The organism is Pseudomonas sp. PICF141, from assembly GCF_002286815.1.
Lineage (GTDB): Bacteria > Pseudomonadota > Gammaproteobacteria > Pseudomonadales > Pseudomonadaceae > Aquipseudomonas.
Genome location: NZ_MUNM01000073.1, coordinates 1 through 57,017 on the forward strand (window position 1 = coordinate 1; position 57,017 = coordinate 57,017).

The window sequence follows — 57,017 nt, forward strand, 5'->3', positions numbered from 1 at the left end:
AATTGGTGCCCAGAAGAAGACTCGAACTTCCACGACCTTGCGGTCACCAGCACCTGAAGCTGGCGTGTCTACCAATTTCACCATCTGGGCAGTATCGGCAGCGCGTGTGCGTCGTCGATGGCGCGCACTATACGGAGCGTCTTTTTAACTGTAAACCCCCGGCATAGAAAAAACCTGGAAAATTTCTCCAGTGGTATTCAAATCAGCTTTGCGATGTCGATAAAGGGCTTTAGATGGGCTGTCATAGCCTGAAATTTCCCGTTTCATTACGCCTATGCCAAACTAACCCGCATATAGACAAGGTGAAAACTCTCTAATGGCCGATTGGCAGTCCCTCGATCCCGAGGCCGCTCGTGAAGCGGAAAAATATGAAAACCCTATTCCTAGCCGCGAACTGATCCTTCAGCACCTTGCTGATCGAGGCTCGCCTGCTAACCGCGAGCAACTGGTCGAAGAGTTTGGTCTGACCACAGAAGACCAGATCGAAGCCCTGCGCCGCCGCCTGCGCGCCATGGAGCGCGACGCTCAACTCATCTATACCCGTCGCGGCACCTATGCGCCGGTGGACAAGCTCGACCTGATCCTGGGCCGCATCAGCGGTCACCGCGACGGCTTCGGCTTTCTGGTCCCGGACGACGGCAGTGACGACCTGTTCATGAGCCCGGCGCAAATGCGTCTGGTATTCGATGGCGATCGTGCCCTGGCGCGTGTTTCCGGCCTGGATCGTCGCGGTCGCCGTGAAGGCATGATCGTCGAAGTGGTGTCCCGTGCCCACGAGAGCATCGTCGGTCGTTACTTCGAAGAGGGCGGTATCGGTTTTGTCGTCGCGGACAATCCGAAGATCCAGCAGGAAGTGCTGGTGACGCCGGGCCGCAACGCCAATGCCCAGATCGGTCAGTTCGTCGAAGTGAAGATCACCCATTGGCCGACGCCACGCTTCCAGCCGCAAGGTGACGTGGTCGAAGTCGTGGGTAACTACATGGCGCCGGGCATGGAAATCGATGTCGCCCTGCGCACCTACGATATTCCGCACGTCTGGCCTGAAGCGGTGCTCAAGGAAGCCGCCAAGCTCAAGCCGGAAGTCGAAGAAAAAGACAAAGAGAAGCGCATCGACCTGCGCCATCTGCCGTTCGTGACCATCGACGGTGAAGATGCGCGCGACTTCGATGACGCGGTCTACTGCGAAGCCAAGCCGGGCAAGCTGCGCCTGTTCTCTGGTGGCTGGAAGTTGTACGTGGCGATTGCCGACGTTTCCAGCTACGTGAAAATCGGTTCGGCGCTGGATAACGAATCCCAGGTTCGTGGCAACTCGGTGTACTTCCCCGAGCGCGTCGTGCCGATGCTGCCAGAGCAGCTGTCCAACGGCCTGTGCTCGCTGAACCCGCATGTCGATCGCCTGGCCATGGTCTGCGAGATGACCATCTCCAAATCCGGCGAGATGACCGACTACTGCTTCTACGAAGCGGTGATCCACTCCCATGCGCGCCTGACCTACAACAAGGTCAGCGCCATGCTGGAGACGCCGAAAGCCGCTGAAGCACGTCAGCTTCGTGGTGAATACACCGACGTTCTGCCGCATCTCAAGCAGCTGTATGCGCTGTACAAGGTTCTGCTCGCGGCCCGTCACGTGCGCGGCGCGATCGATTTCGAAACACAGGAAACCCGGATCATCTTCGGCTCCGAGCGCAAGATCGCCGAAATCCGTCCGACCGTTCGCAACGACGCCCACAAGCTGATCGAGGAATGCATGCTGGCCGCCAACGTGGCCACTGCAGAATTCCTCAAGAAGCACGAAATCCCTGCGCTGTATCGCGTCCACGATGGCCCGCCACCGGAGCGTCTGGAAAAACTGCGCGCCTTCCTTGGCGAACTCGGCCTGTCCCTGCACAAAGGCAAGGATGGTCCGTCGCCGAAGGATTACCAGGCGTTGCTGGCCAGCATCAAGGACCGTCCGGATTTCCACCTGATCCAGACTGTCATGCTGCGTTCGTTGAGTCAGGCGGTGTACAGCGCTGATAACCAGGGCCACTTCGGCCTGAATTACGAAGCCTATACCCACTTTACTTCGCCGATTCGTCGCTACCCGGATTTGCTCACGCACCGGGCGATTCGCAGCGTCATCCATTCGAAAATGGACACCCCGCACGTTCGCCGTGCCGGCGCGATGACCATTCCGAAAGCGCGCATCTATCCATACGACGAAGCGATTCTGGAGCAGCTCGGCGAGCAGTGCTCGATGAGCGAGCGCCGTGCCGACGAAGCGACCCGCGACGTAGTGAACTGGCTCAAGTGCGAGTTCATGAAGGATCGCGTGGGCGAATCGTTCCCGGGTGTGATCACCGCCGTGACCGGTTTCGGTCTGTTCGTCGAGCTGACTGACATTTACGTCGAGGGTCTGGTGCACGTCACCGCGCTGCCGGGTGATTACTACCACTTCGATCCTGTACACCACCGCCTGGCCGGTGAGCGTACCGGTCGCAGCTTTCGCCTTGGCGACACCGTTGAGGTTCGCGTCATGCGAGTCGACCTTGACGAGCGCAAGATCGACTTCGAGATGGCTGAAAAAACCATCAGCGCGCCGATCGGCCGCAAGAAGCGTGGGGCTGAAACTGCTGCTCCGGCTACCAAATCCACCGCAGAACCGGCGCCGGCGAAAACCGGCCGTCGTCCTGCCAAGGAAAAGGCCGTCGAAGCCTATCGCCCGAGCGATGCCGCGGCAAAAAACGCCGAGTTGCGTAAAAGTCGGGAAATGAAACAGGCGTTGCTGGCTGAAGCGAAAAGCGGTGGTAAAGCGGCGTCTGGGGGAAAGACCGGGCGGTCGGCGCCTGACAAGGCCTCCGGCGGCAAGCCAGCTAAACCGAGCAAACACCGTAAAGGCCCGCCCAAAGCGGGTTCTGCACCCGCCGCCAGAAGCGGCGGGGCGCGTAAACCTAAGGCCAAGTCATGAGTCAGTTGGAAAAAATCTATGGCGTGCACGCTGTAGAAGCGTTGTTGCGTCACCACCCAAAGCGCGTCAAACAGATCTGGCTGGCTGAAGGCCGCAGTGATCCGCGGGTGCAGACGCTGATCGGACTCGCTGCCGAAAATCGCGTAGCGGTCGGTCAGGCTGAACGTCGTGAAATGGATGCGTGGGTGGAAGGCGTGCACCAGGGCGTTGTCGCGGAGGTGAGTCCGAGCCAGGTCTGGGGCGAAGCGATGCTCGACGAATTGCTCGACCGTACCGAAGGCGCACCGCTGTTGCTGGTGCTCGATGGCGTGACCGATCCGCACAACCTTGGCGCTTGCCTGCGCTCGGCCGATGCCGCCGGCGCGCTGGCAGTGATCGTGCCCAAGGACAAGTCAGCCACGCTGACCCCGGTGGTACGAAAAGTCGCTTGTGGTGCCGCGGAAGTGATTCCGCTGGTGGCCGTGACCAACCTGGCGCGCACTCTGGAAAAACTTCAGCAGCGCGGTTTGTGGATTGTCGGTACGGCGGGTGAGGCTGAGGTCAGTATTTATGACCAGGACCTGACCGGCCCGACCATTCTGATCATGGGCGCTGAAGGCAAAGGCATGCGTCGCCTGACCCGCGAGCATTGCGACTACCTGGTGAACCTGCCGATGGCGGGTAGCGTCAGTAGCCTCAACGTGTCCGTGGCAACCGGTGTCTGCCTGTTCGAGGCCCAGCGCCAGCGTGGTGCCAAGGCCAAGGCGGCTGCCAAGAAGTCCTGATTCAGCGGTAAACCCCCTCCTGTGGGAGCTAGCAGGCTAGCTCCCACAGTGGTTTGTGTTTTGGGCAAATAATCGTGATTGTTCAAATAATCACCAATTGCCTTGCGCCTCTCTCGCCCCTTCTCTACAATTGCGCCCCTTGCTGTGACGGCAGGCACGCATGTGTCTATCGCAAGCAAGTCCATAAGTGTCATTCACTCCTTGTCTGACCGCTTTTGAGCGGCAGGCTACAACCCGTAAGGAGCATTCATGCGTCATTACGAAATCATCTTTTTGGTCCACCCGGATCAAAGCGAGCAAGTCGGCGGCATGGTTGAGCGTTACACCAAGCTGATCGAAGAAGACGGCGGCAAAATCCACCGTCTGGAAGATTGGGGCCGTCGTCAACTGGCCTACGCAATCAACAATGTTCACAAGGCTCACTACGTGATGCTGAACGTTGAATGCACTGGCAAGGCCCTGGCCGAGCTGGAAGACAACTTCCGCTACAACGATGCAGTGATCCGTAACCTGGTCATCCGTCGCGAAGAAGCCGTTACCGGCCAATCCGAGATGCTCAAGGCTGAAGAAAACCGCAGTGAGCGCCGTGAGCGTCGCGACCGTCCTGAGCACTCCGACGCTGATAGCGTTGATGGTGATGACAGCGACGCCAGCGATAACGCTGACGAGTAATCCACGGACCTTTTGAGGAGCCTATTACATGGCACGTTTCTTCCGTCGTCGTAAATTCTGCCGCTTCACCGCTGAAGACGTGAAAGAGATCGATTACAAAGATCTCAACACTCTGAAAGCTTACGTATCCGAGACCGGCAAAATCGTTCCAAGCCGCATCACCGGTACCAAAGCTCGTTATCAGCGTCAGCTGGCCACCGCTATCAAGCGCGCCCGCTTCCTGGCCCTGCTGGCCTACACCGACAGCCACGGCCGCTGAGACCGGGCAGTCGACACGTAGCAAAGGATTGAATGCATGCGCGCCTTAGCTGAGTTCATCATGCGCGGCCGTATGCAGGCCACTCTGGTAGTGGCCGGATGTGCAACGTTGCCGTTGTTGTATTGGTTGGGTGCTGCCGCAGGAAGCCTTGTGCTCCTGCGGCGCGGATTGAAGGACGCCATGGGCGTTCTTGCTCTGGGGCTGCTGCCGGCGTTGATCTGGTGGCTTTACTCCGACGACCCACGGGCACTTCTGGTGCTGCTGGGGTCTTCGAGCCTTGCGTTGGTTTTGCGCGCAAGCGAGTCCTGGAACCGCGTGCTGCTGGTCAGCATAGCGATGGGATTGGTGTTTTCAGTGGTGCTGGGGGCGGCTTTTGCGCCCCAGATCGAGATGCTGGCGCAGGCTTTGATAAAAGTCATGCCGTCGCTACTCGGTGATGCCTACCAGCAATTGTCGGTAGACGAGCAAGCGCGTTTCGCGTCCCTGATTGCACCGGTCCTGACCGGCCTGATTGCGGCTTTGTTGCAAATCGTCAGTGTGCTGAGCCTGATTGTCGGGCGCTACTGGCAGGCGTTGTTGTACAACCCGGGTGGTTTTGGTCGCGAGTTTCGCGCCATCCGAATCCCGCTTTTACCGGCGATGTTACTGCTGGTGTTGATGCTTCTGGGGCCTAACTTAGGCTCGCAGATGGCCATGTTGACACCGTTGTGCAGTGTACCGTTGGTGTTCGCCGGGCTGGCCCTGATTCATGGGCTGGTGGCGCAAAAGCGACTGGCCAAGTTCTGGCTGGTGGGGTTGTACGTCACGCTGTTGCTGTTCATGCAGCTGATCTATCCGTTGCTGGTGGTCTTGGCCATCGTCGACAGCCTGATTGATTTTCGCGGTCGTTCGGCACCCAAAGATGCCGATAGCGCGAACGGTGAAGGTTAAAAGTTAAGAGGATTTTCACATGCAACTGATCCTTCTGGAAAAAGTCACCAACCTGGGCAACCTGGGTGACAAAGTGAACGTTAAGGCTGGTTACGGTCGTAACTACCTGCTGCCTTACGGCAAAGCTACCGCTGCGACCGCTGCCAACCTGGCTGCGTTCGAAGAGCGTCGCGCTGAGCTGGAAAAAGCCGCAGCAGACCGTAAAACTTCGGCTGAAAGCCGTGCCGCCCAACTGGCTGAGCTGGAAGTGACTATCACTGCCACCGCTGGTGACGAAGGCAAGCTGTTCGGTTCGATCGGCACCCACGACATCGCTGATGCACTGACCGCCTCTGGCGTTGAAGTTGCAAAAAGCGAAGTTCGTCTGCCGAACGGCACCATCCGCAACGTAGGCGAATTCGACGTAGCCGTGCACCTGCACGCCGAAGTTGAAGCCACCGTACGCGTTGTCGTGGTAGCAGCTTAAGCAGCACTTGTCGGCTGGCACCCTCGGGTGCTTGCCGGTAACATCGGGCACGATCCTGTTTACAGGTCGTGCCCTTTGTCTTTCTGCCGTTCCTGATTTTCATCATCCCTGCTTTTCCTGACAAACCAAGTGGCCATGAACGATATTTCCGCTCCCGAGCAATACGATCTGCAAACCGCTGCCCTGAAGGTGCCGCCGCATTCCATCGAGGCCGAACAGGCCGTGCTCGGTGGTCTGATGCTGGACAACAACGCCTGGGAACGCGTGCTCGATCAAGTCTCCGACGGCGATTTCTATCGGCATGACCACCGCCTGATCTTCCGGGCCATCGCCAAGCTGGCGGACCAGAACTCCCCGATCGACGTCGTGACCCTTGCCGAGCAACTGGACAAGGAAGGTCAGACCTCGCAAGTCGGTGGCCTCGGTTACCTGGGTGAGCTGGCGAAAAACACACCGTCCGTCGCCAACATCAAGGCCTATGCGCAAATCGTTCGTGCGCGGGCGACGTTACGGCAGTTGATCGGCATCGCCACCGAAATTGCCGACAGCGCTTTCAACCCGGAAGGCCGCACGGCTGAAGAGATTCTCGACGAAGCTGAGCGGCAGATTTTCCAGATCGCCGAGGCCCGGCCCAAAACCGGCGGCCCGGTGAGTGTGAATGACCTGCTCACCAAGGCTATCGACCGCATCGACACCTTGTTCAACACCGACAACGCCATTACCGGCCTGTCCACCGGTTATACCGACCTCGACGAGAAGACCAGTGGCTTGCAGCCTGCCGACCTGATCATCGTCGCCGGCCGTCCGTCCATGGGTAAAACCACCTTCGCAATGAACCTGGTGGAAAACGCCGTGTTGCGCAGCGACAAGTGCGTGCTGGTTTACTCGCTGGAGATGCCAGGCGAATCGCTGGTCATGCGTATGCTGTCGTCCCTTGGGCGTATCGACCAGACCAAAGTCCGGGCCGGTCGTCTGGATGACGACGATTGGCCGCGCCTGACCTCGGCGGTCAACTTGCTGAACGATCGCAAGCTGTTCATCGACGATACGGCCGGTATCAGCCCCTCGGAGATGCGCGCACGGACCCGGCGTCTGGTGCGTGAACACGGCGACATCGCCCTGATCATGATCGACTACCTGCAGTTGATGCAGATTCCAGGTTCCGGCGGCGACAACCGGACCAACGAGATTTCCGAGATCTCCCGTTCCTTGAAAGCCCTCGCCAAGGAATTCAACTGCCCGGTGGTGGCGCTGTCCCAGCTCAACCGCTCCCTGGAACAACGACCGAACAAACGCCCGATCAACTCCGACCTCCGGGAATCCGGAGCGATCGAGCAGGATGCTGACGTGATCATGTTCGTGTACCGGGATGAGGTGTATCACCCGGAAACCGAGCATAAAGGCATTGCCGAGATCATCATCGGCAAACAGCGGAACGGCCCGATTGGCACGTCACGACTGGCGTTCATCGGTAAATACACTCGCTTTGAAAACCTGGCGCCAGGCAGCTACAACTTCGACGACGAGTAAGTTGTGTAGTGCCTGACAGGGCCTCTTCGCGGGCAAGCCTCGCTCCTGCAGACCATGTGTCGTTCGCGCAATCGTGATCCAACGCAAAATCTGCAGGAGCGAGGCTTGCCCGCGAAGGGGACGACACTAATTTCCGACCATAGCGGTCGGAATTGGTTGTTTTTTGTGCTATATTCCGCGCCCGCGAAATTCAATGAAAGCCAACACCGGTTATCGACATGCAAGCAGCCAAGCCGTTATTTGACTATCCCAAGTACTGGGCCGAATGTTTCGGGCCAGCGCCATTCCTGCCGATGAGCAGGGAGGAGATGGATCAGCTTGGCTGGGATTCCTGCGACATCATCATCGTCACCGGTGATGCCTACGTCGACCACCCGTCGTTCGGCATGGCGATCATTGGCCGACTGCTGGAAGCCCAGGGCTTCCGCGTCGGGATCATTGCGCAGCCGAACTGGCAGTCCAAAGACGACTTCATGAAGCTCGGCGAGCCGAACCTGTTCTTCGGTGTCGCGGCCGGCAACATGGATTCGATGATCAACCGCTACACCGCCGACAAGAAAATCCGTTCGGACGATGCCTACACCCCCGGTGGCCTGGCGGGCAAACGTCCGGACCGCGCGAGCCTGGTTTACAGCCAGCGCTGCAAGGAAGCCTACAAGCATGTGCCGATCGTGCTCGGTGGCATCGAAGCCTCCTTGCGCCGCATCGCTCACTACGATTACTGGCAGGACCGGGTGCGCAACTCGATCCTGATCGACGCCTGCGCCGACATCCTGCTCTACGGCAATGCCGAGCGTGCAATCGTCGAAGTCGCCCAGCGTCTGTCGTTCGGTCACAAGATCGAAGACATCACCGATGTGCGCGGCACCGCGTTCATTCGTCGTGATACGCCAAAAGACTGGTTCGAGATCGACTCCACGCGCATCGACCGTCCGGGCAAGGTCGACAAGATCATCAACCCCTACGTGAACACCCAGGACACCCAGGCTTGCGCCATCGAGCAGGAAAAAGGTCCGGTCGAAGACCCGAACGAAGCGAAGGTCGTGCAATTGCTGCCGAACCCGCGCCTCACCCGGGAGAAAACGGTCATCCGTTTGCCGTCGATGGAAAAAGTCCGTGGTGACTCGGTGCTCTACGCCCACGCCAACCGAGTGCTTCACCTGGAAACCAACCCGGGCAACGCCCGCGCCCTGGTGCAGAAGCATGGCGATGTGGATGTCTGGTTCAATCCGCCTCCGATTCCGATGACCACTGAAGAAATGGACTACGTGTTCGGCATGCCTTACGCACGGGTCCCGCACCCGGCGTACGGCAAGGAAAAGATTCCTGCCTACGACATGATCCGCTTCTCGGTGAATATCATGCGTGGCTGCTTCGGTGGCTGTACGTTCTGCTCGATCACCGAGCACGAAGGCCGGATCATCCAGAACCGTTCCGAAGAGTCGATCATTCGCGAAATCGAAGAGATCCGCGACAAGGTGCCAGGCTTCACCGGAGTGATTTCCGACCTCGGCGGCCCGACCGCGAACATGTACCGCATCGCCTGCAAGAGCCCGGTCATCGAATCCGCGTGCCGCAAGCCGTCCTGCGTGTTCCCGGGCATCTGTGAAAACCTCAACACCGACCATTCGTCGCTGATCCAGCTCTATCGCAGCGCCCGTGCCTTGCCCGGTGTGAAGAAGATCCTGATCGCATCCGGCCTGCGTTACGACCTCGCGGTCGAGTCGCCGGAATACGTCAAGGAACTGGTGACTCACCACGTCGGTGGTTACCTGAAGATCGCCCCGGAACATACCGAGGAAGGTCCGCTCAACCAGATGATGAAACCGGGCATCGGCAGCTATGACAAGTTCAAGCGCATGTTCGAGAAGTACACCAAGGAAGCCGGGAAAGAGCAGTACCTGATTCCGTACTTCATCGCCGCTCACCCGGGTACCACCGACGAAGACATGATGAACCTGGCCCTGTGGCTCAAGGGCAACGGTTTCCGTGCCGACCAGGTGCAGGCGTTCTACCCGTCGCCGATGGCCACCGCCACCGCGATGTACCATTCGGGAAAAAACCCGCTGCGCAAAGTCACTTACAAGAGTGACGGCGTGACCATCGTCAAGAGCGAAGAACAGCGTCGTCTGCACAAGGCGTTCTTGCGTTATCACGACCCCAAAGGCTGGCCGATGCTGCGCGAAGCGCTGACCCGCATGGGCCGCGCCGACCTGATCGGGCCGGGCAAGAATCAGTTGATCCCGCTGCATCAGCCGGCGACCGACAGCTACCAGAGCGCCCGTCGCAAGAACTCGACACCGGCTGGCAGCCATAAAGTGGCCGGGGAAAAGACCACCAAAATCCTGACCCAGCACACCGGCCTGCCACCGCGCGCCAGTGATGGCGGTAACCCGTGGGACAAGCGTGAACAGGCCAAGGCAGCGGCATTCGCCCGCAACCAGCAAGCGGCCAAGGAACGCAAGGATGCGGCCAAAGGCAAAGGACCCAAGCCTGCGCGCAAGCCGGTAGTGCCGCGCTAAGTCTGGTTTTGAGCTGAACAGAACGCCAACCTTCGGGTTGGCGTGATCGTTCCCACGCTCCGCGTGGGAATGCCTCAAGGGACGCTCCGAGTCCAGTGACGCGGAGCGTCACGGGCTGCATTCCCACGCAGAGCGTGGGAACGAGTCATGGCTGACGGTCCCGTTCGCCACATTTGCGTGCAACTCTCCCCAATCAATTTCCCGCATCGCCCGATTTTGGTGCTGTACTGCCCTGAGCAAATCTGTGAAAACGCCAGCCTGCCGGATGGCATAAGTCTTGCGCGCTTTCTTTAACGCTTAAGGCTCGCAGGAGGCACGCCGTGTCGATACATGTCGCATTGCATCATGTCACGCATTACCGCTACGACCGCGCCGTCGAGCTCGGTCCACAGATCGTTCGCCTGCGCCCGGCTGCCCATAGCCGCACGCGGATACTGTCCTATGCACTGAAAGTCTCGCCCGAGCAGCACTTCATCAACTGGCAACAGGACCCCCAGGGCAATTACCTGGCGCGGTTAGTGTTCCCGGAGAAAACCGATGAGCTGCGGATCGAGGTCGACTTGCTGGCCGAGATGGCGGTGTTCAATCCGTTCGACTTCTTCCTCGAGCCCTACGCCGAAAAGATCCCTTTCGCTTACGCCGCGGATGAGCGCAAAGAGCTGGCGCCGTACCTGGAAACCTTGCCCCTGACGCCGAAATTCAAGGCCTATCTGGAGGGCATCGATCGCACGCCGCTACCCAGCGTGGATTTCCTGGTTGCGCTCAACCAGCGCCTCAGCGAAGACATCGGCTATCTGATTCGCATGGAGCCCGGCGTACAGACTCCGGAACACACCCTCGAACAGGCCTCCGGTTCCTGCCGCGACTCGGCGTGGCTGCTGGTGCAGTTATTGCGCAATCTCGGTTTGGCGGCGCGTTTTGTGTCCGGCTACTTGATCCAGCTGACCGCCGATGTCAAAAGCCTTGACGGTCCTTCGGGCACCGAAGTGGATTTCACCGACCTGCACGCCTGGTGCGAAGTCTATTTGCCCGGCGCTGGCTGGATCGGCCTGGATGCGACTTCAGGGCTGTTTGCCGGTGAAGGACACATTCCGTTGGCGTGTAGTCCCGATCCATCCTCTGCGGCACCGATCAGTGGCTTGGTGGAACCGTGCGAGTGCGAATTCACCCACGAAATGTCGGTCGAGCGGATTTGGGAAGCGCCGCGAGTCACGAAGCCCTACACCGAAGACCAATGGCTGGCCATTCAGGCATTGGGTTGGCAGATCGATGCCGACCTGCTCGAAGGCGATGTGCGCCTGACCATGGGCGGTGAGCCAACGTTCGTGTCCATCGATGACCCGGACGGCGCCGAGTGGAACACCGCGGCGCTCGGGCCGGACAAGCGTCGCCTGTCCAGCGAACTGTTCCAGCGCATGCGCAAGCGTTATGCGCCCAAGGGATTGGTGCATTTCGGTCAGGGCAAGTGGTATCCCGGCGAGCAACTGCCGCGCTGGTCGCTGAACAGCTACTGGCGTCGCGACGGCGTGCCAATCTGGCACAACAGCGCGCTGATCGCCGATGAGCAGGAAGACTATGGCGCCGATGGCGAGTTGGCCGGGCGTTTTCTGGCGAGTGTCGCCGAACGCCTGAAAATTCCGACACGCTTTGTGTTCCCGGCCTACGAAGACAATTTCTATTACCTCTGGCGCGAAGGCGCTTTGCCGCAGAACGTCAGCGCCGAAGACTCACGGCTGGAGGAACCGTTGGAGCGGGCGCGTCTGCGTAAAGTCTTCAATCAGGGCCTGGACAAGGTGATCGGCCAGGTCCTGCCGCTGGCGCGTACCGCCAAGGGCGATCAGTGGCAAAGCGGTCGCTGGTATCTGCGGGAAGAACATTGCCGATTGGTGCCAGGGGATTCGCCGCTGGGGTATCGCTTGCCACTCGGTTCGCAGCCCTGGGTGAAGGCAGCGGAGTATCCGTTCATTCACCCTGTCGACCCGAATCAGGATTTCCCTGAGCTGCCAGGCACTGACCAGTTACAGCATCACGCTCAACCACAAACGGCTAACGAGCGTGCGCCAAAGATCGACGAGTCCGCTGACTGGCTGACCCGCACCGCCTTTTGTGCCGAAGCGCGAGAAGGCCGGTTGTACCTGTTCATGCCGCCGCTGGAGCGGGTCGAGGACTATCTGGAGCTGGTCTGCGCCATCGAAGCCACCGCCGAGGAATTGCACTGCCCAGTGTTGCTGGAAGGTTATGAACCGCCAAGCGATCCGCGCCTGAGCAACTTCCGCATTACACCGGATCCGGGCGTGATTGAGGTCAACGTCCAGCCGTCCGCCACTTGGGATGAGTTGGTGGAGCGCACCGAGTTTCTTTATGAAGAGGCGCGCCAGACGCGACTGACCACCGAGAAGTTCATGATCGATGGCCGGCACACCGGCACCGGCGGCGGCAATCATTTCGTACTGGGTGGCGCGACTCCGGCTGACTCACCGTTTCTACGGCGTCCCGATCTGTTGCGCAGCCTGATCAGCTACTGGCACAACCACCCGTCCTTGTCCTATCTGTTTTCCGGATTGTTCATCGGCCCGACGTCTCAGGCACCGAGGGTGGATGAGGCGCGCAACGATTCGCTGTATGAACTGGAGATCGCCTTCGCCCAGATGCCAAAGCCAGGCGAGGAGTGCCCACCATGGTTGGTGGATCGCTTGCTGCGCCATTTGCTGATCGACGTGACCGGCAACACCCACCGTGCCGAGTTTTGCATCGACAAACTTTATTCGCCGGACGGCGCCACCGGACGCCTCGGATTACTGGAGCTGCGAGCCTTTGAAATGCCGCCCCATGCGCGCATGAGCCTGACGCAGCAATTGTTGCTGCGGGCGCTGGTGGCACGGTTCTGGCGCGAGCCTTATGCACCGCCGAAACTGGCGCGCTGGGGCACAGCGCTGCATGACAGATTCTTGTTGCCGCACTTTATCGAGCAGGATTTCGCCGACGTCATCGTCGACCTCAATGCCGCCGGTTATCCCGTGCGGGCCGAGTGGTTCGCGGCGCATCTGGAGTTCCGTTTTCCCAAAGTCGGCGACTATGCCGTCAGCGGCATCAAACTGGAGCTGCGGCAGGCGCTCGAGCCCTGGCATGTACTCGGCGAGGAAGGTGCGGCAGGGGGGACGGTGCGTTATGTGGATTCGTCGCTGGAGCGTTTGCAGGTCAAACTCAGCGGCCTGCCGCCTCAGCGATATCTGTTGACGTGCAATGGCATTGCGGTGCCGCTGCAACCCTCGGGTCGGGTCGGTGAGTTCGTCGCCGGCGTTCGCTTCAGGGCCTGGCAACCGGCCAACTGCCTGCAGCCGACCATCCCGGTCCACGCGCCACTGGTGTTCGACCTGCTCGACACCTGGATGGGGCGCTCGCTGGGGGGCTGTCAGTACCACGTCGCCCACCCGGGCGGGCGCAACTACGACAGCCTGCCGGTGAACGCCAATGAAGCCGAGAGCCGGCGGATGGCGCGTTTCTTCCGTGTCGGACACACGCCAGGAAAACTTCCTGTACCCAATCTGGAAATTAACGACGAGCTACCGATGACTCTCGATTTACGACGTTTCTAAACCGTACGCGACGCTCGGATTTTTCGTATATCCGGGCGTCATGAGCCTGCGTTAGTCTGACCGTACTTTGCTGTCTGCCGAGCTTTCCATGCCTGACCTGCTTGATCATTACCCGTTCACCGCGGGCACTTATCACGAACTGCTCGACGACAGCGGCGCGGTGCGCCCGCACTGGCGGCGGCTGCTCGATCAATTACAACGCAGCACGCCAGCGCAACGGGTGCAGCGTCAGGCGCTGCTGACCCGGCAGATCCACGAAAACGGCGTGACCTATAACGTCTACGCCGACCCCAAGGGCGCCGACCGGCCATGGGAGCTGGACCTGCTGCCCCATGTGATGGCCGCCGATGAGTGGGAACGGTTATCGGCCGGGATCGCTCAACGGGCGCGCTTGCTCAATGCCGTCCTGGCGGATTTGTACGGCCCTCAGCGCTTGATCGCCGAAGGTCTGCTGCCGGCTGAGCTGGTGTTCGGTCACAACAACTTTCTCTGGCCCTGTCAGGGCATTGCCCCGCCCGACGGGGCCTTTCTGCATCTGTATGCCGTGGATCTGGCGCGCACGCCTGACGGTCGCTGGTGGGTGACGGCGGATCGGACGCAAGCGCCATCCGGTGCCGGTTATGCTCTGGAAAACCGCACCATCGTGTCCCGGGCCTTTCCCGAGCTGTACCGCGATTTGAAGGTGCAGCACCTGGCCGGGTTCTTCCGTACCCTTCAGGAAACTCTGGCCCGTCAGGCGCCGAGCGATGACGAAGCACCACTGGTGGTACTGCTGACGCCGGGGCGTTTCAACGAAAGCTATTTTGAACACCTGTATCTGGCTCGCCAGCTCGGATATCCGTTGGTGGAGGGTGGCGACCTGACTGTCCGGGATGCCACGGTCTACCTCAAAACCTTGAGCGGCCTGCGTCGGGTCCACGCGATCATGCGCCGGCTCGACGATGATTTTTGCGACCCGCTGGAGCTACGCACCGACTCGGCCCTCGGCGTGCCGGGGCTGCTCGAAGCGGTGCGTCAGGGCCGGGTGCTGGTGGCCAACGCCCTTGGCAGCGGCGTGCTGGAGTCGCCGGGTTTGCTGGGGTTCCTGCCGAAGATCAATCAGCATCTGTTCGGCGAAGAGCTGATACTGCCGTCCATCGCGACCTGGTGGTGCGGTGAAGCGCCGGTGCTGGCCCAGGCCCTGGAAAAACTGCCGGAGCTGTTGATCAAGCCGGCGTTCCCGTCGCAAAGCTTTACCCCGGTGTTTGGTCGTGATTTGAATGAAGAGCAGCGCCAGGCCCTGGCCGAGCGGATGCAGGCACGGCCTTACGCCTATGTTGCGCAAGAATTGGCGCAATTGTCCCTGGCGCCGATCTGGCAGGCCGAAGAGGGGCAGTTGCAACCACGGGCCATCGGCATGCGGGTGTATGCGGTGGCCAGTCGGGAGGGTTATCGGGTACTGCCCGGCGGGCTGACCCGGGTTGCCGCCGAGGCCGACGCCGAAGTGGTGTCGATGCAACGCGGCGGTGCCAGCAAGGACACGTGGGTGTTGGGCGATCGCCCGCCCAGCGGTGAGCAATGGAAAGCCCAGCGCAACATCAGCGTGCATGATCTGGTGCGACGCGATCCGTATCTGCCATCTCGGGTGGTCGAGAACCTGTTCTGGTTCGGTCGTTATTGTGAGCGCTGCGATGACAGCGCACGGCTACTGCGCATTATGTTGGCGCGCTATATCGAGGGCGATGATCCGCAAGCCCTGGAGGCAGCAGTCGATCTGGGTGAACGCTTGAATCTGTTGCCGGAAGAGGGCGAGTTGCCGGAGCGCTTGCTGGCGGCGTTGCTAGGCGATGATTGGCCATTCAGCCTGCGCTCCAACCTGCAACGTTTGCAGTGGGCGGCGTCGCAAGTACGCGGCAAGCTCTCGCGAGAGAACTGGCAAGCGCTGGTGGAATTGCAACGTGAGGCCATGGAGCTGGAAACCGAAGAACCGGATTTCGGCGAGTTGCTGGATTTCCTCAACCGATTGGTGATGTCGCTGGCGGCGCTGTCCGGTTTTGCCCTTGACGACATGACCCGGGACGAAGGCTGGCGTTTCCTGATGATCGGGCGCCGGATCGAGCGGCTGCAATTTCTCAGCGCTAGCCTGGCGGCGTTTCTGCGCGGTGCGGGGGCTTTCGATCAGGCCGGGCTGGAATGGCTGCTGGAGCTGGGCAACAGCAGCATCACGTACCGCTCGCGGTATTTGGCGGTGGCACAATTGATCCCGATGCTGGACCTGTTGTTGCTCGATGAGCAGAACCCTCACGCGGTGTTGTTTCAGTTGAAACTGGTGACCCGCACGTTGAAACGCTTGAACGACGACTTTGGTGCGCCGCGGGAAACCGGTCTGCCACAGTTGTTGGATCGGCTGGCGCGCTTCGATCTGGGTTGCCTGGAAAACTCACTGTTTGGCGAGGCCAGTGTTCGCGCCGCCATAGAAGGATTGGCCGATCTGTTACAAGAGATCGCCGATGCCAGCGGGCAAATATCGGATCGCCTGGCCTTGCGCCATTTCGCCCATGTCGATGATGTCAGCCAGCGCACGGTGTCCGTCTGATGAATGCCCGTTACCAGATTCTCCACGACACCCATTATCACTATGACAGCCCGGTATCCTTGGCCCAGCAGCTGGCGCACCTGTGGCCGCGGGCTTGCGTTTGGCAGCGCTGCACCGAGCAGCAATTGCAGATCAGTCCCGACCCGACTTCACGCCGGGATGAGCTCGACGTGTTCGGTAACCCGCTGACCCGGCTGGCATTCGAGCGGCCGCACGATGAATTGCTGGTCAATGCCAGCCTGACGGTCGAAGTGCTGGGCCGACCCTCGTTGGACTTCAATCAATCGCCGGCCTGGGAAGAGACCTGCAATGCACTGACCTACAACAGTCAGCCGCTCTCTGCTGAATTGCTCGAAGCCTGCCGTTACCGGTTCGAATCGCCCTATGTGCATTTGAAGCGCAGCTTCGTCGAGTTCTCCGAAAGTTGCTTTCCTCCTGGCCGGCCATTGCTGCTGGGGGTTCAGGCGTTGATGGAGAAAATCTTCAGCGAATTCACCTTCGACGCCGAAGCGACCCAAGTGGCAACGCCGCTGGTGGAAGTGCTGGAGAGGCGGCGCGGCGTTTGCCAGGACTTTGCACATTTGATGCTCGCTTGTGTGCGCTCCCGGGGATTAGCTGCGCGCTATATCAGCGGCTATTTGCTGACCCAGCCACCACCGGGCCAGCCACGGCTGATCGGCGCCGATGCATCTCATGCCTGGGTGTCGGTGTTTTGTCCGGTGCTGGGCTGGGTGGATTTCGATCCGACCAACAATGTGCAACCGGCGCTGGAGCACATCACCCTGGCCTGGGGCCGGGATTTTTCCGATGTGTCGCCGTTGCGTGGAGTGATCCTGGGCGGTGGCAGCCATGATCCCGAGGTTCGGGTAACCGTGATGCCATTGGACTAATAGAGATCCAGTGTGTGCGAGCCTGCTCGCGATGATCGATGTCGGCTGACCTGTCGCTATTGCGAGCAGGCTCCCACATGGGTATGTGCAAGTCAGTGCTGGACGGGGAATTTTCAGATTGGCCTGTGAGGGTCAGCAACAACGTTGCTGACCCTGGACACAGATCCGGTGGGCCTGATCATCGGGCCCTGAGGGTCTCAGACGTCGGGCGCCTGATCTTTCGGTGCTTCAGTTTCGTCTGTCGCCACTTCGCCTTCGGTATCCGGGTTCAGTGCTGCTGCGTCTTCAGCTGTAGCTTTCTTGCGCTGAAGCTTTTCCTCTTTCTTCTGCTCCTTGGCCAAGTCTCTCTGACGTTTGGCGAAGGAATAATTAGGTTTAGCCATGGGCGATCCTCTGGGGTCGAAGGTGAGGTTGAGCGGCGCATATTCTGCCCTGTATCGATGCCGAGCCGTTAGCCGGGTTTTTGCTCGGTCCATTTTGGCAGTGCCGAGGGTTGCCAGGCGTCCAGTGCATCGAGCAGGGTTTGCGGCGATTCGCTCATTTGCAGCATGTCACGGTGCGCTTCGCGAACGAAGCCTTCGCCGACGATATGATCAAGAAAAGACGCCAACTTGCTGTAGAAACCGTTCACTTCCAGCAAACCCAGCGGTTTTCCGTGATAGCCGAGCTGGCCCCAGGTCCAGACTTCGAACAGCTCTTCCAGTGTGCCCAGGCCGCCAGGCAGGGCGATGAAAGCATCGCTAAGCTCGGCCATTCGCGCCTTGCGCGCATGCATGCCGTCGACCACTTCCAGGCGAGTCAGGCCGCTGTGGCCGATTTCCTTGTCCTTGAGGCTCTGCGGGATGATCCCGATCACCTCACCGCCGGCCGCCAGTGCGGCATCGGCCACGATCCCCATCAGCCCGACGGCGCCGCCGCCATAGACCAGAGTCAGCTTGCGCTCGGCCAATGTTCGCCCCAAGGCGACAGCGGCTTCACGATAGGCTGGATTGATGCCGGTGCTGGCACCGCAAAATACACAAACAGACGCTAAAGACATGCCTTACTCCACGGTCATCAGGGCCACAGAGTAAGGGTTGGCTTGCCTCGTTCCAAGCGTTAAACCTCGCGTTTGGGTGTTTCACAGGTACCACTGGCGCCGCAGGCGTAGGCGGCGAGCAAACTGCACAAAAAGCTGTTGAAAGACATGACAGGCGCTCCGGATAAGAGATGACGGCCCTGATGATAGGGCCGTGCCAGACGCTTGGCCGGTAGATTGTTTCGATGAGTGTCATAGGTCGAAAGTTGTATACAATTTTTGATTCAGGTCATAGGAACTTGCGAAGATTTCAGGCAGTCTTCTGTCCACTAGAACTTTTATTAACCCTGCCTTGGAGATTCACCATGTTTGCCAAACTTGTTGCGGTATCCCTGCTGACACTGGCCAGCAGTCAATTGATGGCTGCCGAGTGCAAGACAACCATCGACTCCACCGATCAGATGTCCTTCAGCACCAAGGCCATTGAAATCGACAAAAGCTGCAAGACCTTCACCGTTGAACTGACTCACTCCGGCAACCTGCCAAAAAATGTCATGGGCCATAACTGGGTGCTGAGCAAAGAAGCGGACATGCAGCCGATCGCTACCGACGGTCTGGCGGCAGGTATCGACAAGAACTACCTGAAAGACGGTGATGCTCGCATCATCGCTCACACCAAACTCATCGGCGCGAAGGAAACCGACTCGGTGACTTTCGATGTCTCCAAGCTCAATGCGGCTGAGAAGTACGGTTTCTTCTGCTCGTTCCCGGGCCACATCTCGATGATGAAAGGTACGGTTACCCTGAAGTGATTAAATTGCGTTCATAAAAAAAGCGTCCTGCGAGGGACGCTTTTTTTGTGCCTGACGATAGACCGAGTCATCGTTTTTCGCGGGCAAGCCTCGCTCCTACAGGATTTGTGTCGTGCCCATTACCGGGGTGCGACACAAAATCTGTGGGAGCGTGGCGATGTCCTTAAGGCGCAAACGGCATCACACGCTTGTGATGGGTCTTTTTGTACGTATCGCAAATGATCTTAAACGCTTCTTCACGCACCGGCTCGCCGTGCAGGAAGGCATCGATCTCGGCGTAAGTCACGCCGTGGGACGCTTCGTCCGGTTTTCCCGGCGACAGGTCTTCGAGGTCGGCGGTCGGGATTTTTTCCACCAGCGACTCCGGTGCGCCAAAGCTGCGGGCGATGGCACGGACCTGATTTTTCACCAGGCCGCTCAGCGGTGCGAGGTCGCAGGCGCCATCACCGAATTTGGTGAAGAAACCCATCACCGCTTCTGCCGCATGGTCGGTGCCGATCACCAGGCCATGAGCCGCCCCTGCGATGGTGTATTGCGCAACCATGCGCATCCGCGCCTTGGTATTGCCCAGCACGAAATCCTTCTGCACCGCCTCCTTACCTTCGAAGGCCGCCACTTCGCTGGCCAGGGATTTGACCGCCGGACCGATGTTAACCGTGTGGCGCTCATCAGGTGCAATGAAGTCCATCGAGGCCTGGGCATCATGCTCATCGAACTGGATGCCATAAGGCAGGCGCACCGCGATGAACTTGTAACTGGCGTCCCCGGTGCGCTCGCGCAGTTCACGCATGGCGCGTTGGGCCAGCAAGCCGGCGGTCAGGGAATCGACACCGCCGCTGATGCCCAGCACCAGCGTCTTGAGCCCGGCATTGACCAGACAGTCCTGAATGAAGGTAGTCCGCCGGGCGACTTCAGCCTCGAGGGCGAGTTGATCCGCGAACGGCGGTTGGACCTTGAGCTGTTCAGCAATCTCACGCTGTACGGCTTGCATGAATTCACTCCTTGCTAGATGGGCTTGAAAGGGCGGCAGGTACTTGGAAAACATGTCGCAAATAGGCGACGAAATTCGGGTCGTTGCAATGAGTCTTGCCCGGCTCATCAGAAATCTTGGCCACCGGCTGGCCATTGCAGGCCGTCATTTTAAGCACGATGCTCATGGGTTCGACACCCGCAATGTCGCACGTCAGGTTAGTGCCTATACCGAAGCTGACATTGATCCGACCGCGCAATGCCCGAAAAATCTCCAGAGATTTTGGCAGGGTCAGGCTGTCGGAAAACACCAGGGTTTTGCTCATCGGGTCGATACCCAGCTTGTGGTAGTGGGCAATGGCTTTTTCCGCCCATTGCACCGGGTCACCGGAATCGTGGCGCAAGCCGTCGAAGAGCTTGGCAAAGAACAGGTCGAAATCGCTAAGGAAAGCATCGGAGGTAATGCAGTCGGTCAAGGCGATTCCCAGCAAACCCCGGTATTCACGGACCCAACAGTCGAGGGCGGCAATCTGGCTGTCGATCAGCCGTGGACCGAGTTGCTGGTGGGCCATGATCCATTCGTGAGCCATGGTGCCCAGCGGCTTCATGTTCAGCTCCCGGGACAGGTGCACGTTGCTGGTACCGACGAAGCGACCGGGGAAGTCATGCTTGAGCACGTTCACCACTTCTTCCTGTACACGGTACGAGAAGCGACGGCGAGTACCGAAATCGGCTACCTGCAATTCGGACAATTCATCGCTACTGGCGTTGGTACTCAGCCATTCGAACTTGCGATAGAGCTGCTCGCGAGCCTGTTCCAGAATGATTTCCCGGTAGCGATAACGGTTGCGTACTTCGCTGACCATGGCCAAGAGCGGCACTTCGAACAAAATCACGTGCAGCCACGGCCCGCGCAGACGGATGAACAACTCACCGTTTTCAATGCCGGTGTGGATGTAGCGAAGATTGAAGCGGAACAGACCGAGAAAACGCAGGAAATCCGGCTTCAGAAAACTGATGCGTTCCAGAAAACTCAATTGATCGGCACTCAGGCTCAACTCGGCCAGACGCTCGATCTGGAAACGGATCTCCGCCAGGTACGGGCGCAGATCCTCGCTGTTACGGCAACGAAACTCCCATTCGACTTCCACGTTCGGGTAGTTGTGCAGCACCGCCTGCATCATCGTCAGTTTGTAGAAGTCGGTGTCGAGCAGGTTCTGCACGATGCGATCGGCAAACACACTCTCGCTCATAACGGGGTCTCCAGGCTGGCCGCGGCCCGTGGCAGCGACGTTGCAGCTGTTTCAATGAATGGGCTAGTGGCGCATATCAGCGGCAGGTATTGCCAGCAATTTTTGCATCAGCGCAAATTGCTCTGTAGGAGTTAATTGTTAGATGTGGGGTTGTCGATCTGCTCCAGCATCCACTTCACAAAATCCCGCACCTTGGGCACTTCCGCCGAATGCTCGGGATACGCCAGGTAATAGGCATCGGTGCTGGGCATCGCATGCTTCCAGGGAATGACCAGTTTGCCGTCGGCCAATTCCTCTTCCACCAGAAACTTCGGCAGCAGCGCTACGCCGCAACCGACCTGGGCAGCGCGGATGCACATGTAGAAGGTTTCGAAACGCGGGCCGTGGTAGCTGTGTTCGGTGTGGTAGCCCTGGCTGTCGAACCAGTCGTGCCAGGCCTGAGGCCGGGAAGCGTTTTGCAGCAGGACCAGGTCGGTTAGTTGCGTAGGGTCGGTGAACGGCGTGTCCGGCAGGCTGCCCGGCGCGCAGACCGGCACCAGTTCCTCGCCGAACAGCTTCAGGCATTCGGTGCCGGGTCGTGAGCCCTGGCCAAAGTAGAACGCCAGGTCACTGCGACCTTGCAGCAGATCATCCGCCTCCTGTTCGCTGCACAGGTCCAGATGGATCGACGGATGGCGCAGGCGCCAGCCTTTCAGGCGTGGCACCAGCCAGCGTGCACCGAAGGTCGGAGGCGTGGAGACACGCAAGACTTCGGTATCACCGCCGTAGGAGCGCAGGTAATGGGTCGACATTTCGACCTGTGTGAGGATTTTTCTTACCTCCACCAGGTACAAATCGCCAGCGGGAGTCATTTGCAGGCGTCGGCGCACCCGGCGGAACAACAGGTGTTGCAACAACTCTTCGAGTTGCGCGACCTGTTTGCTCACGGCGCTCTGCGTCAGGTTCAGCTCCTCGGCGGCACGGGTGAAGCTCAAATGCCGGGTCACGGCCTCGAAGCACTGCAGCGCGGTGATCGACGGCAAGTAGCGTTTATTCAGCATGGGTGGTCCTTTTTCTTGTTTCTCTGTGCTCTTTTTTACCGGCAGATTCGCAGCATGAATAAACGGAATGATATCTCTCTTAAAGGTCGTTTGTTGGGTAACCTCCGGGGAGCTAAAACTACAGGTCTGATCAGCCGGGTTAATCCGGCTGCACGTTTTCTGTTTTTTGCTTGAGGAGTGACCCATGGTTGCCGCATTGCTTGATCGTCTTGGTGTGAACCCGGCCCTGTACCAGAACGGCAAAGTGCCGGTGCATTCGCCCATCGATGGCAGCCGTATCGCTGCCGTGAACTGGGAAGGCGCCGCTGAAGTCGAGCAGCACATCAGTCGCGCAGATCATGCGTTCGAACTGTGGCGCAAGGTTCCGGCGCCGCGCCGTGGCGAATTGGTGCGCCAATTGGGTGACATCTTGCGCGAGTACAAGGCTGACCTCGGTGAGCTGGTGTCCTGGGAAGCCGGCAAGATCACTCAGGAAGGTCTTGGCGAAGTTCAGGAAATGATCGACATCTGCGACTTCGCGGTCGGTCTGTCCCGTCAGCTGTACGGTTTGACCATCGCCTCCGAGCGTCCTGGCCACCACATGCGCGAAACCTGGCACCCGCTGGGCGTCGTTGGCGTGATCAGTGCGTTCAACTTCCCGGTCGCCGTCTGGGCCTGGAACGCCACGCTGGCGTTGGTCTGCGGTAACCCGGTGATCTGGAAGCCGTCGGAGAAAACCCCGCTGACCGCGTTGGCCTGCCAGGCGTTGTTCGACCGCGTCCTGAAAAATTTCAGCGACGCCCCGCCGCACCTCAGCCAAGTGATTATCGGCGGTCGCGATGCCGGCGAAGCGCTGGTCGATGACCCGCGTGTCGCGTTGGTCAGCGCTACCGGCAGCACCCGCATGGGCCGAGAAGTTGCACCGAAAATCGCTGCACGTTTTGCCCGCAGCATTCTGGAGCTGGGCGGCAACAACGCGATGATCCTCGGCCCGAGCGCCGATCTGGACATGGCCGTTCGGGCGATTCTGTTCAGCGCCGTCGGCACTGCCGGGCAACGTTGCACCACCTTGCGTCGCCTGATCGCCCATGAGTCGGTGAAGGAAGAAATCGTCACCCGCCTGAAAGCCGCTTATTCCAAAGTACGCATCGGCCATCCGCTGGAAGGCAATCTGATTGGGCCGCTGATTGACAAACACAGCTTCGAAAACATGCAGGACGCGCTGGAGCAAGCCTTGAGCGAAGGCGGCCGGGTGTTCGGCGGCAAGCGCCAGCTGGAAGACAAATTCCCCAACGCTTACTACGTTTCGCCAGCCATCGTCGAAATGCCGGAACAGAGCGATGTGGTGTGCAGCGAAACCTTCGCGCCGATTCTGTACGTGATCGGTTACAACGATTTTGAAGAAGCGCTGCGCCTGAACAACGCCGTGCCACAGGGCCTGTCGTCGTGCATCTTCACCACCGACGTGCGTGAAGCCGAGCGGTTCATGTCGGCGGTGGGCAGCGATTGCGGCATCGCCAACGTCAACATCGGCCCGAGCGGCGCGGAAATCGGCGGTGCGTTTGGCGGCGAGAAGGAAACGGGTGGTGGTCGTGAGTCCGGTTCGGATGCATGGCGCGGGTACATGCGCCGTCAGACCAATACCGTGAACTATTCGCTGGAGTTGCCGTTGGCTCAGGGGATTACATTCGATTAAGCAGCGGCAAGCTACAAGCTTCAAGCTTCAAGCAGACTGGCTTGCAGCTTGTAGCTTGCGTCTTGTAGCTGCTCCGACAGGAGCTTGCAATGCCGTTACGCGAAGAGTGTCTGTGGGAAAAACTGACGCCGCAAAGGCCCGATAATGTGGCGCTCCAGGGCGAGGTGACGGTGGATGTCTGCGTCATCGGTGCCGGTTTCACCGGTTTGTCGGCGGCGGTGCATCTGCTGGAACAAGGTAAAAGTGTCTGTGTGCTGGAAGCGCATCGCGCCGGGCATGGCGGTTCGGGGCGTAACGTCGGACTGGTCAATGCCGGGATGTGGATTCCACCGGATGAAATCGAAGCCGGTTTCGGCGAGGCGGTCGGCAGTCAGCTCAACCGCATGCTGGGGGCGGCGCCGTCGCTGGTGTTCAGCCTGGTCGACAAATACAACATCGATTGCCAGTTACGCCGCGAAGGCACGCTGCACATGGCGCACAACGCGCGTGGCGAAGCGGATCTGCGCAATCGCGAAGAACAATGGAAACGTCGCGGTGCACCGGTGGAACTGTTAACCGGTCAAGCCTGCGAACAAGCCACAGGTACCAAAAAGATCGCCGCCGCCTTGCTCGATCGGCGCGCCGGCACGATCAATCCGATGGCCTACACTGCGGGGCTGGCCAATGCGGCCGTCGGCCTTGGCGGTCAGCTGTTCGATCATTCCCCGGTCACCCGACTCGAACGTCAGGGCCAGCGCTGGTCGGTGCAAACCGCCCGGGGTTCGGTGCTGGCCGAGCAGGTGGTCATCGCCTCCAACGCCTACACCGAAGGTGACTGGACGGAGCTGCGGCGCAACTTTTTCCCAGGTTATTACTATCAAGTGGCTTCGGTGCCGCTGACCGAAGATGCCGCGCAGCAAATTCTGCCCGGTGGTCAGGGTTCCTGGGACACCCGGCAGGTGCTCAGCAGTATCCGTCGCGATGCCGAAGGGCGGTTGTTGCTCGGCAGTCTCGGCAATGGCAACCAGAAACCGACCTGGTTTCTGAAAGCCTGGGCCGACCGGGTTCAGCAGCATTACTTTCCGTACCTGAAACCGGTGGAGTGGGAGTGCACCTGGACCGGCTGCATCGCCTTCACGCCGGATCATTTGATGCGCCTGTTCGAACCGGCACCGGGGCTGGTGGCCGTCACCGGCTACAACGGTCGAGGCGTGACCACCGGTACAGTGGTCGGCAAAGCCTTTGCCGACTATCTGTGTAATGGAAATCCCCAGGCCCTGCCGATTCCTTTCGCACCTATGCAGCCATTGGCGGGGGCGGGGCTGAGAAGCTGCCTGTATGAGGCCGGATTTTCGTTGTATCACGCGGGCCAGTGCCTGCGGATCGTCATCTGATTGTTGAAATATGTTGCTGGAAGCGGCGCTTTTCAGCGAAGCGGCTAGCCTGTAATGGTGCGGGTTGTAGCAGTCCCGCACCAGCAGTGTGCAGTTCGGTGACGCGGGCTGTTACAGGCTGGTTGCACATCGTTTGGCGCTGCGGTTGCAATGATGGCACGTGCGGGTTGCGCCTTTAAAAATAAATGGTTTTACCTCCCGCGGTTTAGACGGTTGCACGCCCAATGAAAATGGGCCCGAAACAGTCGAAAAAACAATAAGGCAGCGACTTTTCCCAGAATAAAAAACCGATGGCACGGCCCTTGCTCTGAGCATTCAGTGAAGTCGCAGTGCCAACTAAAAAAAACCTTGGAGCACCACCTCATGTCCCAGACGTTTTACAAGAAAGGCTTTCTGGCCCTCGCAGTGGCAACTGCGTTGGGTGTTTCTGCGTTTGCTCAGGCTGACATCAAGATCGGCGTAGCGGGTCCAATGACGGGCGCCAACGCGGCATTTGGCGAGCAGTACATGAAGGGTGCGCAGGCAGCGGCTGATGCAGTCAACGCCGCTGGCGGTGTCAACGGGGAAAAAATCGTTCTGGTCAAAGGCGATGACGCCTGCGAACCGAAACAGGCTGTGACGGTCGCCAAGGACCTGACCAACCAGAAAGTCGCTGGCGTAGTCGGTCACTTCTGCTCCTCGTCGACCATTCCGGCCTCCGAGATCTATGACGAAGCCGGCATCATCGCGATCACTCCAGGTTCCACCAACCCGGCGGTTACCGAGCGCGGCCTGAGTGCCATGTTCCGTATGTGCGGGCGTGACGACCAGCAAGGCATCGTGGCCGGCGATTACATCGTCGACGTGCTCAAGGGCAAGAAAGTGGTGGTCCTGCACGACAAGGACACCTACGGCCAAGGTCTGGCGGATGCAACCAAGGCTCAACTGGCCAAGCGCGGTGTAACGCCGGTGCTGTATGAAGGCCTGACCCGTGGCGAAAAAGACTTCAGCACCATCGTGACCAAAATCCGTGGCGCTGGCGCTGACGTCGTTTACTTCGGTGGCCTGCACCCGGAAGCCGGTCCTCTGGTTCGTCAATTGCGTGAGCAAGGCCTCAAAGACGTCAAGTTCATGTCCGACGACGGCATCGTGACCGACGAACTGGTGACCACTGCTGGCGGTCCGCAATTCGTTGACGGCGTGCTGATGACCTTCGGCGCCGACCCACGCCTGCTGCCAGACAGCAAGACTGTCGTGGACGAGTTCCGCAAGAAAGGCACCGAGCCTGAAGGCTACACCCTGTATGCCTATGCTTCGGTCCAGGCCCTGGCTGCCGCCTTTAATGGTGCCAAGAAGAATGATGGCGAAGCGGCGGCCAAATGGCTGAAAGCCAACAAGGTCAAAACCGTGATGGGCGAGAAGGAATGGGACCAGAAGGGCGACCTGAAAGTCTCCGACTACGTGGTTTACCAGTGGGACAAGGATGGCAAATACCACCAGCTGGAAAAACAGAAGTAAGGGCTGACATGATCAGTTGAACCCCACAAGTCCCTGTGGGAGCGAGCCTGCTCGCGAAGACGGACTGACAGACAGCGGCTTTGTTGATCGTTCAACCGTTTTCGCGAGCAGGCTCGCTCCCACACGGAAACAGTGGGGCCAGGCTGATCATGGCTGACATTGCTCCGACGTAAATCTGTATTTTTCCTAGAAGAACCGCACATCACTGGTGTGCAGGTTCTCACTGCGTGAGATTGCGTTATGGATGGTATTTTCCTGCAGCAACTGGTCAACGGCCTGACCCTCGGGTCGGTCTATGGCCTGATCGCCATCGGCTACACAATGGTCTATGGCATCATCGGCATGATCAACTTCGCCCACGGCGAGGTTTACATGATTTCCGCTTACCTCGCGGCAATCAGTCTGGCTCTGCTGGCATACTTCGGTATTGAATCCTTCCCCCTGCTGATGCTTGGCACACTGGTTTTCACCATCATCGTCACGGCGGTGTATGGCTGGGTCATCGAGCGCGTCGCCTACAAACCGCTGCGCAACTCCACCCGACTGGCACCGCTGATCAGCGCCATCGGTATTTCGCTGATCCTGCAAAACTATGCACAGATTTCCCAGGGCGCTCGTCAACAAGGCGTACCGACGTTACTGACCGGTGCATGGCGAGTTGAAGTCGGGACCGGCTTCGTCCAGCTGACCTACACCAAGATCTTCATTCTGGTTGCCGCGTTCGTTGGGATGGCCCTGCTGACCTACGTCATCAAGTACACCAAGCTCGGTCGTATGTGCCGCGCCACCCAGCAAGACCGCAAGATGGCCTCGATCCTGGGGATCAACACCGATCGCGTCATTTCCTACGTGTTCATCATCGGTGCCGCGATGGCAGCCCTGGCTGGCGTGCTGATCACCATGAACTACGGCACATTTGACTTCTACGCGGGCTTCATCATTGGCATCAAGGCGTTCACCGCCGCGGTGCTCGGTGGGATCGGTTCGCTGCCTGGGGCAATGCTCGGCGGGATCATTCTCGGGATCTCCGAGTCGCTGTTCTCCGGATTGGTCAACTCGGACTACAAAGACGTTTTCAGCTTCTCGCTGCTCGTTCTCGTTCTGGTCTTTCGGCCCCAAGGCCTGCTCGGCCGTCCTCTTGTGTCGAAGGTGTAAGCGATGTCTTCAACCACTAAAAAAACCATTGATCTCAAAAGAAGCCTGGTTGACGCGATTCTTGCCGGCCTGGTGGCCTTGATTGTGTTCGGCCCGATTGTCGGCGTAGTTCTGGACGGCTACGGTTTCAACCTGGAAGCGACTCGGGTGGCATGGATTGTCGCCATCGTCATGGCCGGCCGCTTTGCCTTGAGCCTGTTCCTGCAAACCCCCAAGGGCCTGAGAATTCTCGAAGGCTTTGAAAGCACTGGCTCCGGGGTTCATGTACTGCCGCCCGATTACAAATCCCGCTTGCGCTGGATCATCCCGGTGATGATCGTCATCGCCGTGGTGTTCCCGTTTTTCTCCAACTCCTACCTGCTGGGCGTGGTCATCCTCGGGCTGATCTATGTGCTGCTGGGCCTGGGGCTGAACATCGTGGTCGGCCTGGCCGGCCTGCTCGACCTGGGTTATGTGGCGTTTTATGCCATTGGTGCCTACGGCCTGGCACTCGGTTATCAATACCTGGGGCTGGGTTTCTGGACGGTGCTGCCGCTGGCGGCAATCATTGCCGGGTTGGCCGGGTGCATTCTGGGTTTCCCGGTGCTGCGTCTGCACGGTGACTACCTGGCGATCGTGACCCTGGGGTTCGGTGAAATCATCCGGTTGATCCTCAATAACTGGCTGTCCCTGACGGGAGGCCCGAACGGTATGGCGGCACCGTTGCCAACGTTCTTCGGCCTGGAGTTCGGCAAGAGAGCGAAGGAAGGAGGCGTTCCGTTTCATGAGTTCTTCGGCATCGCCTATAACCCGGACGTGAAGTACTACTTCATCTACGCGGTGTTGTTCCTGGTGGTACTGGGCGTGCTGTACGTCAAACACCGTCTGACCCGCATGCCGGTCGGTCGCGCGTGGGAAGCCTTGCGCGAAGACGAAATCGCCTGCCGTTCCATGGGCCTGAATCACGTATTGGTCAAGCTGTCGGCGTTCACCATCGGCGCATCGACGGCGGGTCTGGCCGGTGTGTTCTTCGCCACTTATCAGGGTTTCGTCAACCCGACCTCGTTCACCTTCTTCGAATCGGCACTGATCCTCGCCATTGTGGTGCTCGGCGGCATGGGCTCGACCATCGGCGTGGTGATTGCGGCGTTCGTGCTGACCGTCGCCCCGGAACTGCTGCGTGGCTTCGCTGAATATCGCGTGCTGCTGTTCGGCATCCTGATGGTGTTGATGATGATCTGGCGACCGCGCGGCCTGATCCGGATCAGCCGTAGCGGTGTGATCCCACGTAAAGGAGTGGCGCCATGAGCGAAGAAATCGTTCTCTCGGTCGAAAATCTGATGATGCACTTCGGCGGCATCAAAGCCCTCAATAACGTGAGCATGCAAGTCAAACGCAACTCGATTTTTGCGTTGATCGGTCCCAACGGTGCGGGCAAGACCACGGTGTTCAACTGCCTGACCGGCTTCTATAAAGCGTCCGGCGGGCATATCGAACTCAATGCCCATGGCGTGAAAACCGACGTCATCAAAATGCTCGGGGAACCGTTCAAGGCAGTTGATTTCGTTTCGCCAAAAAGCTTGATCAGCCGGCTTCACTACAAGATGTTTGGTGGCACGCACCTGATCAACCGTGCCGGTCTGGCGCGGACTTTCCAGAACATTCGCCTGTTCAAGGAAATGTCGGTGGTGGAAAACCTGCTGGTGGCCCAGCACATGTGGGTCAACCGCAACCTGCTTTCGGGCATCCTCAACACCAAGGGTTACCGCAAAGCCGAAAGCGATGCGCTGGACCATGCGTTCTATTGGCTGGAAGTGGTGGACCTGGTGGACTGCGCCAACCGCCTGGCCGGCGAGCTGTCTTATGGTCAGCAACGCCGTCTGGAAATTGCCCGGGCCATGTGCACCCGGCCGCAGATCATCTGTCTCGACGAACCGGCCGCTGGCCTCAACCCTCAGGAAACCGAAGCGCTGAGCGCGATGATCCGGCTGCTGCGCGACGAGCACGATCTGACCGTGGTGCTGATCGAACACGACATGGGCATGGTAATGAGTATTTCCGACCACATCGTGGTGCTGGACCACGGCGTTGTCATCGCCGAGGGCGGGCCTGAAGCGATTCGACACGATCCGAAAGTGATTGCCGCCTACCTGGGCGCCGAAGAAGAGGAAGTGGTATGAGTAAACCCATCCTCGAACTCAAGGATCTGGACGTGTTCTACGGGCCGATCCAGGCCCTGAAAAAAGTCTCGTTGCACATCAATGAAGGTGAAACTGTCAGCCTGATCGGCTCCAACGGCGCCGGCAAATCGACCCTGCTGATGTCGATCTTCGGCCAGCCACGGGCCGCTGACGGGCAAATCATCTATCAGGGTGTGGATATCACGCACAAGTCGTCCCACTACATCGCGTCCAACGGCATCGCTCAATCGCCGGAAGGCAGGCGGGTGTTCCCTGACATGACCGTCGAGGAAAACCTGTTGATGGGCACGATTCCAATCGGTGACCAGTACGTCAAGGAAGACATGCAGCGCATGTTCGAGTTGTTTCCACGGCTTGAAGAGCGGCGTACCCAGCGGGCCATGACCATGTCGGGCGGCGAGCAACAAATGCTCGCCATCGCCCGGGCGCTCATGAGCCGGCCAAAGCTGTTGCTGCTCGATGAGCCGAGCCTGGGGTTGGCGCCGATTGTGGTGAAACAGATCTTCGCGACTCTGCGGGAACTGGCCAGCACCGGCATGACCATCTTTCTGGTGGAGCAGAACGCCAACCACGCCCTCAAGTTGTCGGACCGGGCGTATGTGATGGTCAACGGCGAGATCCGTCTCAGCGGCACCGGCAAGGAGTTGCTGGTGAACGATGAGGTGCGTAACGCCTACCTTGGCGGCCACTAAACCGAAGAGCCCAAAAAACGCCCTGACCGCTCAACGTCAGGGCGTTTTTTTTATGCCCGAATCCCCGTAGGAGCTACCGAAGGCTGCGATCTTTTGATCTTGCTTTGAGGTGTCTGTGGAAAAGATCGCAGCCTTCGGCAGCTCCTGCACGGGACCGGGGATTGAGGTCAAGGGAAATTGTGGAAAACAATATTCACGACCTCTCGAAGCGCGACATAAAGCCGCTGCAAATTGCTGTTTTATCACGGTTTTGACTTGTCCCCGTTTGCTGTGGAGCGGGCTGTGAATAACGTGGGAGTAGCTGGCTGTAAGCCTTTTAATCCGTGGCTTGCAGCGATATGGTTGTTTTTTGATCAGGTGTTTTTGCCCGACCGAAAGCCAGCTTTGTCAACCTTTTTGTTAGGAACAAACCAGGCATGAATCAAGGTGGACAAGCCTGTGGATAAGTCTGTGGTTAAACTCTGGAAAGAGTCGGCTGAGGGCCGTAATTACTGGCTTGGAGCCATCGTCCGTGTGACCGCCCGGTCGTGCAAATTGCCCGGGACTACACAGCGAGCCCCCGAGGGTCAAGCAAAAAACTTTCCAATCTGCCCGCAAAGCCTTGTGGACTGCGGCTTGCAGCTTTTGTACTTGCCCCCGGAAACTGTGGACCGGCCTGTGGATAAGGTGCGCGTACATGGCTGCAAGCCACAGGCCGTATGGCGTTGCCGGTGTTGATTGTTTTTTGTACGGTTTTTACGATGGTTGCCGCTGTGGACAAGGCCGGGCATGCTGGCAACTGATTTTCTATTCCAAGGGCTGTCGATCAGCCGAAGCAAGGAGAACACGATGTCCAACACCCTGTTTATTACCGGCGCGACTTCCGGTTTTGGTGAAGCCTGCGCCCGTCGTTTTGCCGAAGCCGGCTGGAAACTGGTACTGACAGGTCGTCGTGAAGAACGCCTCAATGCACTGTGCGCCGAGTTGTCGAAACAGACTGAAGTTCATGGCCTGGTACTCGATGTGCGGGATCGCAAGGCCATGGAGGAGGCGATTGCCAACCTGCCGCCGTCCTTCGCCAAGCTGCGCGGGCTGATCAACAACGCCGGCCTGGCCTTGGGCGTGGACCCGGCTCCCAAGTGCGACCTTGATGATTGGGACACCATGGTCGACACCAACATCAAAGGGCTGATGTACAGCACTCGCCTGTTGTTGCCGCGTTTGATCGCTCACGGTCGTGGCGCCAGCATCGTCAACCTTGGTTCCATCGCCGGCAACTACCCTTACCCGGGCAGCCACGTGTATGGCGCGAGCAAGGCGTTCGTCAAACAATTCTCCCTGAACCTGCGCTGTGACCTGCAAGGGACCGGCGTGCGGGTCAGCAATATCGAACCGGGCCTGTGCGAGAGCGAGTTCTCGCTGGTGCGTTTCGCCGGTGATCAGGAGCGTTACAACGCCACTTACGCGGGCGCCGAGCCGATCCAGCCGCAAGACATCGCCGAGACCATTTTCTGGGTCCTCAACGCCCCGGCCCACATCAACATCAACAGCCTTGAACTGATGCCGGTGAGCCAGACCTGGAGCGGGTTTGCGATTGAGCGTAAGGCGTAAGGCCGAGTAACAGCTGTTCGCGGGCAAGCCTCGCTCCTACAGGTTTTGTGTTGAATCGCGATTTTACGAACGACACAAAACCTGTAGGAGCGAGGCTTGCCCGCGAAAGCAATCTCTCAGTCAGCGCAAATACTCGGCCAGCCCGCGATAGCAGCTCGCCAAGTGATAAGGCGTGGTCGAAGGCATGTCCTTGCGGCTCACGTTACCCTGCTCATCGCGACACTCATGCCAGCCGCCCGCGTGCAAGAAACGCTGTTGCAGCGCCTGCAATTGGCGCTGCACAGCGGCTTCGCTGCCCGGGCGCAAGGTCAAGGCGCGCAGGTATTCAGCCTGGGCCCAGATGCGTTGGGTCGCATCACGAAGGGCGTCGTCCAGTTCCAGCATCGCACGCACAGCCCCCGTCTGCTGATCCACCCCCAGTTGCTCGGTAAACGTAAAGGCGCGATCCAGCGACGCATGCAGTTTGGAATCGCGCAGTAACGCTGAGGACTCCAGCAGGAAATACCATTCGAACTGGTGGCCTGGCTCGAACCAGTTATCCACAGCCCCGAGCGGCTTTTCCATCAACACCGCGTGTTGCGGATCGATAAAACGCTTTTGCATGGCTGTGCATAACTCGACGAGCGCGTTCTGCACAGTAACGTCCTCGCGTACCGAAAGAATGGCAAGGAAGGCTTCGGCCAAATGCATCAATGGATTTTGCAGCGGCCCGGCGTTGAGCGAGGACCAATTACGATCCAGGATGGCTTCGTACAGGCCGTCGCCTGTGGCGAAGCGCTGTGCCAACACTTCCAGCGTGGCGTTAAGCACCGACTCCACCAGCGGTTCGCGAACCTTGTCCCAATAATGGGCGCAGGCGAACAGGATGAAGGCGTGGGTGTAGAGGTCTTTGCGTTGATCCAGCGGCGCACCTTGCGGGTCGATGCTGTAGAACCAGCCGCCATGCTCGGCATCGTGGAAATGCCGTTGCAACGAACGGAACAGCGCCGCCGCACGCTCTTGGGCCTGGGGCACTTGGCCAATCAGGCTGGAAAACAGGTACAACTGCCGCGCGCAAGCCATGGCCCGGTAGCGCTGCGGTGGCAGCGGCTGATGCTCGGCGTCCAGCGCTTCATAAGGCAATGCCATATCGGCGTTCCAGCCGGGGCCTTGCCAGAGCGGCACAATCACGTTCTCAAAGTGCTGTTGCACCGAGGCGAACAAGGCGGTCAATTCAGGCTGGGAAGCGGAGCGGGAAACATGCGGCATTGGCTGGCGTCGTCACGGCAGGGTTAATTGCGCGACATGTTAGCAGGCCTGAGAGACGTGGTGTCTGTCAGGCCTCCTTCGCGGGCAAGCCTCGCTCCTACAGGGATTGTGGCCGGATTACGTACGATTAATAACGGTAGGAGCGAGGCTTGCCCGCGAAGAGGCCATAACAGACGATAAAGCAGTCAACCGGCGAGCAACCACACCCCAGTCGCCGCCGAAGCCGCACCCGCCAGCCGAACCAATGGCGCGGCGGCCTGAGGCAAGACGCGAACCAGCGCATAACCCGCGGCATGCAACGCTGCGGTCGCTACCACAAACCCCGCTGCATAGGCCCAAGGGCTCGACATCTCCGGCAATTCCAGGCCATGCGCCACGCCATGAAACAGCGCGAATAATGCGGTCGCAACCATTGCCAGGCTCAATGGCGGACGCACCGCCAGGGCGACCGCCAGGCCCAGCGCCAATACCGATGCCGCGATCCCGCTTTCCAGCGCAGGCAAGTTCAACCCTTCAAAGCCCAGCAGTCCGCCGATCAACATAGTGCCCACGAATGTGCAGGGCAGCGCCCAGCGCGCGATGCCTTTCTGCTGCGCCGCCCACAACCCCACCGCAACCATTGCCAACAAATGATCGAGACCACCCATCGGGTGGCTGATGCCGGCGATCAAGCCATTATCGCTGTGGCCTGGATGGGCGAATGCGATGGCCGGCGTCAGCAGCAGGGCCATGGCGCCCAGAATGCGTTTCAGTGTCATGGATATAAGCTTCCTTGTTGATAAGTGTGGTCAGGCTGCAGTCAGCAAGCCCTGGCGTTCGATGAAGGCGATGATCGCTTCCAGGCCCTCACCGGTTTTCTGATTGCTGAAGACGAACGGTTTGCCGTTGCGCATGCGTTGGGTGTCGCTGTCCATCATCTCCAGGGAGGCGCCTACCAGAGGCGCCAGGTCGATCTTGTTGATCACCAGCAAATCGGATTTGCAGATCCCCGGCCCGCCCTTGCGCGGCAGCTTGTCGCCGGCCGAAACGTCGATCACATAAATGGTCAGGTCCGACAATTCCGGGCTGAAGGTCGCCGAGAGGTTGTCGCCACCGGACTCCACCAGAATCAGGTCCAGCCCCGGGAAGCGCCGGTTCAATTGATCCACGGCTTCGAGGTTGATCGAGGCGTCTTCGCGGATCGCCGTGTGCGGGCAGCCACCAGTTTCCACGCCGATGATCCGCTCGGGTGCCAGGGCTTCGTTGCGCACCAGGAAATCGGCGTCTTCGCGGGTGTAGATGTCGTTGGTCACGACGGCGAGGTTGTAGCGGTCGCGCAGGGCCAGGCACAGGGCCAGGGTCAGGGCGGTTTTGCCGGAGCCGACCGGGCCGCCGATGCCGATGCGCAGAGGTTGTGTGTTCATGTGGTTCTCCAAAATAAAAGGCCCTAGGAACGGAACAGACGGCTGTATTGACGCTCATGGGCCATGCACGCCAGGGACAGGCCGAAAGCGGCGCTGCCAGAGTGTTCGGGATTGATTCGGGTGGCGTCTTGTTGCGCCTGTTGCAGCAGCGGCAACAATTCGCTGGTCAGGCGCTGTGCGGCTTGCTGGCCCAGGGGCAGGGTTTTCATCAGCACCGCCAACTGGTTTTCCAGCCAGCTCCAGAGCCAGGCGGCCAGCGCATCGTGCGGGCTGATCTGCCAGGCGCGCGCCGCCAGCGCCCAGCCAAGGGCCAGGTGGGGTTCCGGGCATTGGTCGAGAAAGTTTCGGGCCGGCGCATCCAGTTCCGGTAAACCGTTGAGCAATTGCTTCAGCGAATACCCCATCTGCCGGCTTTCCTGATGCAGCTCACGGGTTTCGCGGCTAGCGCGATGTTCTTCGCAGCGTTGCAGCAGTTCGGCCCAGTGCTCTTGGGCCGCAGCAGTGCAATGAGCGAGCAATAGCGGCGCTTCGAAACGCGCCAGGTTCAGCAGCAACTGATCGCTGATCCAGCGTCGCGCGCTGTCGCCATCGTTCACGCGCTTGTTATCCACAGCCATCTCCAGACCTTGGGAATAGCTGTAGCCGCCGATCGGCAGCTGCGGGCTGGCCAGACGCAGCAGCCCCCAGGCCGGGTTCATAAACGCACGCCGAACTGGTGCAGTTTTGGCGGGTAGTTGAAACCCTCGTCACCATGGCGCGAATGGTGATGGCCGCCGCCGTAGGCACCGTGCTCCGGCTGGAACGGCGCTTCGATGTTCTCGGCTTTGGCGCCCAGTTGCTCGAGCATGGCCTTGAGCACGTAATCGTCGAGCAAGCGCAGCCAGCCATCACCGACTTGCAGGGCCACATGGCGGTTGCCCAGGTGATAGGCCGCGCGGGTCAGTTCGAAAGCGTTGGCGCAGGTGACGTGCAGCAGATGTTCGGGACGAGCGCAGACGCGAACCACGCGCCCGTCTTCGGCTTGCAGGCATTCGCCGTCATACAACGGTGGCTGACCGCGCTCCAGAAACAACCCGACGTCTTCATTCTCGGCACTGAAACAGCGCAAGCGGCTTTTGCTCCGGGCTTCGAAAGTCAGGTGCAACTCGGCGGCCCAGACGGGTTGAGGGTCGATTCTGCGATGAATCACCAGCATTGGAAGGCTTCCAGCAATGGACAATGCTCAGGGATAGAGCAAGGGGCTTGCCAATCGGGGGAAGTGTAGGAAATGGCTGTCGGAGTGCAGAGGGATGATTCAGGAAGTGGCGGGCTTTGGCTGGGATTGGTGCGTGCGGGGAAGGTTGTGCGCAAAATTGGTGCGCGCGGTGCTCCAGATCGTTCCCACGCAGAGCGTGGAAGCGATCATCAGTGGGCGTTACTCGGTACTACCGAGCCCTTGCCAATGTTTGAGGCCAATAAAGATAAACCGCAACTGCTGAGTGATTTTCGCCTGAGGCGTCAGATGCTCCGGCAACGCCTGAGCCGGTGGATCGATGATGTCCGGCAAGGTGGCGAATACGCTTTTGACGATCAGATCAGCCATGACGCTCAAACCGGCGATGTCCAGATGCTGCAGTTTCGGCATCAGCGACAAGTCCGACGCCAGGTCCGAGCTGATGTCTTCACGCAAGCGGCCAATGGCCTGGCGCACCGGCAGTGAGCCGCCGTATTGCTCGCGGGCGAGAAACAGGAATTGCGAGCGATTGGCCGTGACCACGTCGAGAAAGATCCGTACCGAGGCATCGATAATGCCACCCATGACGAACTCGTTATGGCGCACCAGGCGGATGGTTTCGCGGAAGGTCTGACCGACTTCGCTCACCAGCACCAGCCCCAGTTCATCCATGTCGGCGAAATGCCGATAAAAACCGGTGGGTACGATCCCGGCGGTTCTGGCCACTTCACGCAGGCTCAGGCTGCCGAATCCTCGGCCGCTTTCCATCAAGTGGCGGGCAGCGTCCATCAGGGCGTTGCGGGTCTGTTGTTTCTGTTCGGCGCGGGGCAGCATCGCAAGGGTGTTTTCTGGAAAAGACAGCGGCGCACTCTAGCAAATCGGCTTCGCTGACGTCGAACCGGAGATCACGCGGGGAAATGCAACGTCTATAAAGTCAAAAGCCCAATCCGGGGATTGGGCTTTTTTTCGAGGCCGCCATAGGCTTAGCTCACAGCGCTGTTGCGTTCGATCACACGGTCACCACCACCTTCAGCCAGGGTTTGACCCTGTGGAGTGCGATCGGAACCACCTTCAGCGAGCGTTTGGCCTTGTGGGGTGCGATCGGAACCACCTTCAGCCAGGGTCTGGCCTTGTGGAGTACGGCCGGAACCGTCAGCGGCCAGCGTTTGACCTTGTGGCGTGCGATCCGAGCCATCTTGAGTGATCAGGCCTTTTTCCTTCAGGCGATCATTACCCCCTTCGGCCAGGGTCTGACCTTGTGGTGTGCGGTCGGAACCATCGGCGGCAACGGTGTGGCTGAACACCGAGTGGTTGTCTTTGACTTGCGGGGCGGCCTGATCGGCGGCCGGCAAAGCAAAAGCGGTGCTGGCTAACATCGAGAGGGTCAGGCTAAGCAGTAATTCGCGTTTCATGATGGTTGCTCCTTGGGAGGGCGATAAAGTGGGTACGAGGGCAATGCTACTATCGATAAGTCGATATAAAAGTTCATAAACGCAATGGTAATAATCAACAGAATTGATTGTTCGGCCGCAGCGCTCTAGAACGGGCGTTTTCGGCGAGCTTTTCTGCACTGAGTTGGGTATTTTCGACCCATGCTCGCCTCGCAGAAGTGCGGGTGCAGTAACGCCAGATGAGGGAGCAGGATGTCCCCGGCCGATTATTTGAGTGTTAAACGCCTATTCGGTTAAACCTGCGGGCCATTTTCCAGTCCTAGATTTCATGGCAGGCCGGTTCTGGCCTAACGTTTCATCCGTGCGTCGCTGTCGGGGCGCTCAGTCGTATTCAGGAGCCCTGTGCAATGGCGCGCGCTCGTAAAATACTTGCCTGGACTTTCGCCAGCCTCGCTGTTCTGTTGGCCGTGCTGGTGCTGATCATCGCGTTCTTCGATTGGAACCGGATCAAGCCGCCCCTCAACGCCAAAGTGTCCGAAGAACTGCATCGTCCATTCGCCATCAATGGCAATCTTGCGGTGATCTGGCAACGCGAGACTGATGAGGGCGGCTGGCGGGCCTGGGTGCCGTGGCCGCATGTGGTGGCTGAGGACCTGACCCTGGGTAATCCGGACTGGTCGAAACAGCCGCAGATGGCCACCCTCAAGCGCGTCGAACTGCGCATTTCGCCGCTGGCCTTGCTGGCGCAGCGGGTAGTGATCCCGCGTATCGATCTGAGCGAACCCAATGCAAATCTGCAGCGTCTGGCCGACGGTCGCGCCAACTGGACGTTCACGTTCGACCCCAAAGATCCGGACGCCGAGCCTTCGAACTGGGTGCTGGACATCGGAGCCATCGGCTTCGACAAGGGCCACGTCATGCTCGACGACCAGAAGCTGAAAACCCGGCTGGATCTGCTTATAGATCCGTTGGGCAAACCGATTCCGTTCAGCGACATTGTTGGCGACAAAGCGGCAAAAAAAACCCTTGAAAAGGGTGGTTCACCCCAGGATTACGCCTTCGCATGGAAGGTCAAAGGCCAATACCACGGCCAGGCTCTCGCGGGCGAGGGCAAGACCGGCGGTTTGCTTGCGTTACACGACGCCGCCAAGCCGTTCCCGCTTCAGGCGCAAATGAAGATCGCCGACACCCGCGTCGAACTGATCGGTACGCTGACCGATCCATTGAATCTCGGCGCCCTGGATCTGCGCCTGAAACTGGCCGGTGCCAGCCTGGGCAATCTCTATCCGCTGATCGGCGTGACGCTGCCGGATACTCCGCCTTACGCCACCGACGGGCACTTGATTGCCAAGCTGCAAGAGCCGGGCGGGGCGGTGTACCGCTATGAGGACTTCAACGGCACGATCGGCGAAAGTGACATTCACGGTAACCTGACCTATGTCGCCAGCCAGCCGAGGCCCAAACTCAGCGGGGCTCTGGAGTCCAATCAACTGCTGTTTACCGACCTGGCCCCTTTGATCGGTGCCGATTCCAACGCCAGGCAAGAGGCCCGCGGCGGTGCGAGCAAGCAGCCGGCGGACAAGCTGCTGCCGGTCGAGGAGTTCAGGACTGAACGCTGGCGCGACATGGATGCGGATGTGGAATTCACCGGCAAGCGCATCGTCCACAGCGCAAGACTGCCGTTCAACGACCTTTACGCCCATGTGGTACTGACCGATGGCGTGCTCAATCTGGAGCCCCTGCGTTTCGGCGTGGCGGGCGGCAACCTGGATGCGCAGATTCGTCTGAACGGGCGCACCGAGCCTTTGGAAGGCCGGGCCAGACTGACGGCGCGCAAGTTCAAGCTCAAGCAGCTGTTTCCCACCCTGGAGCGGATGAAAACCAGTTTCGGTGAGCTTAATGGCGACGCTGATCTTAGCGGTCGTGGCAACTCGGTTGCCAAACTGCTGGGGACTGCCGATGGCAATCTGAAGATGCTGATCAACGACGGCGCGATCAGTCGTGAGTTGATGGAGCTGGCGGGGCTTAACGTTGGCAACTATGTGGTGGGCAAGATCTTTGGCGACAGGGAGGTGAGGATCAACTGTGCGGCGGCGGATTTTGAGATCAAAAGCGGTCTGGCGACGACACGGCTTTTTGTTTTCGATACCGAGCCTGCCATTGTCTATGTCGATGGCACCGCGAACATGGCAACCGAGCAACTGGACCTGACCATCAGCCCGGAATCGAAAGGCTGGCGTGTGATTTCATTGCGTTCGCCGCTGTATGTGCGAGGCAAGTTCATCAAGCCGGACGCAGGGGTCAAACCGGTGCCGCTGATGCTGCGGGGGGCCGGCATGGTTGCACTGGGCGTGATTGCCGCGCCGGCGGCGGGCTTGCTGGCGCTGATAGCGCCCAGCGGTGGTGAGCCGAATCAGTGTGCGCCGTTGCTGGAGCAGATGAAGGCCGGCAAGGCGCCGATGACGGTCAAGCCCACCCGGTAACTTTCGGCGTCTGTGAAGACGCCTTCGCGGGCAAGCCACGCTCCTACGGATGCGTCGTGCCCATTGTCGGCATGCGACACAAAACCTGTGGGAGCGTGGCTTGCCCGCGAAGGCGGCTTGGCAGGCGCTACAGATCTTTCAGAATATCGGCCTGCTTTGCATCCCGGGTCATGCGCTTACATTGGAAGTCGTTCTGCCGGAGCTGCCGAAGGCTGCGATCTTGGCAATAGACCCGACAATCGAGTCTCCTCCTGCAACCACGCAAAAAATGCCCGCACCGGTGGATGCCGTTCACGTCCCGGTACGCACAGTGCGCTGTATCCGGCCCCGTCGACCTGGATGTCCCCTCGATAAGGCAACAGCAAGCCGTTGGCCACACTTTCCGACACCAGGATGTTGCTCGCCAGCACCAGCCCTTGCCCGGCAATGGCGGCTTGCAAGGCGTAATGTTCTTCGTCGTACTCGCGAACCGCCGGTTGCGCGGCCAGCCAGTTTTCGCCGGACTGCGCGCACCAGGCCTCCCAGCCGTGGGCGTACAGCTTGGAATTGTGCCAATGCACGCTGATCAGGGTCGGTACGCGACCGGACGCCAGGGCCACCTGTTCAGGCGAGCCATAAACCCCGAAGGATTCGTCGAACAGGCACAAACCATACAGGTTCGGGTAATCGTCGAGGCTGTAACGCAGCACCAGATCGACGCTGGCGTCCTGATGCAAATCGATCACTTCGCAGTGAGTGTCCAGGCGCAGGTTGATGTTCGGATGGCGGGCGTAAAACCGCCCCAGACGAGGCACCAGCCAGAGGGCGGCGAAGGCGGCCGTGGTGGAAATCGTCAGGTTCGTGCCGCTGCGTTGCGGGCGCAAGGTATCGACGCTTTGCGCCACTTCCAGCAGGGCGCCATGCAGACTGCGGAACAGCCGTTCGCCGGACTCGGTGAGGCGCACCTGCCGCGGCAACCGTTCGAACAGCGGCACGCCGAGCCAGTTTTCCAGGGCGCGGATCTGGTGCGAGACCGCCGTCGGCGTCACGGAGAGCTCTTCGGCGGCGGCCTTGAAACTCAACAGGCGCGAGGCGGATTCGAAGGCGCGCAGGGCGGTCAGCGGCAACGAGGCAAACATTTTGGAACTCCATGGCTGAAATTAATTCATCCGGACTGATTTTTGTTCATTTGAGGAAGAGTAGCTGCAGGCTTCAAGCTGCAAGCCACACGCAGTTTGAGTTTAGTCTTCAGGAGATTGAGATGAGTAATATTCTTGCCATTCATGCCAGCCCCCGTGGTGATCGTTCACATTCGCGGCGTCTGGCCGAGGTGTTTCTTTGCGCCTGGCAAGCCCGCAACCCGCAGTCGCAACTGACTCGCCGTGAAGTCGGTCGGGCGTTGATTCCGGCCGTCAATGAAGCGTTTGTGGCCGCCGCTTTTCAGCCGGAACCCGAGACGCGAACGCTGTCGATGCAGGCCGATCTGGCACTGAGCGATGAATTGGTGGGGGAGTTGCTCGGCCATGATCTGTTGGTGATTTCCACACCTATGTACAACTTCAGCGTGCCCAGCGGCCTCAAGGCCTGGGTCGATCAGATTGTGCGGCTCGGGCTGACGTTCAATCACACCCTGGACAACGGCATCGCGCAATACGAGCCACTGGTGCAGGGCAAAAAGGCGTTGATCGTCACCAGTCGCGGCGGGTTCGGCTTCGGGCCGGGTGGTGAACTTGAAGCGATGAACCATGCCGACCCGTTTTTGCGCACCGCGCTGGGGTTCATTGGCATCACCGACGTCACCGTTGTTGCCGCCGAGGGTGAAGAGTCCGCCGAGCGCACCTTCCAGGTGTCTTTGGTCGAGGCCGAGCAGCGTTTGCTGGCGCTGGCCAGGGAATTCTAAATGGCCTGGTTGTTCCTGCTGATCGCCGCCGGGTTCGAAGTCACTTTCGCCATGGGCATGAAGTATGCCGAAGGCTTCACCCGGCTCTGGCCGTCAGTGATTACCGTGGTGGCGGCGGTCGGCGGAATTTACTTCCTGACTTTGGCCATGCGCGAATTGCCGGTGAGCATCGCCTACCCGATCTGGACCGCCATCGGTTCACTGGGCACGGTGTTTCTGGGCTTTGCGCTGCTGGGCGAAAGCCTGACCGCGCTCAAGCTGGTGTCGGTCGGGCTGATCGTGGCGGGGGTGGTGGGGTTGAAGTAAGCGATGTCATAGACTGGTCGTTGAGTTGCCATCTTGGGTGACGATGCTTGGCTGACGCCTTGCATCCAGCCTTGCTTCACCTCACCAGTCACAAGGATGTTCATCCATGTCGCAAGGTTCCGCCACGCGTTACCCGTTGGTATTGGTCCCGGGGATGCTCGGGTTTATCCGTTTGCTGCTTTATCCCTATTGGTACGGAATCATTCCGGCGCTGCGCCGGGATGGGGCGACTGTGATTGCGGTGCAGGTCTCGCCGCTCAACTCCACCGAGGTGCGTGGCGAGCAATTGTTGGCACGGATCGAGGAGATCCTGCGCGAAACCGGGGCCGAGAAGGTCAACCTGATCGGCCACAGCCAGGGCTCGCTGACCGCCCGCTACGCCGCGGCTAAACGCCCGGATCAAGTGGCTTCAGTGACCTCGGTGGCCGGGCCGAATCATGGCTCGGAGCTGGCGGACCATCTGCACACCCATTATCCGGCTGACAGCGCCAAAGGCCGGCTCCTGAGCTTTTTACTGTGGTTGATCAGCGCGCTGATGTGCCTGCTGGAAACCGGCTATCGCGGGCCGAGACTGCCGGTGGATATCCCGGCTTCGCACCAATCCCTGACCACCGCGGGCGTGGCGTTGTTCAATCAGCGTTATCCACAGGGGCTGCCTGACACCTGGGGCGGGCACGGCCCGGAAGTGGTCAATGGCGTGCGTTATTACTCCTGGTCCGGGACGTTACAACCGGGCAAGACCGATCGCGGGTGCAACCTGTTCGACGGCACCAACCGCAGTTGCCGATTGTTTGCCAGGACCTTCGTGCGTGAAGCGGGGCATTGCGACGGAATGGTCGGGCGTTACAGCTCGCATTTGGGGACGGTGATCGGTGATGAATACCCGATGGATCACTTCGATATCGTCAACCAATCGCTCGGGTTGGTGGGCAAGGGTGCAGAGCCGGTGCGGTTGTTTGTCGAGCATGCGGCGCGGTTGAAAGCGGCTGGGGTTTAGCAGTCAAACCGCGTTATCGTTCATCGCGGGCAAGCCACGCTCCCACAGGTTTTGTGTCGGACGCCGGCAATGAGGACGACGCCAAACCTGTGGGAGCGAGGCTTGCCCGCGAAGGCGTCCGGTCAGGCAATACTGACCTTTCGGCCCAGCGCCGTTGTCCAGCGCTCCGACAAAATCACCCCACCCAACGTCAACACCCCACCCACCAGGTGATACAACGCCAACTGCTCATGCAGCACCACCGCCGCAATCAGCGCGGTGATCAACGGCAGCAGATTGAAAAACAGCGTGGTCCGGCTTGGTCCCAGGCGCACGACGGCCTGCATCCACGCCAGCGGCGCAAGCATCGAGGCCAGCAGGCAAGCGTAGAGCACCAGCGGAATGTTGTGCAGGGTCGGGCCGATTTTCGGTGAGGCGAGGAACAGCGGAAACAGCACAACCACCGCGACCAACACCTGCAAATACAACAACACCAGCGGCGGCAAACGCAGCTGCCATTTTTTCAGCAGGGTGCTGTAAATCGCATACGCCAGCGTGGCGATCAGCATCATCGCGTCACCCAGGTTCACCCCGTGTTCCAGCAACGCGCCAAGGCTGCCGGACGACACCACCACCAAAACACCGGCAAACGAAAGCACCGCGCCGGCCAGTGCTCCGGCGGTCAGGCGTTGGCCGAGGCTGACAATCGCCATGGCCAGCGACATCAACGGCATCAGCGACAGAATGATCCCCATGTTGGTGGCTGAGGTCAGCGTCGCGGCGAAGTAGGCCAGGCTTTGATAAACCGCCATACCGAGTACGCCGAGGATGGAAATCCTGCCCAGGTTCGGGCGGATCAACGGCCAGTGAGCGATCACCGGTTTAAGCATGAAAGGCGTGAACAGCATTGCGGCCAGCAACCAGCGGTAGAAGCCGATTTCGGCGGGAAAGATCGCGCCGACCGCGAGTTTGTTGATCACGGTGTTGCCGGCCCAAATGAAAATGGCCAGCAGGGGATAAGCGTATTGCATCGGAAAAAACCAGAACGTTAATGAAGGGTGATTATCCGCTTGTCTGAATCAATGCCTATACTTCGATCCAGACAACCTGCCTCTGATTCCGGACAGCATGAACAGCAAACACATCGACCTGCTGGATTTCAGCGAGCTGCCGGCCCCGGTCTATTTCCGTTATGCCGACTTCAACACCCATGAATACGCCTCGGCCCACCATCACCCTTGGGGGGCACTCTCGAGTACTCGGCCAATGGGGTCCTGCACATGGAAATCGGCAGCCGCCGCTTCATGTCGCCGCCGCAATACGCGGTGTGGGTGCCGCCCGGGACCGAGCACAGTTTCTATAGCAATCAGCCGATCAACTATCGCGCGGTCTGCCTTGCGCCGGCGCTGTGCCGCGATCTGCCGCAGCAGGCTTGCACCCTGGCGATCAGCAACATCCTCAAGGCGATCCTGAAAGACTTCGCCGCCCGCGATGTGAAAATTCCCGAGCACGATGCTGACAAGCGTCTGGCTCAAGTGCTGGTGGACCAACTGCAACAGGCGCCGATGCATGAGTGTTATTTGCCTTACGCCAGCAGTCCCGGGTTGCTTGGAATTCTTGAGGCCTTGCAGGCCGAGCTTGGGGATAACCGACCATTGGCGCACTGGGCCGCGCAAATTCACGTCAGCGAACGCACGTTGGCCCGGCAGTTTGTTCGGGAGTTGGGTATGAGTTTCGGTGAGTGGCGGCAACGGTTGCGGTTTCTGGAGGCGATCGAGGCGCTGGACAGCCAGCGCAGCATTCAGGAAATCGCCTTCGACATGGGGTACAGCACCGGCTCGGCATTCATCGCGATGTTTCAGCGTCAGGCCGGGTGCACACCTGAGCAATATCGGCGCAGCCACCTCGATAGCAGGTGAACGTGTACAGGCTTTGTCTACACTCCGAAACAAGGCCGCATCCCTCGATGCGGTAACAAGGAGAACACTCCATGAAGATGTTGCGTGCCCCGTTGTTGATGGTCGGTTTGCTGCTCTGCTCCCAGGGTTTCGCCGCCACTGCCCAGCAGAACAAAATGACCACCTGCAATGCCGACGCTACCGCAAAAAGCCTCAAGGGCGACGAGCGCAAAGCCTTCATGAGCACCTGTCTCAAAGCCGCGCCGGTCGCCGATGCCGCCAAGCCCATGACCCCTCAGCAAGAAAAGATGAAAACCTGCAACGCCACCGCCGCCACCCAGGCCCTCACGGGTGATGCGCGTAAAATCTTCATGAGCGATTGCCTGAAGAACAAATAAACAGGGTGGGAGCGAGCCTGCTCGCGATAGCATCAACTCGGTCCTGCGTGATACCGAGTCGCCTGCATCGCGAGCAGGCTCGCTCCCACAGGTTCGTGTTTGCTCGCTTCGGCGCCGGATCGCTGGCAGACTGCCAATCCTTTTACGTCGTTCGTTTTGAGGCTGTATGTCCGCGTTTTCTCAGCGTCAGGTCTTGTTGCTTATCAGCTGGGTCATCATTTTTGGTGGTTTGCTGCTGGTACTCCCTCTGCGATTACTGCCCAGCCTGCTGGCCGGGTTGTTGGTGTTCGAACTGGTCAACATGCTCACGCCGCAATTGCAGCGGTTGATCGAAGGCCGCCGCGCGCGCTGGTTGGCGGTGGCGTTGCTGGGGACATTGGTGGTCAGCGTGCTGGCGCTGATCTTTGCCGGTGCGATCAGCTTTCTGCTGCACGAGGCGGAAAACCCTGGCGCTTCTCTCGACAAATTCATGGTCGTGGTCGACCGCGCACGCGGGCAGTTGCCGCCGTTCATCGACGCTTATCTGCCGGCCAGTGCCGCCGAGTTTCGCGTGGCCATCGGTCAGTGGATGAGCAAGCACCTCAGCGATTTGCAATTGGTGGGCAAGGACGCGGCGCACATGTTCGTGACGCTGCTGATCGGTATGGTGCTGGGGGCGATCATTGCCTTGCAGCGAGCGCCGGATGTGACCAAGCGCAAACCGTTGGCCGCGGCACTGTTCGACCGCTTGCACCTGTTGGTCCAGGCATTTCGCAACATCGTTTTCGCCCAGATCAAGATTTCCCTGCTCAACACCTTTTTCACCGGGATTTTCCTCGCGGTGGTCCTGCCGATGTTCGGGATCAAGCTGCCACTGACCAAAACCCTGATCGTGCTGACTTTCCTGCTCGGCCTGTTGCCGGTGATTGGCAACCTGATCTCCAACACCTTGATCACTATTGTCGGTTTGTCGCTGTCGATCTGGGTGGCGGTGGCGGCGCTGGGTTACCTGATTGTTATCCACAAGCTGGAATACTTCCTCAACGCGCGCATCGTCGGCGGGCAGATCAGTGCCAAGTCGTGGGAGTTGCTGCTGGCAATGCTGGTGTTCGAAGCCGCGTTCGGACTGCCTGGGGTGGTAGCGGGGCCGATTTATTACGCGTATTTGAAGAGTGAATTGAAGCTGGCGGGGATGGTTTAACAGCAGCTACAAGCTGCAAGCTTCAAGCTTCAAGCTTCAAGTGCTCTTGCTTGCAGCTTGCGGCTTGCAGCTTGTAGCTGCTCCTCATCCATAACGCTTGGCCGCCTCGATCGCCAAGCCACTGCCGATGCTGCCGAAGATGTTGCCTTCCACATGCTGCGCATTCGGCAACATGGCCGAGACGCTGTTGCGCAGCGCCGGAATTCCGCTCGAACCGCCGGTGAAGAACACGGTGTCCACCTGATCGACCCGCACGTTAGCGTCCGCCAGCAATTGGGTCACGCTGTTGCGCACTCGCTCCAGCAAACTATCAATGGCTGATTCGAACAGTGCCCGGCTCAGTTCCACACTCAAACCCGGCTCGATCCGGTCCAGTGGCACATGGCGGCTGTCGGCGTGGGTCAGCTGGATCTTGGTTTCTTCCACTTCCATGGCCAGCCAATGCCCGGCGCGCTGGTCGATCAGCTTGAACAGGCGATCGATGCCGCCGGTGTCTTCGATGTCGTAACGCATGCTGCCCAAGGCCAGGGTCGACTTCTGCGAGTACACCGAGTTGATGGTGTGCCAGGTCGCCAGGTTCATGTGGTGGCTGGTGGGCATGTAGGCGCCACTCTTCATCCGGCTGCCATAGCCGAACAGCGGCATCAGGCCTTGCAGGCTTAACTGCTTGTCAAAATCGGTCCCGCCGATGTGCACGCCACCGGTGGCGAGAATGTCGTCGTGACGATTGTCGTGATTGCGGCGCTCAGGCGACAGGCGCACCAGCGAGAAGTCCGAGGTACCACCACCGATGTCCACAATCAGGACAAGCTCTTCTTTTTCGATGGTCGACTCATAGTCGAACGCCGCCGCAATCGGCTCGTACTGGAAAGACACATCCTTGAAACCAATGGCGCGGGCCACATCCACCAGGGTGTTTTCCGCTTCCTGGTCGGCCATTTCATCGTCGTCGACGAAAAATACTGGCCGGCCCAGCACCACTTCCTCGAATTCCCGACTGGCGGCAGCCTCGGCGCGTTTCTTCAACTGGCCGATGAACAGCCCAAGCAGGTCCTTGAACGGCATCGCCGTGCCGAGCACGCTGGTGTCGTGCTTGATCAGTTTGGAACCCAGCAGGCTCTTGAGCGAGCGCATCAGCCGGCCTTCGTAGCCTTCCAGGTATTCGTGCAGCGCCAACCGGCCGTACACCGGGCGGCGTTCTTCCATATTGAAGAAGACCACCGAGGGCAGGGTGATCTTGTCGTCCTCCAGCGCGATCAGCGTTTCCATGCCGGGGCGCAGCCAGCCGACGGTGGAGTTGGACGTGCCGAAGTCGATACCACAGGCACGGGCTGGAGATGCGTTTTTCATGTCTTTCAAGTTCCGGTTAAAAAACGGCCGCGCAGTGTATGTCAGTGCGGCGAAGATTCGAAGGCCGACTATCCGTTAAATCATCGTGATCAACGCTTGAAAGATGGCCAATCACCCCCAAACTTCCCTGCATAGGCTTGGCAACCCCTGGGGCGACTGCAAGAACCGCGCCCTGCTGCCGATAAACTTCTGATGCGCTGCCCGGTCACAAACTTGAGATCGGTCAATCCAAATGCTGTAAACAAGAGCATGCTGTGCCTGGCTGCGCGATTTCGATAATGGATGGTGATTCCCTCGATGGACTTCAAAGACTATTACAAGATTCTCGGTGTGGAGCCGACCGCGGACGATAAGGCGATCAAGGCCGCCTATCGAAAGCTGGCGCGCAAATACCACCCCGACGTCAGCAAGGAAAAGGATGCCGAGGCCAAGTTCAAGGACGCTTCGGAAGCCTATGAAGCGTTGAAAAGCGCCGACAAGCGCGCCGAATACGACGACTTGCGCAAGTACGGTCACCATGGCCAGCCTTTTCAGGGGCCACCGGGTTGGCAGAGCCGCGGTGGGTTTGGTGGTGGTCAGGACGCGGGCGATTTTTCGGACTTCTTCAGTTCGATCTTCGGCAACCGGGGTCCGGGTTTCGGTGGTGGTGGACGGTCGGGCCATAGCGCCGGGCGTCGAGGGCAAGACGTGGAAATGGAATTACCGGTTTTTCTGGAAGAAACCCTCTCGACCGAATCGAAGAAAGTCAGCTTCCAGGTGCCGCATTACAACGCGGCCGGCCAGCATGTCAGCAACACCAGCAAAAGCCTGAACGTGAAGATCCCCGCTGGCGTGACCGACGGCGAGCGCATCCGCCTCAAGGGCCAGGGCGCTCCGGGCATCGGTGGCGGACCCAATGGCGACTTGTACCTGACCATCCGTTTTGCGCCGCACCCCAAGTTCGACGTCGAAGGCGAAAACCTGATCATCACCTTGCCGCTGGCGCCGTGGGAGTTGGCATTGGGTACCGAAGTGGCGGTGCCGACCCTCACCGGCAAAATCAACCTCAAGGTTCCGGCCGGCAGCCAGAATGGCCAGCGCATGCGCGCCAAAGGCCACGGTCTGCTGCACAAGCATGGTCACCGCGGCTATCTGTTCGTGCAGCTCAAGGCCGTGATGCCGAAAAAACTCGACCATGACGTCAAAGAATTGTGGGAGGAACTGGCGAAAAAAGCCGCTTTCAATCCGCGAGAGAATTTTTGATTCCGAGATAGAGATAAGGAGGAGCCAATCATGAGCGAGCCCGTGATCGTTCTATTGGACCTGGCAGAATTCTGTGAGGCGGCCGAACTTTCGGTCGTGCATGTGAGCGAAATCGTCGAGCACGGCATCCTCGAACCTCAGGGAACACAGCCCAAGGATTGGCGCTTCACCGATTATGAGCTGCTGCTGGCCAAGCGCGCTGCCAAGCTGCGGCGCGACCTGGAGCTGGAATGGGAAGGCGTCGCCCTGGCGCTGGACCTGCTGGAAGAAGTCCAGCAACTGCGTGCCGAAAACCGCATGCTCAAGCAGCGGTTGGGGCGGTTGGTGGTCGAATAGCGTGGTGAGGGGGCAAGCCCCCCCACCACGGGGCCTCATACCTTTCTGGGCAAGACCACAGTAAACATCGTGCCATCGGCCTCATTGGAGCTGACGTCGATCGTCCCTTGATGGGCCTTGACCACTTCCTTGACGATGAACAGTCCCAGACCCAGGCTGGTGGTTGACCCGTTGAGTTCTTCGTCGGCACTGCGTACCAGCGGATCGAAAATCGTGGAGAGCGCCTCGGGTGCAATCGGCGCACCGTCGTTGTGTACGGTGAGCCGAACGCTGTCCGCTTCGCCCCTGAGGGTCAGCTTGACCGCGTTGTTGTTCGAACCGTGTTGCAAGGCATTGCCGATCAGGTTCTGCAGCATCTGATCGAGCCTTCGGCCATCCCACACACCATGGGTATCGCCTTCGATGCTCAATTGCGTATCGCATTGCGGATGAGCGGCGCAGGCCTGGGCAATCGCATCACGCGCCGTATCGGCCAGATCCATGGGCGCCGGTTCGATCGGCAGGCTCTTGCCCAGGCGACTGCGGACCAGCTCCAGCAAATCGCTGACCATCACCGCCATGTGGCGGGTGCCCCGCTTGATGTGGAGCGCACAGGTCAATGCGTCGCCCTCAAGGTTGGTTTTACGCATCAGTATTTCGGTGGACATGCTCACCGCTTGCAGCGGTGCGCGCAGGTCATGGCCAAGAATTGCCAGAAAAATGTCCCGGGAATGATTGACCTGCTCGGCATAGGCCGCCGTGGATTCGGCCAGGGCTTCGTCGATCGCTTCGTTGAAACGGATCATGTCCTGGAAATAGGCCAGGTCCGGCGAGTCCAGGCTGTTGACCCACAAGCGGATCACACACGCGCGCAAATGGCGAAACTCGCTGGTCATCTGCACCAGGTCGAAGCCCACGGTATGTCGCAGCTCGCCATGACTGGCGCCGGCTTCGTCCAGGCTCGGGGTTTTCTCCGGACCTTCGCCCCTGGCTTTTGCCTGCTGTTCGCTGGCGGACTGGGGTTTGTTCATATCCCGCGCAGCCGCCAGCAGGATTGCCCGCGAATGGTCGCGCAACCCGGTTCGATCCATATTTGCAGTGGCCGGAGTGATCGATCTGGCGAACTGCTCCCATTCATCGACGATACGGTCTACGTTCTGAACGATGAAATCACTGAGGCGCATGGGCGATTACCTGCGGCGCAAGGGGCGGGAGTGGCATCTTAGCCCTATATCGGTCGAGCAATTGCTCAAGCAGATGCACGGGCGACGCGAGGGAACCTGTGGCGGTAAGTCAAGACGCGGAGCAACGTCCTCAGAGGATGTTCATCGCGTCTTGACTTACCAACAGGGTTTCAGAGAATTTAGAACAGGAAATAGCGCTGCGCCATCGGCAACACATCCGCCGGCTCACACCACAGCAACACCCCGTCGGCCTTGACCTGATAGGTTTGTGGATCCACATCGATGGTTGGCAGGTAATCGTTGTGGATCAAGTCGGTTTTCTGCACGTCACGGCAACCTTTGACCACGGCGATTTTCTTTTTCAGGCCCAACGTTTCGGGCAAACCGGCCTCCTGCGCCGCCTGGCTGATAAACGTCAGGCTGGTGGCGTGCAGCGAGCCGCCGTAACTGGCGAACATCGGGCGGTAGTGCACCGGTTGCGGCGTCGGGATCGAAGCATTGGCATCGCCCATCAAACTCGCCGCAATGGCTCCGCCCTTGAGAATCAACGTCGGTTTGACCCCGAAAAACGCCGGGCGCCAGAGCACCAGGTCCGCCCATTTGCCCACTTCCACCGAGCCCACTTCATGGCTGATGCCGTGGGTGATCGCCGGGTTGATGGTGTATTTGGCGATGTAGCGTTTGGCCCGGAAGTTGTCGTTGCCTTCGCCATCCTGTGGCAGCGGGCCGCGCTGCTTTTTCATTTTATCGGCGGTCTGCCAGGTGCGCGTGATGACCTCACCGACGCGGCCCATGGCCTGGCTGTCGGAGCTGATCATCGAGAAGGCGCCGAGGTCGTGGAGGATATCTTCGGCGGCGATGGTTTCGCGGCGGATGCGGCTTTCGGCGAAAGCCACGTCTTCGGCAATGCTCGGATCCAGGTGGTGGCAGACCATCAGCATGTCGAGGTGTTCGTCGATGGTGTTGCGGGTGAACGGCCGGGTCGGGTTGGTCGAGCTCGGCAATACGTTGGCAAAACCGCAGGCCTTGATGATGTCCGGGGCATGGCCGCCGCCGGCACCTTCGGTGTGGTAGGTGTGGATGGTGCGGCCCTTGAAGGCGGCGAGTGTGGTTTCGACGAAGCCCGACTCGTTGAGGGTGTCGGTATGGATTGCCACTTGTACGTCGTACTGATCGGCCACGCTCAGGCAGTTGTCGATGCTCGCCGGGGTGGTGCCCCAGTCTTCATGCAGCTTGAGGCCGATGGCGCCGGCCTTGACCTGTTCGATCAACGGCTCCGGCAGGCTGGCGTTGCCCTTGCCGGTGAAACCGATGTTCATCGGGAATGCATCGGCGGCCTGAAGCATGCGCGCCAGGTGCCAGGGCCCGGAGGTGCAAGTGGTGGCATTGGTGCCGGTGGCCGGGCCGGTGCCGCCGCCGATCATGGTGGTAACGCCGCTCATCAACGCTTCTTCGATCTGTTGCGGGCAAATGAAGTGGATATGGGTGTCGATGCCGCCGGCGGTGAGGATCATGCCTTCACCGGCGATCACTTCAGTGCTGGCGCCGACCGCGATGGTCACGTTCGGCTGGATGTCCGGGTTGCCGGCCTTGCCGATGGCGGCGATACGCCCATCCTTGAGGCCGACGTCGGCCTTGACGATGCCCCAATGGTCGATGATCAGGGCGTTGGTGATCAGGGTGTCAACGACTTCGGCGGCCAATAACTGGCTCTGGCCCTGGCCGTCGCGGATGACTTTGCCGCCACCGAATTTCACCTCTTCGCCATAAGTGGTGAAGTCCTGTTCCACTTCGATCCACAGCTCGGTGTCGGCCAGACGGACCTTGTCACCGACAGTGGGGCCGAACATGTCGGCGTAGGCTTGTCTTGAGATTTTCATGCGCTTGCCTTGGGATTCAATGATCGTTCCCACGCTCTGCGTGGGAATGCCGCCATGGACGCTCTGCGTCCGCCGTTATGTGACGCGGAGCGTCACGGGATGCATTCCCACGGGGAGCGTGGGAACGATCAGTCAGTCGAGATCACCCATGATCCTGCCGGCAAACCCGAACACCCGGCGATGCCCGGCCAGGTCTACCAGCTCGACCTCGCGGCTCTGCCCCGGTTCGAAGCGCACGGCGGTGCCGGCGGGGATGTTCAGGCGCATACCGCGGCTGGCGGTGCGGTCGAAGGTCAGGGCGTCGTTGGTTTCGAAGAAGTGATAATGCGAGCCGACCTGGATCGGCCGGTCACCGCTGTTGGCCACCTTCAGGCTGAGGGTGCGGCGGCCGACGTTGAGTTCGATGTCGCCGGGCTGGACCTGGTATTCACCGGGAATCATCAATGGGCTCCTTGGAGAATCTTGTAATAAAGGGCCGTCGGTTTGTAGCGGCCGTTCGGGTCGCAGGCGTAGTCGGGGATTTCGCCGGCGCGGGTGTAACCCAGGGCTTTGTAAAAGTCTTCGGCCGGGGAACCGGCCTCGGTGTCGAGGTAGAGCATGCCCCGTTTGTGCTGGCGGGCCGCGAGCTCAACGGCATGCATCATCTGTTGGCCCAGGCCGCGACGACGGGCGTGTTCACGCACCAGCAGTTTCTGCACTTCGGCGCGGTTCAGCCCATTGGCTTTCTGGCACAACGTCAATTGCACGCTGGCCTGTACCTGTTCGTCCTTGACCACCACCCAGAGCAGCACGGTGCCTTTGTTCAGGTTCTCCTGGACTTCATCGAAATAAGCTCGGGCCTGGGTCGCATCCAGATCCGCCATGAAGCCGACACTGGCGCCGTAGCCGACGGCGTCGAGCAGCAAATCAATCAAACCCTGACGATAGTGCGCAAAGCTTTCAACATTGACGCGGCGCAGTTGGGCGGCGTTCATGGGTATCACTCCTTGTGGGAACCCGGTGGCATTGCGCCCGGGTCGAGGATCAGTTGCATGAAGGTCAGGTCCAGCCAGCGGCCGAACTTGGTGCCCACCTGCGGCATTTGGCCGGTGACGACGAAACCGGCCCGGTCGTGCAGGCGGATCGAGGCGCCGTTACCGCTTTCGATGGCGGCGACCATCACGTGTTTGTTGCAGCCTTTGGCGCGTTCAATCAGGGCGTCCATCAGTTGCGGCCCGAGGCCATTGCCCCGCTGATCGTTGCGCACGTACACCGAGTGCTCGACCGTGTGGCGGAACCCGTCGAACGGGCGCCAGTCACCGAATGAAGCGTAGCCGAGTACGCTGTTGTCGCCGTCGACGATCACCAGCACCGGATAGCCCTGGTCTTGCCGGGCGTTGAACCAGGCCTGGCGGTTGCCCAGGTCCACGGCCTGTTCGTTCCAGATCGCCGTGGTGTTGAGCACGGCGTCGTTGTAGATGTCGCGGATCGCTGGCAGGTCGGCGAGCAACGCATCGCGGATGTGGTAAGTCATGGCGCGGCCTCAGGCGATCGGTTGGTGAACGGTGACCAGTTTGGTGCCGTCGGGAAACGTCGCTTCGACCTGGATCTCCGGGATCATTTCCGGGATGCCTTCCATCACTTGTTCACGGCTGAGCAGGGTGGTGCCGTAATGCATCAGCTCGGCCACGGTCTGGCCGTCACGCGCGCCTTCGAGCAACGCCGCGGAAATATAGGCCATGGCCTCCGGGTAATTGAGCTTCACGCCGCGAGCCAAACGCCGCTCGGCCACGAGGCCGGCGGTGAAGATCAGCAGCTTGTCTTTTTCGCGTGGGGTCAGGTCCATCGTTTGGAATCCATAATCGGCAGTTAAAAAGTTCACTCCCCCTATAGGAGCGAGGCTTGCCCGCGAAGAACGATAACGCGGTCCTCCAGTTAAACCGAGGCGCTCCCTTCGCGGGCAAGCCTCGCTCCTACAGGGTGGATTGTGTTCAGGTGCTCCATATTCTGGGCGGGACGGCTTCTCGCCCCAGCAACGCCGGGCGCAACAACCGCCACAAATCAATCAGCCAACCACGTGCCAACAGCGCCTCACTGGCCAGGCATCGGGCGACCAAAAGCCCCGGCAATTGCGTCAGATCCCCGCGTACGTCATTGGGCAGCGAGCGGCACTTCTCCAGCAATTCGCTATCGATTTCACCCGTCACCAGCAACGTCGCAAACACCGGTTGGCCGTCCAGCCCTATCGGCGAATCCAGCAAACCATCATTCCCGACAATGCGCTGGCGTTCGTGCCAGAGCAACTGGCCGTCGCGGCGGATATCCAGGTGCGCCTGAAAATGCCCGAGGTCAAAGCGCTCGCCACTGGCCGGGCGACCCAGCGCCACCACGTCCCAGTAGAACAGCTGCGCATTGCCCTCAAGCTCGATGCTCGTGCTGAGCTCTGCCTGAGCATCGCTGAAAATGATCGTCTCTTGCGGCAGCCATTCCAACGTAGCACCGGCGGCCACGCGCAGGTCGAGTTTCTGATAAGCCGGCCCGGCCGCGCGGTACCACTTGGCGGCGCCGGGGCTGGTAATTTGCGCCCAGGCGTCTGGGCCGACGCTGGCCGAGATGTCCAGCCGATCACCACCGGCAATCCCGCCCGGCGGATGAACGATGATGTGCTGACACACCTGGGGGCCTTCGGCATACAAATGCTTCTGCACCCGCAGCGGGCCTTTGTGGCGGCGCTGCACCGGGCGCGTGCTGTCGCCGAAACGGGCATAGCCCAGTTCCAGCTCGGCATGCCAGCAGGGGGTGAACAGCGTGATGGGGGCCGGTAAATTCATGATTTCAATTAATCGCCAGGAGGCTGCAGGTTAAATCGTAACCAGTCCACGGACACCCTCGGCATCCATGTTTTCACCGCGACCCTGCTGCACGATCTCGCCCCGGGACATGACCAGGTACTGATCGGCCAGTTCGGCGGCGAAATCGTAGAACTGCTCCACCAGCAGAATCGCCATGTCGCCGCGCGCCGCGAGCTGCTTGATCACCGCACCGATTTCCTTGATCACCGACGGCTGAATGCCTTCGGTGGGTTCGTCGAGGATCAGCAGCCGTGGACGACTGGCCAGTGCTCTGCCGATCGCCAGTTGCTGTTGTTGACCACCAGACAAGTCACCGCCGCGCCGCTGTTTCATTTGCAGCAACACCGGGAACAGCTCGTAGATGAATGACGGGACTTCCTTTGCTTCAGCGCCGGGAAAGCGTGAGAGGCCCATCAACAGGTTTTCTTCCACGGTCAGTCGACCAAAGATTTCCCGGCCCTGAGGCACGTAAGCGATGCCGGCATGTACCCGTTGGTGCGGCTTGAACGTGGTGATCGGTTTGCCTTCCCAGTTCACCGCGCCTTCCTTGGCCGGCAGCAACCCCATCAGGCATTTGAGCAGGGTGGTCTTGCCCACGCCGTTGCGCCCGAGCAGGCAGGTGACCTCGCCGACCTTCACCTCAAACGTCAGGCCCCGCAGGATGTGGCTACCGCCGTAGTACTGGTGAAGGTTTTTGACCTGTAGCATCGGAACTCCGTTAGTAGGGCTTCAAGCGGCAAGCTTCAAGCTGCAAGTAAGAGCGGGTCGGTGTATGGTTTTGCTTTTTTCTTACCGCTTGAAGCTTGCGGCTTGCAGCTGGCCGATTCACCGACCCAAATAGACTTCAATAACTCTCTCGTCGGCCTGCACCTGTTCCAGCGACCCTTCGGCCAGCACGCTGCCTTGGTGCAACACGGTGACGTGGTCGGCAATCGAGCCGACGAAGCCCATGTCGTGTTCCACCACCATCAGCGAATGCTTGCCCGCCAGGCTCTTGAACAGCTCGGCGGTGAACTCGGTTTCGGCGTCGGTCATGCCCGCCACCGGTTCGTCGAGCAACAGCAGTTGCGGGTCTTGCATCAGCAACATGCCAATTTCCAGAAACTGCTTCTGACCGTGGGACAACAACCCTGCCGGGCGATTGACCGAGGCCGTCAGGCGGATGGTTTCCAATACTTCGCTGATGCGATCTTTCTGCTCGCCACTGAGACGAGCCCGCAGGCTGGCCCATACCGACTTGTCGGTCTTCTGCGCCAACTCCAGGTTCTCGAACACGCTCAAGGCTTCGAACACCGTCGGCTTCTGGAACTTGCGGCCAATACCGGCCTGGGCAATCTGCACTTCACTCAACTGCGTCAGATCCAGGGTTTCACCGAACCAGGCTTTGCCATGAGTTGGGCGAGTCTTGCCGGTGATCACGTCCATCAACGTGGTT

Annotated in this window: 52 protein-coding genes, 1 tRNA gene and 1 pseudogene (1 of these 54 running past the window's edge); 29 read left to right on the top strand and 25 right to left on the bottom strand. The window is 59.7% G+C overall.

What is annotated here, in order from left to right:
• Nucleotides 1-3 precede the first annotated feature (3 nt).
• A tRNA-Leu gene (locus tag BZL43_RS20655) sits at nt 4-90 on the bottom strand.
• A 226-nt stretch (nt 91-316) separates the two neighbouring features.
• On the opposite strand from BZL43_RS20655, the gene rnr reads away from it, so the two are divergent.
• From rnr to BZL43_RS20710, 11 genes are all read left to right on the top strand, one after another.
• The gene (gene rnr / locus BZL43_RS20660) at nt 317-2,947 is read left to right on the top strand and encodes a ribonuclease R (RefSeq protein WP_095634016.1); all 2,631 of its coding nucleotides are present in this window, start codon (nt 317-319) and stop codon (nt 2,945-2,947) included.
• Nucleotides 2,944-3,711, top strand: a complete 768-nt coding sequence (gene rlmB / locus BZL43_RS20665; protein ID WP_095634017.1) for a 23S rRNA (guanosine(2251)-2'-O)-methyltransferase RlmB — start codon at nt 2,944-2,946, stop codon at nt 3,709-3,711. The genes rnr and rlmB overlap by 4 nt, the downstream gene beginning before the upstream one ends.
• 249 nt (nt 3,712-3,960) lie before the next feature.
• Nucleotides 3,961-4,383: a 30S ribosomal protein S6 gene (gene rpsF, locus BZL43_RS20670; protein WP_095052890.1), complete on the top strand. Its 423-nt coding sequence runs from the start codon at nt 3,961-3,963 to the stop codon at nt 4,381-4,383.
• 28 nt (nt 4,384-4,411) lie between these two features.
• On the top strand, nt 4,412-4,642 hold the full coding sequence (rpsR, locus tag BZL43_RS20675) for a 30S ribosomal protein S18 (protein WP_002551829.1): 231 nt from the start codon (nt 4,412-4,414) through the stop codon (nt 4,640-4,642).
• 36 nt (nt 4,643-4,678) lie between these two features.
• A complete protein-coding gene (locus BZL43_RS20680) occupies nt 4,679-5,572 on the top strand; it encodes a hypothetical protein (RefSeq protein WP_095634018.1) in 894 nt (297 codons plus the stop codon).
• 19 nt (nt 5,573-5,591) lie between these two features.
• On the top strand, nt 5,592-6,038 hold the full coding sequence (gene rplI / locus BZL43_RS20685) for a 50S ribosomal protein L9 (protein WP_003197251.1): 447 nt from the start codon (nt 5,592-5,594) through the stop codon (nt 6,036-6,038).
• Nucleotides 6,039-6,173: 135 nt separating this feature from the next.
• A complete protein-coding gene (gene dnaB / locus BZL43_RS20690) occupies nt 6,174-7,568 on the top strand; it encodes a replicative DNA helicase (protein WP_095634019.1) in 1,395 nt (464 codons plus the stop codon).
• A gap of 218 nt (nt 7,569-7,786) precedes the next feature.
• Entirely contained in the window at nt 7,787-10,090 is a 2,304-nt protein-coding gene (locus tag BZL43_RS20695; protein WP_095634020.1) for a YgiQ family radical SAM protein, read from the top strand.
• A 320-nt stretch (nt 10,091-10,410) separates the two neighbouring features.
• Nucleotides 10,411-13,686: a DUF2126 domain-containing protein gene (locus BZL43_RS20700; RefSeq protein WP_095634021.1), complete on the top strand. Its 3,276-nt coding sequence runs from the start codon at nt 10,411-10,413 to the stop codon at nt 13,684-13,686.
• A gap of 88 nt (nt 13,687-13,774) precedes the next feature.
• On the top strand, nt 13,775-16,261 hold the full coding sequence (locus tag BZL43_RS20705) for a circularly permuted type 2 ATP-grasp protein (RefSeq protein WP_095634022.1): 2,487 nt from the start codon (nt 13,775-13,777) through the stop codon (nt 16,259-16,261).
• Nucleotides 16,261-17,151 carry a transglutaminase family protein gene (locus BZL43_RS20710; RefSeq protein WP_095634023.1) on the top strand — a complete coding sequence of 297 codons (891 nt, stop codon included), beginning with the start codon at nt 16,261-16,263 and terminating at the stop codon, nt 17,149-17,151. The genes BZL43_RS20705 and BZL43_RS20710 overlap by 1 nt, the downstream gene beginning before the upstream one ends.
• 197 nt (nt 17,152-17,348) lie before the next feature.
• Here BZL43_RS20710 and BZL43_RS20715 read toward each other — a convergent pair whose 3' ends face one another.
• Together BZL43_RS20715 and BZL43_RS20720 are read right to left on the bottom strand one after the other, a co-directional pair.
• On the bottom strand, nt 17,349-17,534 hold the full coding sequence (locus tag BZL43_RS20715; protein WP_095634024.1) for a hypothetical protein: 186 nt from the start codon (nt 17,532-17,534) through the stop codon (nt 17,349-17,351).
• A 68-nt stretch (nt 17,535-17,602) separates the two neighbouring features.
• Nucleotides 17,603-18,190 (bottom strand): TIGR00730 family Rossman fold protein, encoded by a 588-nt coding sequence (locus BZL43_RS20720; protein WP_095634025.1) that lies wholly within the window; start codon nt 18,188-18,190, stop codon nt 17,603-17,605.
• Nucleotides 18,191-18,534: 344 nt separating this feature from the next.
• Here BZL43_RS20720 and azu point away from each other — a divergent pair, with 344 nt between their 5' ends.
• Nucleotides 18,535-18,981 carry an azurin gene (gene azu / locus BZL43_RS20725; protein ID WP_095634026.1) on the top strand — a complete coding sequence of 149 codons (447 nt, stop codon included), beginning with the start codon at nt 18,535-18,537 and terminating at the stop codon, nt 18,979-18,981.
• A gap of 163 nt (nt 18,982-19,144) precedes the next feature.
• Here the strand turns inward: azu and nadE are convergent, their stop codons facing one another.
• From nadE to BZL43_RS20740, 3 genes are all read right to left on the bottom strand, one after another.
• The gene (gene nadE / locus BZL43_RS20730; protein WP_095634027.1) at nt 19,145-19,972 is read right to left on the bottom strand and encodes an ammonia-dependent NAD(+) synthetase; all 828 of its coding nucleotides are present in this window, start codon (nt 19,970-19,972) and stop codon (nt 19,145-19,147) included.
• A 4-nt stretch (nt 19,973-19,976) separates the two neighbouring features.
• Nucleotides 19,977-21,203: a nicotinate phosphoribosyltransferase gene (gene pncB, locus BZL43_RS20735; RefSeq protein WP_095634028.1), complete on the bottom strand. Its 1,227-nt coding sequence runs from the start codon at nt 21,201-21,203 to the stop codon at nt 19,977-19,979.
• Nucleotides 21,204-21,334: 131 nt separating this feature from the next.
• Nucleotides 21,335-22,243: a LysR family transcriptional regulator gene (locus BZL43_RS20740; protein ID WP_095634029.1), complete on the bottom strand. Its 909-nt coding sequence runs from the start codon at nt 22,241-22,243 to the stop codon at nt 21,335-21,337.
• Between the two features lie 184 nt (nt 22,244-22,427).
• On the opposite strand from BZL43_RS20740, the gene BZL43_RS20745 reads away from it, so the two are divergent.
• The 8 genes from BZL43_RS20745 to BZL43_RS20785 all read left to right on the top strand — a co-directional run bounded on the left by BZL43_RS20745 (nt 22,428) and on the right by BZL43_RS20785 (nt 32,405).
• Nucleotides 22,428-23,918 (top strand): aldehyde dehydrogenase family protein, encoded by a 1,491-nt coding sequence (locus BZL43_RS20745; protein WP_095634030.1) that lies wholly within the window; start codon nt 22,428-22,430, stop codon nt 23,916-23,918.
• Nucleotides 23,919-24,007: 89 nt separating this feature from the next.
• Nucleotides 24,008-25,291, top strand: coding sequence for an FAD-binding oxidoreductase (locus tag BZL43_RS20750; RefSeq protein WP_095634031.1), 1,284 nt, complete (start codon nt 24,008-24,010; stop codon nt 25,289-25,291).
• A 363-nt stretch (nt 25,292-25,654) separates the two neighbouring features.
• Nucleotides 25,655-26,788: an ABC transporter substrate-binding protein gene (locus BZL43_RS20755; protein WP_095634032.1), complete on the top strand. Its 1,134-nt coding sequence runs from the start codon at nt 25,655-25,657 to the stop codon at nt 26,786-26,788.
• Nucleotides 26,789-27,028: 240 nt separating this feature from the next.
• Nucleotides 27,029-27,943 (top strand): branched-chain amino acid ABC transporter permease, encoded by a 915-nt coding sequence (locus BZL43_RS20760; RefSeq protein ID WP_008068915.1) that lies wholly within the window; start codon nt 27,029-27,031, stop codon nt 27,941-27,943.
• Between the two features lie 3 nt (nt 27,944-27,946).
• Nucleotides 27,947-29,230 (top strand): high-affinity branched-chain amino acid ABC transporter permease LivM, encoded by a 1,284-nt coding sequence (gene livM / locus BZL43_RS20765; RefSeq protein ID WP_095634033.1) that lies wholly within the window; start codon nt 27,947-27,949, stop codon nt 29,228-29,230.
• On the top strand, nt 29,227-30,102 hold the full coding sequence (locus tag BZL43_RS20770) for an ATP-binding cassette domain-containing protein (protein WP_095634034.1): 876 nt from the start codon (nt 29,227-29,229) through the stop codon (nt 30,100-30,102). Before livM ends, BZL43_RS20770 begins: the two co-directional genes overlap by 4 nt.
• Nucleotides 30,099-30,815, top strand: coding sequence for an ABC transporter ATP-binding protein (locus BZL43_RS20775; RefSeq protein WP_095634035.1), 717 nt, complete (start codon nt 30,099-30,101; stop codon nt 30,813-30,815). Before BZL43_RS20770 ends, BZL43_RS20775 begins: the two co-directional genes overlap by 4 nt.
• Before the next feature lie 828 nt (nt 30,816-31,643).
• Nucleotides 31,644-32,405, top strand: coding sequence for an SDR family oxidoreductase (locus tag BZL43_RS20785; RefSeq protein ID WP_095634036.1), 762 nt, complete (start codon nt 31,644-31,646; stop codon nt 32,403-32,405).
• Nucleotides 32,406-32,525: 120 nt separating this feature from the next.
• Here BZL43_RS20785 and BZL43_RS20790 read toward each other — a convergent pair whose 3' ends face one another.
• The 7 genes from BZL43_RS20790 to BZL43_RS20820 form a co-directional block, all read right to left on the bottom strand.
• Nucleotides 32,526-33,653, bottom strand: coding sequence for an AGE family epimerase/isomerase (locus tag BZL43_RS20790; protein WP_095634037.1), 1,128 nt, complete (start codon nt 33,651-33,653; stop codon nt 32,526-32,528).
• A gap of 185 nt (nt 33,654-33,838) precedes the next feature.
• A complete protein-coding gene (locus BZL43_RS20795; protein ID WP_095634038.1) occupies nt 33,839-34,411 on the bottom strand; it encodes a HupE/UreJ family protein in 573 nt (190 codons plus the stop codon).
• Between the two features lie 30 nt (nt 34,412-34,441).
• Nucleotides 34,442-35,056: an urease accessory protein UreG gene (gene ureG, locus BZL43_RS20800; protein WP_095634039.1), complete on the bottom strand. Its 615-nt coding sequence runs from the start codon at nt 35,054-35,056 to the stop codon at nt 34,442-34,444.
• 23 nt (nt 35,057-35,079) lie between these two features.
• Nucleotides 35,080-35,754 (bottom strand): urease accessory protein UreF, encoded by a 675-nt coding sequence (locus tag BZL43_RS20805; RefSeq protein WP_095634040.1) that lies wholly within the window; start codon nt 35,752-35,754, stop codon nt 35,080-35,082.
• Entirely contained in the window at nt 35,751-36,251 is a 501-nt protein-coding gene (gene ureE, locus BZL43_RS20810; protein ID WP_095634041.1) for an urease accessory protein UreE, read from the bottom strand. The genes BZL43_RS20805 and ureE overlap by 4 nt, the downstream gene beginning before the upstream one ends.
• Before the next feature lie 219 nt (nt 36,252-36,470).
• Nucleotides 36,471-37,103: a TetR family transcriptional regulator gene (locus BZL43_RS20815; protein WP_095634042.1), complete on the bottom strand. Its 633-nt coding sequence runs from the start codon at nt 37,101-37,103 to the stop codon at nt 36,471-36,473.
• A 149-nt stretch (nt 37,104-37,252) separates the two neighbouring features.
• Nucleotides 37,253-37,681 (bottom strand): hypothetical protein, encoded by a 429-nt coding sequence (locus BZL43_RS20820; RefSeq protein ID WP_095634043.1) that lies wholly within the window; start codon nt 37,679-37,681, stop codon nt 37,253-37,255.
• Nucleotides 37,682-38,067: 386 nt separating this feature from the next.
• Here BZL43_RS20820 and BZL43_RS20825 point away from each other — a divergent pair, with 386 nt between their 5' ends.
• Nucleotides 38,068-40,143 (top strand): AsmA family protein, encoded by a 2,076-nt coding sequence (locus BZL43_RS20825; protein ID WP_095634044.1) that lies wholly within the window; start codon nt 38,068-38,070, stop codon nt 40,141-40,143.
• A 176-nt stretch (nt 40,144-40,319) separates the two neighbouring features.
• Here the strand turns inward: BZL43_RS20825 and BZL43_RS20830 are convergent, their stop codons facing one another.
• Entirely contained in the window at nt 40,320-41,261 is a 942-nt protein-coding gene (locus tag BZL43_RS20830) for a LysR substrate-binding domain-containing protein (protein WP_095634045.1), read from the bottom strand.
• 122 nt (nt 41,262-41,383) lie between these two features.
• Between BZL43_RS20830 and BZL43_RS20835 the strand changes: the two genes are divergently transcribed.
• The 3 genes from BZL43_RS20835 to BZL43_RS20845 all read left to right on the top strand — a co-directional run bounded on the left by BZL43_RS20835 (nt 41,384) and on the right by BZL43_RS20845 (nt 43,325).
• A complete protein-coding gene (locus tag BZL43_RS20835) occupies nt 41,384-42,022 on the top strand; it encodes an FMN-dependent NADH-azoreductase (protein ID WP_095634046.1) in 639 nt (212 codons plus the stop codon).
• A complete protein-coding gene (locus BZL43_RS20840; RefSeq protein ID WP_007903452.1) occupies nt 42,023-42,328 on the top strand; it encodes a multidrug efflux SMR transporter in 306 nt (101 codons plus the stop codon).
• A 106-nt stretch (nt 42,329-42,434) separates the two neighbouring features.
• Complete coding sequence (locus BZL43_RS20845; RefSeq protein WP_095634047.1) at nt 42,435-43,325, top strand: triacylglycerol lipase; 891 nt, start codon at nt 42,435-42,437, stop codon at nt 43,323-43,325.
• A gap of 122 nt (nt 43,326-43,447) precedes the next feature.
• Here the strand turns inward: BZL43_RS20845 and BZL43_RS20850 are convergent, their stop codons facing one another.
• Complete coding sequence (locus BZL43_RS20850) at nt 43,448-44,335, bottom strand: DMT family transporter (RefSeq protein ID WP_095634048.1); 888 nt, start codon at nt 44,333-44,335, stop codon at nt 43,448-43,450.
• Between the two features lie 97 nt (nt 44,336-44,432).
• Between BZL43_RS20850 and BZL43_RS20855 the strand changes: the two are divergent.
• From BZL43_RS20855 to BZL43_RS20865, 3 genes and pseudogenes are all read left to right on the top strand, one after another.
• Nucleotides 44,433-45,223 (top strand): annotated as a pseudogene (locus tag BZL43_RS20855) (helix-turn-helix transcriptional regulator).
• A gap of 71 nt (nt 45,224-45,294) precedes the next feature.
• Nucleotides 45,295-45,600 carry a PsiF family protein gene (locus tag BZL43_RS20860; RefSeq protein ID WP_095634049.1) on the top strand — a complete coding sequence of 102 codons (306 nt, stop codon included), beginning with the start codon at nt 45,295-45,297 and terminating at the stop codon, nt 45,598-45,600.
• A 166-nt stretch (nt 45,601-45,766) separates the two neighbouring features.
• Complete coding sequence (locus BZL43_RS20865) at nt 45,767-46,780, top strand: AI-2E family transporter (RefSeq protein ID WP_095634050.1); 1,014 nt, start codon at nt 45,767-45,769, stop codon at nt 46,778-46,780.
• 84 nt (nt 46,781-46,864) lie between these two features.
• Here BZL43_RS20865 and BZL43_RS20870 read toward each other — a convergent pair whose 3' ends face one another.
• The gene (locus tag BZL43_RS20870) at nt 46,865-48,130 is read right to left on the bottom strand and encodes an Hsp70 family protein (RefSeq protein WP_095634051.1); all 1,266 of its coding nucleotides are present in this window, start codon (nt 48,128-48,130) and stop codon (nt 46,865-46,867) included.
• 297 nt (nt 48,131-48,427) lie between these two features.
• Between BZL43_RS20870 and BZL43_RS20875 the strand changes: the two genes are divergently transcribed.
• Nucleotides 48,428-49,372: a DnaJ C-terminal domain-containing protein gene (locus tag BZL43_RS20875; protein ID WP_095634141.1), complete on the top strand. Its 945-nt coding sequence runs from the start codon at nt 48,428-48,430 to the stop codon at nt 49,370-49,372.
• A gap of 30 nt (nt 49,373-49,402) precedes the next feature.
• On the top strand, nt 49,403-49,708 hold the full coding sequence (locus BZL43_RS20880; RefSeq protein ID WP_095634052.1) for a chaperone modulator CbpM: 306 nt from the start codon (nt 49,403-49,405) through the stop codon (nt 49,706-49,708).
• Nucleotides 49,709-49,743: 35 nt separating this feature from the next.
• Here BZL43_RS20880 and BZL43_RS20885 read toward each other — a convergent pair whose 3' ends face one another.
• From BZL43_RS20885 to urtD, 9 genes are all read right to left on the bottom strand, one after another.
• Complete coding sequence (locus BZL43_RS20885; RefSeq protein ID WP_095634053.1) at nt 49,744-50,871, bottom strand: sensor histidine kinase KdpD; 1,128 nt, start codon at nt 50,869-50,871, stop codon at nt 49,744-49,746.
• Nucleotides 50,872-51,050: 179 nt separating this feature from the next.
• On the bottom strand, nt 51,051-52,751 hold the full coding sequence (ureC, locus tag BZL43_RS20890) for an urease subunit alpha (RefSeq protein ID WP_095634054.1): 1,701 nt from the start codon (nt 52,749-52,751) through the stop codon (nt 51,051-51,053).
• 132 nt (nt 52,752-52,883) lie between these two features.
• Nucleotides 52,884-53,192, bottom strand: coding sequence for an urease subunit beta (locus BZL43_RS20895; protein WP_095634055.1), 309 nt, complete (start codon nt 53,190-53,192; stop codon nt 52,884-52,886).
• Nucleotides 53,192-53,725, bottom strand: a complete 534-nt coding sequence (locus BZL43_RS20900) for a GNAT family N-acetyltransferase (RefSeq protein WP_095634056.1) — start codon at nt 53,723-53,725, stop codon at nt 53,192-53,194. Before BZL43_RS20900 ends, BZL43_RS20895 begins: the two co-directional genes overlap by 1 nt.
• A gap of 5 nt (nt 53,726-53,730) precedes the next feature.
• Complete coding sequence (locus BZL43_RS20905; RefSeq protein ID WP_095634057.1) at nt 53,731-54,264, bottom strand: GNAT family N-acetyltransferase; 534 nt, start codon at nt 54,262-54,264, stop codon at nt 53,731-53,733.
• Nucleotides 54,265-54,273: 9 nt separating this feature from the next.
• Nucleotides 54,274-54,576, bottom strand: a complete 303-nt coding sequence (ureA, locus tag BZL43_RS20910; protein ID WP_007937143.1) for an urease subunit gamma — start codon at nt 54,574-54,576, stop codon at nt 54,274-54,276.
• A 145-nt stretch (nt 54,577-54,721) separates the two neighbouring features.
• On the bottom strand, nt 54,722-55,561 hold the full coding sequence (locus tag BZL43_RS20915) for an urease accessory protein UreD (protein ID WP_095634058.1): 840 nt from the start codon (nt 55,559-55,561) through the stop codon (nt 54,722-54,724).
• A gap of 30 nt (nt 55,562-55,591) precedes the next feature.
• A complete protein-coding gene (urtE, locus tag BZL43_RS20920) occupies nt 55,592-56,290 on the bottom strand; it encodes an urea ABC transporter ATP-binding subunit UrtE (protein ID WP_095634059.1) in 699 nt (232 codons plus the stop codon).
• 117 nt (nt 56,291-56,407) lie between these two features.
• A protein-coding gene (gene urtD / locus BZL43_RS20925; protein WP_095634060.1) for an urea ABC transporter ATP-binding protein UrtD crosses the window boundary here: on the bottom strand, nt 56,408-57,017 show its 3' portion. The gene runs 263 nt beyond the window's last position; only the last 610 of its 873 coding nucleotides appear in the window; the start codon falls outside the window, past its right edge; it ends in the stop codon at nt 56,408-56,410.

Coding starts and splice junctions, on each gene's coding strand:
- rnr (WP_095634016.1), top strand. CDS start 317: ATGGCCGATTGGCAGTCCCTCGATCCCGAGGCCGCTCGTGAAGCGGAA.
- rlmB (WP_095634017.1), top strand. CDS start 2,944: ATGAGTCAGTTGGAAAAAATCTATGGCGTGCACGCTGTAGAAGCGTTG.
- rpsF (WP_095052890.1), top strand. CDS start 3,961: ATGCGTCATTACGAAATCATCTTTTTGGTCCACCCGGATCAAAGCGAG.
- rpsR (WP_002551829.1), top strand. CDS start 4,412: ATGGCACGTTTCTTCCGTCGTCGTAAATTCTGCCGCTTCACCGCTGAA.
- BZL43_RS20680 (WP_095634018.1), top strand. CDS start 4,679: ATGCGCGCCTTAGCTGAGTTCATCATGCGCGGCCGTATGCAGGCCACT.
- rplI (WP_003197251.1), top strand. CDS start 5,592: ATGCAACTGATCCTTCTGGAAAAAGTCACCAACCTGGGCAACCTGGGT.
- dnaB (WP_095634019.1), top strand. CDS start 6,174: ATGAACGATATTTCCGCTCCCGAGCAATACGATCTGCAAACCGCTGCC.
- BZL43_RS20695 (WP_095634020.1), top strand. CDS start 7,787: ATGCAAGCAGCCAAGCCGTTATTTGACTATCCCAAGTACTGGGCCGAA.
- BZL43_RS20705 (WP_095634022.1), top strand. CDS start 13,775: ATGCCTGACCTGCTTGATCATTACCCGTTCACCGCGGGCACTTATCAC.
- BZL43_RS20710 (WP_095634023.1), top strand. CDS start 16,261: ATGAATGCCCGTTACCAGATTCTCCACGACACCCATTATCACTATGAC.
- BZL43_RS20715 (WP_095634024.1), bottom strand. CDS start 17,534: ATGGCTAAACCTAATTATTCCTTCGCCAAACGTCAGAGAGACTTGGCC.
- BZL43_RS20720 (WP_095634025.1), bottom strand. CDS start 18,190: ATGTCTTTAGCGTCTGTTTGTGTATTTTGCGGTGCCAGCACCGGCATC.
- azu (WP_095634026.1), top strand. CDS start 18,535: ATGTTTGCCAAACTTGTTGCGGTATCCCTGCTGACACTGGCCAGCAGT.
- nadE (WP_095634027.1), bottom strand. CDS start 19,972: ATGCAAGCCGTACAGCGTGAGATTGCTGAACAGCTCAAGGTCCAACCG.
- pncB (WP_095634028.1), bottom strand. CDS start 21,203: ATGAGCGAGAGTGTGTTTGCCGATCGCATCGTGCAGAACCTGCTCGAC.
- BZL43_RS20740 (WP_095634029.1), bottom strand. CDS start 22,243: ATGCTGAATAAACGCTACTTGCCGTCGATCACCGCGCTGCAGTGCTTC.
- BZL43_RS20745 (WP_095634030.1), top strand. CDS start 22,428: ATGGTTGCCGCATTGCTTGATCGTCTTGGTGTGAACCCGGCCCTGTAC.
- BZL43_RS20750 (WP_095634031.1), top strand. CDS start 24,008: ATGCCGTTACGCGAAGAGTGTCTGTGGGAAAAACTGACGCCGCAAAGG.
- BZL43_RS20755 (WP_095634032.1), top strand. CDS start 25,655: ATGTCCCAGACGTTTTACAAGAAAGGCTTTCTGGCCCTCGCAGTGGCA.
- BZL43_RS20760 (WP_008068915.1), top strand. CDS start 27,029: ATGGATGGTATTTTCCTGCAGCAACTGGTCAACGGCCTGACCCTCGGG.
- livM (WP_095634033.1), top strand. CDS start 27,947: ATGTCTTCAACCACTAAAAAAACCATTGATCTCAAAAGAAGCCTGGTT.
- BZL43_RS20770 (WP_095634034.1), top strand. CDS start 29,227: ATGAGCGAAGAAATCGTTCTCTCGGTCGAAAATCTGATGATGCACTTC.
- BZL43_RS20775 (WP_095634035.1), top strand. CDS start 30,099: ATGAGTAAACCCATCCTCGAACTCAAGGATCTGGACGTGTTCTACGGG.
- BZL43_RS20785 (WP_095634036.1), top strand. CDS start 31,644: ATGTCCAACACCCTGTTTATTACCGGCGCGACTTCCGGTTTTGGTGAA.
- BZL43_RS20790 (WP_095634037.1), bottom strand. CDS start 33,653: ATGCCGCATGTTTCCCGCTCCGCTTCCCAGCCTGAATTGACCGCCTTG.
- BZL43_RS20795 (WP_095634038.1), bottom strand. CDS start 34,411: ATGACACTGAAACGCATTCTGGGCGCCATGGCCCTGCTGCTGACGCCG.
- ureG (WP_095634039.1), bottom strand. CDS start 35,056: ATGAACACACAACCTCTGCGCATCGGCATCGGCGGCCCGGTCGGCTCC.
- BZL43_RS20805 (WP_095634040.1), bottom strand. CDS start 35,754: ATGAACCCGGCCTGGGGGCTGCTGCGTCTGGCCAGCCCGCAGCTGCCG.
- ureE (WP_095634041.1), bottom strand. CDS start 36,251: ATGCTGGTGATTCATCGCAGAATCGACCCTCAACCCGTCTGGGCCGCC.
- BZL43_RS20815 (WP_095634042.1), bottom strand. CDS start 37,103: ATGCTGCCCCGCGCCGAACAGAAACAACAGACCCGCAACGCCCTGATG.
- BZL43_RS20820 (WP_095634043.1), bottom strand. CDS start 37,681: ATGAAACGCGAATTACTGCTTAGCCTGACCCTCTCGATGTTAGCCAGC.
- BZL43_RS20825 (WP_095634044.1), top strand. CDS start 38,068: ATGGCGCGCGCTCGTAAAATACTTGCCTGGACTTTCGCCAGCCTCGCT.
- BZL43_RS20830 (WP_095634045.1), bottom strand. CDS start 41,261: ATGTTTGCCTCGTTGCCGCTGACCGCCCTGCGCGCCTTCGAATCCGCC.
- BZL43_RS20835 (WP_095634046.1), top strand. CDS start 41,384: ATGAGTAATATTCTTGCCATTCATGCCAGCCCCCGTGGTGATCGTTCA.
- BZL43_RS20840 (WP_007903452.1), top strand. CDS start 42,023: ATGGCCTGGTTGTTCCTGCTGATCGCCGCCGGGTTCGAAGTCACTTTC.
- BZL43_RS20845 (WP_095634047.1), top strand. CDS start 42,435: ATGTCGCAAGGTTCCGCCACGCGTTACCCGTTGGTATTGGTCCCGGGG.
- BZL43_RS20850 (WP_095634048.1), bottom strand. CDS start 44,335: ATGCAATACGCTTATCCCCTGCTGGCCATTTTCATTTGGGCCGGCAAC.
- BZL43_RS20860 (WP_095634049.1), top strand. CDS start 45,295: ATGAAGATGTTGCGTGCCCCGTTGTTGATGGTCGGTTTGCTGCTCTGC.
- BZL43_RS20865 (WP_095634050.1), top strand. CDS start 45,767: ATGTCCGCGTTTTCTCAGCGTCAGGTCTTGTTGCTTATCAGCTGGGTC.
- BZL43_RS20870 (WP_095634051.1), bottom strand. CDS start 48,130: ATGAAAAACGCATCTCCAGCCCGTGCCTGTGGTATCGACTTCGGCACG.
- BZL43_RS20875 (WP_095634141.1), top strand. CDS start 48,428: ATGGACTTCAAAGACTATTACAAGATTCTCGGTGTGGAGCCGACCGCG.
- BZL43_RS20880 (WP_095634052.1), top strand. CDS start 49,403: ATGAGCGAGCCCGTGATCGTTCTATTGGACCTGGCAGAATTCTGTGAG.
- BZL43_RS20885 (WP_095634053.1), bottom strand. CDS start 50,871: ATGCGCCTCAGTGATTTCATCGTTCAGAACGTAGACCGTATCGTCGAT.
- ureC (WP_095634054.1), bottom strand. CDS start 52,751: ATGAAAATCTCAAGACAAGCCTACGCCGACATGTTCGGCCCCACTGTC.
- BZL43_RS20895 (WP_095634055.1), bottom strand. CDS start 53,192: ATGATTCCCGGTGAATACCAGGTCCAGCCCGGCGACATCGAACTCAAC.
- BZL43_RS20900 (WP_095634056.1), bottom strand. CDS start 53,725: ATGAACGCCGCCCAACTGCGCCGCGTCAATGTTGAAAGCTTTGCGCAC.
- BZL43_RS20905 (WP_095634057.1), bottom strand. CDS start 54,264: ATGACTTACCACATCCGCGATGCGTTGCTCGCCGACCTGCCAGCGATC.
- ureA (WP_007937143.1), bottom strand. CDS start 54,576: ATGGACCTGACCCCACGCGAAAAAGACAAGCTGCTGATCTTCACCGCC.
- BZL43_RS20915 (WP_095634058.1), bottom strand. CDS start 55,561: ATGAATTTACCGGCCCCCATCACGCTGTTCACCCCCTGCTGGCATGCC.
- urtE (WP_095634059.1), bottom strand. CDS start 56,290: ATGCTACAGGTCAAAAACCTTCACCAGTACTACGGCGGTAGCCACATC.